General features: G+C 55.6%; 60 protein-coding genes and 1 pseudogene (2 of these 61 running past the window's edge). 35 read left to right on the top strand and 26 right to left on the bottom strand.

Annotated features, from left to right (window positions below):
- A protein-coding gene (locus AC2T28_RS17585) for a putative bifunctional diguanylate cyclase/phosphodiesterase (RefSeq protein WP_486749946.1) crosses the window boundary here: on the top strand, positions 1 to 629 show its 3' portion. 985 nt of this gene lie to the left of the window's left edge; the window shows 629 of its 1,614 coding nt (coding positions 986–1,614); its start codon lies beyond the left edge, outside the window; it ends in the stop codon at positions 627 to 629.
- 107 nt (positions 630 to 736) lie between these two features.
- On the opposite strand, the gene AC2T28_RS17580 is transcribed toward AC2T28_RS17585, so the two are convergent.
- Positions 737 to 1,294 (bottom strand): ankyrin repeat domain-containing protein, encoded by a 558-nt coding sequence (locus AC2T28_RS17580; protein WP_486749945.1) that lies wholly within the window; start codon positions 1,292 to 1,294, stop codon positions 737 to 739.
- A gap of 333 nt (positions 1,295 to 1,627) precedes the next feature.
- Here AC2T28_RS17580 and AC2T28_RS17575 point away from each other — a divergent pair, with 333 nt between their 5' ends.
- From AC2T28_RS17575 to AC2T28_RS17560, 4 genes are all read left to right on the top strand, one after another.
- Complete coding sequence (locus tag AC2T28_RS17575; protein WP_486749944.1) at positions 1,628 to 2,731, top strand: RNA ligase RtcB family protein; 1,104 nt, start codon at positions 1,628 to 1,630, stop codon at positions 2,729 to 2,731.
- Positions 2,724 to 3,344 carry a peptide chain release factor H gene (gene prfH, locus AC2T28_RS17570; RefSeq protein ID WP_486749943.1) on the top strand — a complete coding sequence of 207 codons (621 nt, stop codon included), beginning with the start codon at positions 2,724 to 2,726 and terminating at the stop codon, positions 3,342 to 3,344. The genes AC2T28_RS17575 and prfH overlap by 8 nt, the downstream gene beginning before the upstream one ends.
- Before the next feature lie 163 nt (positions 3,345 to 3,507).
- Positions 3,508 to 3,966: a hypothetical protein gene (locus tag AC2T28_RS17565; protein WP_486749942.1), complete on the top strand. Its 459-nt coding sequence runs from the start codon at positions 3,508 to 3,510 to the stop codon at positions 3,964 to 3,966.
- A gap of 65 nt (positions 3,967 to 4,031) precedes the next feature.
- Positions 4,032 to 4,838: a M48 family metalloprotease gene (locus AC2T28_RS17560; protein WP_486749941.1), complete on the top strand. Its 807-nt coding sequence runs from the start codon at positions 4,032 to 4,034 to the stop codon at positions 4,836 to 4,838.
- A gap of 78 nt (positions 4,839 to 4,916) precedes the next feature.
- Here the strand turns inward: AC2T28_RS17560 and AC2T28_RS17555 are convergent, their stop codons facing one another.
- The 5 genes from AC2T28_RS17555 to AC2T28_RS17535 all read right to left on the bottom strand — a co-directional run bounded on the left by AC2T28_RS17555 (position 4,917) and on the right by AC2T28_RS17535 (position 8,724).
- Positions 4,917 to 5,837 (bottom strand): manganese-dependent inorganic pyrophosphatase, encoded by a 921-nt coding sequence (locus AC2T28_RS17555; RefSeq protein WP_486749940.1) that lies wholly within the window; start codon positions 5,835 to 5,837, stop codon positions 4,917 to 4,919.
- Between the two features lie 107 nt (positions 5,838 to 5,944).
- Positions 5,945 to 6,529 carry a hypothetical protein gene (locus tag AC2T28_RS17550; protein WP_486749939.1) on the bottom strand — a complete coding sequence of 195 codons (585 nt, stop codon included), beginning with the start codon at positions 6,527 to 6,529 and terminating at the stop codon, positions 5,945 to 5,947.
- A complete protein-coding gene (locus AC2T28_RS17545) occupies positions 6,483 to 6,701 on the bottom strand; it encodes a hypothetical protein (protein WP_486749938.1) in 219 nt (72 codons plus the stop codon). Before AC2T28_RS17545 ends, AC2T28_RS17550 begins: the two co-directional genes overlap by 47 nt.
- 30 nt (positions 6,702 to 6,731) lie before the next feature.
- Positions 6,732 to 7,715 (bottom strand): TraB/GumN family protein, encoded by a 984-nt coding sequence (locus tag AC2T28_RS17540; protein ID WP_486749937.1) that lies wholly within the window; start codon positions 7,713 to 7,715, stop codon positions 6,732 to 6,734.
- 25 nt (positions 7,716 to 7,740) lie between these two features.
- Positions 7,741 to 8,724 carry a TraB/GumN family protein gene (locus tag AC2T28_RS17535; protein ID WP_486749936.1) on the bottom strand — a complete coding sequence of 328 codons (984 nt, stop codon included), beginning with the start codon at positions 8,722 to 8,724 and terminating at the stop codon, positions 7,741 to 7,743.
- Between the two features lie 149 nt (positions 8,725 to 8,873).
- On the opposite strand from AC2T28_RS17535, the gene AC2T28_RS17530 reads away from it, so the two are divergent.
- From AC2T28_RS17530 to AC2T28_RS17510, 5 genes are all read left to right on the top strand, one after another.
- Entirely contained in the window at positions 8,874 to 9,545 is a 672-nt protein-coding gene (locus AC2T28_RS17530; RefSeq protein ID WP_486749935.1) for a DUF2161 domain-containing phosphodiesterase, read from the top strand.
- A gap of 142 nt (positions 9,546 to 9,687) precedes the next feature.
- Positions 9,688 to 11,418 carry a tetratricopeptide repeat protein gene (locus AC2T28_RS17525; protein WP_486749934.1) on the top strand — a complete coding sequence of 577 codons (1,731 nt, stop codon included), beginning with the start codon at positions 9,688 to 9,690 and terminating at the stop codon, positions 11,416 to 11,418.
- A gap of 219 nt (positions 11,419 to 11,637) precedes the next feature.
- Positions 11,638 to 11,925, top strand: a complete 288-nt coding sequence (locus AC2T28_RS17520; RefSeq protein ID WP_138164638.1) for a co-chaperone GroES — start codon at positions 11,638 to 11,640, stop codon at positions 11,923 to 11,925.
- Positions 11,926 to 11,987: 62 nt separating this feature from the next.
- On the top strand, positions 11,988 to 13,640 hold the full coding sequence (groL, locus tag AC2T28_RS17515) for a chaperonin GroEL (protein WP_486749933.1): 1,653 nt from the start codon (positions 11,988 to 11,990) through the stop codon (positions 13,638 to 13,640).
- 192 nt (positions 13,641 to 13,832) lie between these two features.
- Positions 13,833 to 14,330, top strand: a complete 498-nt coding sequence (locus AC2T28_RS17510) for a hypothetical protein (protein WP_486749932.1) — start codon at positions 13,833 to 13,835, stop codon at positions 14,328 to 14,330.
- A 164-nt stretch (positions 14,331 to 14,494) separates the two neighbouring features.
- Here AC2T28_RS17510 and lepB read toward each other — a convergent pair.
- The 3 genes and pseudogenes from lepB to AC2T28_RS17495 form a co-directional block, all read right to left on the bottom strand.
- A pseudogene (lepB, locus tag AC2T28_RS17505) lies at positions 14,495 to 15,121 on the bottom strand (signal peptidase I); the annotation flags it as partial.
- Positions 15,122 to 15,124: 3 nt separating this feature from the next.
- Positions 15,125 to 15,520 carry a DUF805 domain-containing protein gene (locus tag AC2T28_RS17500; protein WP_486749931.1) on the bottom strand — a complete coding sequence of 132 codons (396 nt, stop codon included), beginning with the start codon at positions 15,518 to 15,520 and terminating at the stop codon, positions 15,125 to 15,127.
- Positions 15,521 to 15,666: 146 nt separating this feature from the next.
- Positions 15,667 to 15,957, bottom strand: coding sequence for a PilZ domain-containing protein (locus AC2T28_RS17495; protein ID WP_486749930.1), 291 nt, complete (start codon positions 15,955 to 15,957; stop codon positions 15,667 to 15,669).
- Between the two features lie 216 nt (positions 15,958 to 16,173).
- On the opposite strand from AC2T28_RS17495, the gene AC2T28_RS17490 reads away from it, so the two are divergent.
- The 4 genes from AC2T28_RS17490 (at position 16,174) to AC2T28_RS17475 (ending at position 19,226) form a co-directional block, all read left to right on the top strand.
- Complete coding sequence (locus tag AC2T28_RS17490) at positions 16,174 to 16,794, top strand: glutathione S-transferase family protein (protein WP_486749929.1); 621 nt, start codon at positions 16,174 to 16,176, stop codon at positions 16,792 to 16,794.
- A 394-nt stretch (positions 16,795 to 17,188) separates the two neighbouring features.
- Positions 17,189 to 17,422, top strand: a complete 234-nt coding sequence (locus AC2T28_RS17485; RefSeq protein WP_486749928.1) for a hypothetical protein — start codon at positions 17,189 to 17,191, stop codon at positions 17,420 to 17,422.
- 113 nt (positions 17,423 to 17,535) lie between these two features.
- The gene (locus tag AC2T28_RS17480; RefSeq protein WP_486749927.1) at positions 17,536 to 18,384 is read left to right on the top strand and encodes a DMT family transporter; all 849 of its coding nucleotides are present in this window, start codon (positions 17,536 to 17,538) and stop codon (positions 18,382 to 18,384) included.
- Between the two features lie 41 nt (positions 18,385 to 18,425).
- Positions 18,426 to 19,226 carry an alpha/beta fold hydrolase gene (locus tag AC2T28_RS17475; protein ID WP_486749926.1) on the top strand — a complete coding sequence of 267 codons (801 nt, stop codon included), beginning with the start codon at positions 18,426 to 18,428 and terminating at the stop codon, positions 19,224 to 19,226.
- A gap of 46 nt (positions 19,227 to 19,272) precedes the next feature.
- Here the strand turns inward: AC2T28_RS17475 and AC2T28_RS17470 are convergent, their stop codons facing one another.
- On the bottom strand, positions 19,273 to 20,349 hold the full coding sequence (locus AC2T28_RS17470; RefSeq protein WP_486749925.1) for a 5-(carboxyamino)imidazole ribonucleotide synthase: 1,077 nt from the start codon (positions 20,347 to 20,349) through the stop codon (positions 19,273 to 19,275).
- Positions 20,342 to 20,830 carry a 5-(carboxyamino)imidazole ribonucleotide mutase gene (purE, locus tag AC2T28_RS17465; protein WP_486749924.1) on the bottom strand — a complete coding sequence of 163 codons (489 nt, stop codon included), beginning with the start codon at positions 20,828 to 20,830 and terminating at the stop codon, positions 20,342 to 20,344. The genes AC2T28_RS17470 and purE overlap by 8 nt, the downstream gene beginning before the upstream one ends.
- A 379-nt stretch (positions 20,831 to 21,209) precedes the next feature.
- Here purE and AC2T28_RS17460 point away from each other — a divergent pair, with 379 nt between their 5' ends.
- Positions 21,210 to 21,524 (top strand): DUF1272 domain-containing protein, encoded by a 315-nt coding sequence (locus tag AC2T28_RS17460; RefSeq protein ID WP_486749923.1) that lies wholly within the window; start codon positions 21,210 to 21,212, stop codon positions 21,522 to 21,524.
- A 129-nt stretch (positions 21,525 to 21,653) separates the two neighbouring features.
- Positions 21,654 to 22,826 (top strand): hypothetical protein, encoded by a 1,173-nt coding sequence (locus AC2T28_RS17455; RefSeq protein ID WP_486749922.1) that lies wholly within the window; start codon positions 21,654 to 21,656, stop codon positions 22,824 to 22,826.
- Here AC2T28_RS17455 and AC2T28_RS17450 read toward each other — a convergent pair.
- The gene (locus AC2T28_RS17450) at positions 22,816 to 23,040 is read right to left on the bottom strand and encodes a YdcH family protein (protein ID WP_486749921.1); all 225 of its coding nucleotides are present in this window, start codon (positions 23,038 to 23,040) and stop codon (positions 22,816 to 22,818) included. The genes AC2T28_RS17455 and AC2T28_RS17450 overlap by 11 nt on opposite strands.
- Positions 23,041 to 23,218: 178 nt before the next feature.
- On the opposite strand from AC2T28_RS17450, the gene AC2T28_RS17445 reads away from it, so the two are divergent.
- The 4 genes from AC2T28_RS17445 to AC2T28_RS17430 are packed head-to-tail and all read left to right on the top strand — an operon-like array spanning position 23,219 to position 25,645.
- Entirely contained in the window at positions 23,219 to 23,635 is a 417-nt protein-coding gene (locus tag AC2T28_RS17445) for an Hsp20 family protein (protein ID WP_486749920.1), read from the top strand.
- Positions 23,635 to 23,859, top strand: coding sequence for a DUF1150 family protein (locus AC2T28_RS17440; RefSeq protein WP_486749919.1), 225 nt, complete (start codon positions 23,635 to 23,637; stop codon positions 23,857 to 23,859). The genes AC2T28_RS17445 and AC2T28_RS17440 overlap by 1 nt, the downstream gene beginning before the upstream one ends.
- Positions 23,860 to 23,884: 25 nt before the next feature.
- Positions 23,885 to 24,769: a PhzF family phenazine biosynthesis protein gene (locus tag AC2T28_RS17435; RefSeq protein ID WP_486749918.1), complete on the top strand. Its 885-nt coding sequence runs from the start codon at positions 23,885 to 23,887 to the stop codon at positions 24,767 to 24,769.
- Positions 24,770 to 24,784: 15 nt separating this feature from the next.
- Positions 24,785 to 25,645, top strand: a complete 861-nt coding sequence (locus AC2T28_RS17430) for a hypothetical protein (protein ID WP_486749917.1) — start codon at positions 24,785 to 24,787, stop codon at positions 25,643 to 25,645.
- A 109-nt stretch (positions 25,646 to 25,754) separates the two neighbouring features.
- Here the strand turns inward: AC2T28_RS17430 and AC2T28_RS17425 are convergent, their stop codons facing one another.
- The 4 genes from AC2T28_RS17425 to trxB form a co-directional block, all read right to left on the bottom strand.
- On the bottom strand, positions 25,755 to 27,470 hold the full coding sequence (locus AC2T28_RS17425; protein ID WP_486749916.1) for a bifunctional sulfate adenylyltransferase/adenylylsulfate kinase: 1,716 nt from the start codon (positions 27,468 to 27,470) through the stop codon (positions 25,755 to 25,757).
- Between the two features lie 264 nt (positions 27,471 to 27,734).
- Entirely contained in the window at positions 27,735 to 29,423 is a 1,689-nt protein-coding gene (locus AC2T28_RS17420) for an adenylate/guanylate cyclase domain-containing protein (RefSeq protein WP_486749915.1), read from the bottom strand.
- Between the two features lie 65 nt (positions 29,424 to 29,488).
- Positions 29,489 to 29,986: an RES family NAD+ phosphorylase gene (locus tag AC2T28_RS17415; RefSeq protein WP_486749914.1), complete on the bottom strand. Its 498-nt coding sequence runs from the start codon at positions 29,984 to 29,986 to the stop codon at positions 29,489 to 29,491.
- Entirely contained in the window at positions 29,986 to 30,930 is a 945-nt protein-coding gene (gene trxB / locus AC2T28_RS17410; protein ID WP_486749913.1) for a thioredoxin-disulfide reductase, read from the bottom strand. The genes AC2T28_RS17415 and trxB overlap by 1 nt, the downstream gene beginning before the upstream one ends.
- Before the next feature lie 215 nt (positions 30,931 to 31,145).
- On the opposite strand from trxB, the gene AC2T28_RS17405 reads away from it, so the two are divergent.
- A complete protein-coding gene (locus AC2T28_RS17405) occupies positions 31,146 to 31,646 on the top strand; it encodes an Lrp/AsnC family transcriptional regulator (RefSeq protein ID WP_486749912.1) in 501 nt (166 codons plus the stop codon).
- Between the two features lie 63 nt (positions 31,647 to 31,709).
- On the opposite strand, the gene AC2T28_RS17400 is transcribed toward AC2T28_RS17405, so the two are convergent.
- A complete protein-coding gene (locus AC2T28_RS17400) occupies positions 31,710 to 32,195 on the bottom strand; it encodes a hypothetical protein (RefSeq protein WP_486749911.1) in 486 nt (161 codons plus the stop codon).
- A gap of 343 nt (positions 32,196 to 32,538) precedes the next feature.
- Between AC2T28_RS17400 and ileS the strand changes: the two genes are divergently transcribed.
- Together ileS and AC2T28_RS17390 are read left to right on the top strand one after the other, a co-directional pair.
- Positions 32,539 to 35,454, top strand: coding sequence for an isoleucine--tRNA ligase (gene ileS, locus AC2T28_RS17395; RefSeq protein WP_486749910.1), 2,916 nt, complete (start codon positions 32,539 to 32,541; stop codon positions 35,452 to 35,454).
- A complete protein-coding gene (locus tag AC2T28_RS17390; RefSeq protein WP_486749909.1) occupies positions 35,454 to 36,413 on the top strand; it encodes a P1 family peptidase in 960 nt (319 codons plus the stop codon). The genes ileS and AC2T28_RS17390 overlap by 1 nt, the downstream gene beginning before the upstream one ends.
- An 80-nt stretch (positions 36,414 to 36,493) precedes the next feature.
- Here AC2T28_RS17390 and AC2T28_RS17385 read toward each other — a convergent pair whose 3' ends face one another.
- Together AC2T28_RS17385 and AC2T28_RS17380 are read right to left on the bottom strand one after the other, a co-directional pair.
- Positions 36,494 to 37,129 carry a hypothetical protein gene (locus AC2T28_RS17385; RefSeq protein ID WP_486749908.1) on the bottom strand — a complete coding sequence of 212 codons (636 nt, stop codon included), beginning with the start codon at positions 37,127 to 37,129 and terminating at the stop codon, positions 36,494 to 36,496.
- A gap of 245 nt (positions 37,130 to 37,374) precedes the next feature.
- Entirely contained in the window at positions 37,375 to 37,800 is a 426-nt protein-coding gene (locus AC2T28_RS17380; protein WP_486749907.1) for a hypothetical protein, read from the bottom strand.
- 193 nt (positions 37,801 to 37,993) lie between these two features.
- Here AC2T28_RS17380 and AC2T28_RS17375 point away from each other — a divergent pair, with 193 nt between their 5' ends.
- Together AC2T28_RS17375 and AC2T28_RS17370 are read left to right on the top strand one after the other, a co-directional pair.
- Positions 37,994 to 38,446, top strand: coding sequence for a methylated-DNA--[protein]-cysteine S-methyltransferase (locus AC2T28_RS17375; protein ID WP_486749906.1), 453 nt, complete (start codon positions 37,994 to 37,996; stop codon positions 38,444 to 38,446).
- 7 nt (positions 38,447 to 38,453) lie between these two features.
- Positions 38,454 to 39,290 carry an EamA family transporter gene (locus AC2T28_RS17370; protein WP_486749905.1) on the top strand — a complete coding sequence of 279 codons (837 nt, stop codon included), beginning with the start codon at positions 38,454 to 38,456 and terminating at the stop codon, positions 39,288 to 39,290.
- Positions 39,291 to 39,318: 28 nt separating this feature from the next.
- Here the strand turns inward: AC2T28_RS17370 and AC2T28_RS17365 are convergent, their stop codons facing one another.
- From AC2T28_RS17365 to AC2T28_RS17345, 5 genes are all read right to left on the bottom strand, one after another.
- On the bottom strand, positions 39,319 to 40,026 hold the full coding sequence (locus AC2T28_RS17365; RefSeq protein ID WP_486750008.1) for a CDP-alcohol phosphatidyltransferase family protein: 708 nt from the start codon (positions 40,024 to 40,026) through the stop codon (positions 39,319 to 39,321).
- Between the two features lie 89 nt (positions 40,027 to 40,115).
- On the bottom strand, positions 40,116 to 40,703 hold the full coding sequence (locus tag AC2T28_RS17360) for a cytochrome P460 family protein (RefSeq protein ID WP_486749904.1): 588 nt from the start codon (positions 40,701 to 40,703) through the stop codon (positions 40,116 to 40,118).
- Between the two features lie 101 nt (positions 40,704 to 40,804).
- Entirely contained in the window at positions 40,805 to 41,725 is a 921-nt protein-coding gene (locus tag AC2T28_RS17355; protein WP_486749903.1) for a tyrosine recombinase XerC, read from the bottom strand.
- Entirely contained in the window at positions 41,722 to 42,429 is a 708-nt protein-coding gene (locus AC2T28_RS17350) for a DUF484 family protein (RefSeq protein ID WP_486749902.1), read from the bottom strand. Before AC2T28_RS17350 ends, AC2T28_RS17355 begins: the two co-directional genes overlap by 4 nt.
- Positions 42,430 to 43,013: 584 nt before the next feature.
- Complete coding sequence (locus AC2T28_RS17345; RefSeq protein WP_486749901.1) at positions 43,014 to 43,283, bottom strand: hypothetical protein; 270 nt, start codon at positions 43,281 to 43,283, stop codon at positions 43,014 to 43,016.
- Between the two features lie 34 nt (positions 43,284 to 43,317).
- Between AC2T28_RS17345 and AC2T28_RS17340 the strand changes: the two genes are divergently transcribed.
- Together AC2T28_RS17340 and AC2T28_RS17335 are read left to right on the top strand one after the other, a co-directional pair.
- Positions 43,318 to 44,601, top strand: coding sequence for a ferredoxin reductase family protein (locus AC2T28_RS17340; RefSeq protein WP_486749900.1), 1,284 nt, complete (start codon positions 43,318 to 43,320; stop codon positions 44,599 to 44,601).
- A 408-nt stretch (positions 44,602 to 45,009) separates the two neighbouring features.
- Positions 45,010 to 45,453, top strand: a complete 444-nt coding sequence (locus AC2T28_RS17335; RefSeq protein WP_486749899.1) for a CBS domain-containing protein — start codon at positions 45,010 to 45,012, stop codon at positions 45,451 to 45,453.
- Positions 45,454 to 45,571: 118 nt separating this feature from the next.
- On the opposite strand, the gene fsa is transcribed toward AC2T28_RS17335, so the two are convergent.
- Complete coding sequence (fsa, locus tag AC2T28_RS17330; protein ID WP_486749898.1) at positions 45,572 to 46,225, bottom strand: fructose-6-phosphate aldolase; 654 nt, start codon at positions 46,223 to 46,225, stop codon at positions 45,572 to 45,574.
- A 125-nt stretch (positions 46,226 to 46,350) separates the two neighbouring features.
- Between fsa and AC2T28_RS17325 the strand changes: the two genes are divergently transcribed.
- From AC2T28_RS17325 to AC2T28_RS17305, 5 genes are all read left to right on the top strand, one after another.
- Positions 46,351 to 48,546, top strand: coding sequence for a primosomal protein N' (locus tag AC2T28_RS17325; RefSeq protein ID WP_486750007.1), 2,196 nt, complete (start codon positions 46,351 to 46,353; stop codon positions 48,544 to 48,546).
- Positions 48,547 to 48,625: 79 nt separating this feature from the next.
- Positions 48,626 to 49,183, top strand: coding sequence for a hypothetical protein (locus AC2T28_RS17320; RefSeq protein WP_486749897.1), 558 nt, complete (start codon positions 48,626 to 48,628; stop codon positions 49,181 to 49,183).
- Positions 49,184 to 49,569: 386 nt separating this feature from the next.
- Entirely contained in the window at positions 49,570 to 50,805 is a 1,236-nt protein-coding gene (locus AC2T28_RS17315) for an MFS transporter (RefSeq protein ID WP_486749896.1), read from the top strand.
- 91 nt (positions 50,806 to 50,896) lie between these two features.
- A complete protein-coding gene (locus tag AC2T28_RS17310) occupies positions 50,897 to 51,763 on the top strand; it encodes a 50S ribosomal protein L11 methyltransferase (protein ID WP_486749895.1) in 867 nt (288 codons plus the stop codon).
- A 108-nt stretch (positions 51,764 to 51,871) separates the two neighbouring features.
- A complete protein-coding gene (locus tag AC2T28_RS17305; protein ID WP_486749894.1) occupies positions 51,872 to 52,216 on the top strand; it encodes a hypothetical protein in 345 nt (114 codons plus the stop codon).
- 159 nt (positions 52,217 to 52,375) lie between these two features.
- Here the strand turns inward: AC2T28_RS17305 and AC2T28_RS17300 are convergent, their stop codons facing one another.
- Entirely contained in the window at positions 52,376 to 52,594 is a 219-nt protein-coding gene (locus AC2T28_RS17300) for a DUF1127 domain-containing protein (RefSeq protein WP_486749893.1), read from the bottom strand.
- Between the two features lie 318 nt (positions 52,595 to 52,912).
- Here AC2T28_RS17300 and ruvC point away from each other — a divergent pair, with 318 nt between their 5' ends.
- The 3 genes from ruvC to ruvB all read left to right on the top strand — a co-directional run.
- Entirely contained in the window at positions 52,913 to 53,410 is a 498-nt protein-coding gene (ruvC, locus tag AC2T28_RS17295) for a crossover junction endodeoxyribonuclease RuvC (protein WP_486749892.1), read from the top strand.
- A complete protein-coding gene (gene ruvA / locus AC2T28_RS17290) occupies positions 53,407 to 54,087 on the top strand; it encodes a Holliday junction branch migration protein RuvA (protein WP_486749891.1) in 681 nt (226 codons plus the stop codon). Before ruvC ends, ruvA begins: the two co-directional genes overlap by 4 nt.
- Before the next feature lie 140 nt (positions 54,088 to 54,227).
- Positions 54,228 to 54,811: the 5' portion of a Holliday junction branch migration DNA helicase RuvB gene (gene ruvB / locus AC2T28_RS17285; RefSeq protein WP_486749890.1), read on the top strand. Its footprint extends 436 nt past the window's final position; 584 of the gene's 1,020 nt are visible here — the first part of the coding sequence; the start codon lies at positions 54,228 to 54,230; its stop codon lies beyond the right edge, outside the window.

Here is a 54,811-nt window from a genome sequence, read left to right as displayed (position 1 = left end):
TTTCCCAACTGGGTTGGAACATGCTGGAGAAGGCTTGCAAGGCCGCCCGTGACTGGGACCAGTCATTGAAAGTGGCGGTGAACTTCTCCCCCATTCAGTTCCGCGATCCCAACCTTGTCGATATGGTTGAAAAGATCCTGGATGAAACTGGATTTGACCCGCTGCGGCTGGAAGTGGAAATCACTGAAAGCGCAATCATGCTGGACTTTGATTTGGCAAAGGAGTCGATCGAACGGCTGCGCGAGTTGGGTGTCTCTCTGGCACTGGATGATTTTGGCACCGGCTTCTCGTCGCTGTCAAACCTGCGGACCCTGCCGTTTAACCGTCTCAAGATCGACCGCAGCTTTGTTTCAAACATCAATGACTGCCCGGAAAACCAAAAGATTGTCGCCGGTATTCTGGCGATGGCCCATGGGCTGGAACTAAATGTAACGGCTGAAGGCATCGAAAGTGAACTGGATCATAAGTATCTGAGTGATCGTGACTGTCAGCTGGGACAGGGCTTTCACTATGCCAAACCGCTGTCAGTAGAAGAGATCGACTGGTTGCTGGAAACAAAGTGGTCAAATCTGGATCGCAACGAAAATGCGGAGGTTGCCGAGCCCGTTTTGTTTCCCAGATCTGCCTAATTGAAAACCGAGCAGAGTGGCCAAATTGGCATAAGACCAAGGTCACCAAGAAAAGGCGCCCCGACAGGCGCCTTTTTTAATGAGGGTGCTACCAGAACAGAAAGTTCCTATGGGGTGGCTGCCGCGCGTAGGACCTCATACTCCGCAGTGTCCTTTACCCGTGCATTGGTTGCGGCCAGATCAAACGGCGTTTCCCCCATTTGGTTTTTTGCCGATGCATCAGCACCAGCCTCGATCAGTAGTTTGATATTCTCGGGCGCGCCAAATTTCGCAACACCGTGCAGTGGCGTCCAGTCATTTGCAGTTCTTGCGTTCACGTCCGCACCCGCCTCGATAAACAGTGTTACGATTTCTGGCGCGGCAGAGGCCGATATAAAATGCAACGGTGTGCGGTCCAGATCATCCCTCGCGTTCACATCTGCACCCGCTGCAATCAGGGTCTGGATCACCTCGGGCCTGGCCTGCGCCACCCAATGCAGCGGTGTCTTGCCCGCGCTGTCGGTGGCAGAGGCTGCCGCACCCTGATCCAGCAACTGCTGCACAGCGTAGGCGGTTGTGGTTTGATAAAACTCGGCCTGACACAGCTGTTCACAGTCCTGCGCTGCAAGCGCCGATGCCTTTGCCAAGGCGAGCGCCAGTACGGCGCCGTGTAAAAATTTGTTCATTTGATAAACCTCAAAACCAGATGGTCGCAAAAATGCCGGACCATGGGTTAGGCTACTGTTGCTCGCATTTGTATGGCAATCGAATTTCGTTGATGTTCCAGCGGGCGCCGCACCGCCCGCTCAGTTGCACTGTGATCAAGATGCAATGGTTTGGATGTTTGCCTGAAACAGGATCTTACCCAAGGCACGCAACTGCGTTAGTCCTGCCACCAATCGCAACACGAAACAGGAGGGATGCGCAATGACGACCAATTTCACACACATCCCTTGCCGGGGTCACTGACCCCACTCTGATGGCTTCGGCCATTGCCCTTTTTCGAAAGCGATTTTCTCATGGGCACTTCTGTTGCGGAGGGCGCAAACGCGTCGTCCATACATTCTTTTCATTCTACCAAAACCTGGGTTGATACCCGTGCATTAGATCAGGCCAAAGCCGTTGCTGATTGGCCTGGCGTGCGTGCGGTTGCAACCTTTCCCGACCTGCATCCGGGCCGCTATGGCCCAGTTGGGGCTGCAATTCTAGCCGACCGGATCTACCCGCATCTCATTGGCGGCGACATTGGCTGTGGCATGTCGGTGTTTCGGCTGCGCCTGCCGCGGCGCAAGCTGAAGCTCGACAAGGCCCAAAAGGCGATCCGCTGCTTAGGGGAACCCTATGACGCAGCAGCGGACCTGTCCGACGGGTATCAGGGCGAAGTACAAGGCTTGGGTACCATTGGCGGCGGCAACCATTTTTGCGAGTTGCAAGAGGTTGAAAGTGCCGACGCAGACTTGGATCTGCCCCGGTCGACCCTGATGCTGATGGTGCATTCAGGCAGTCGTGGACTGGGCCAATCGGTGCTGAACTGGTTTTCTGCGCAGGCCGCACATGGGCTTGATCCGGCCAGCGAACTGGCGCCGCAATATCTTAGCGCACATGATGCGGCGGTACGGTTTGCGCAGCAGAACCGTGCACTGATTGCGTTGCGTACGGCGCGTGCGTTGGGGACGACAGCGGATTTGCTGTGTGATGCGCCCCACAATCTCCTGCGCCTTGAGCGTGGGATGTGGATGCACCGCAAAGGTGCCGCAGCGACAGACACTGCACTGGTTCCACTGGCCGGATCTCGCAATAGCCACAGCTTCCTGATGCGTCCTGACCAGCGACCGCCGGTTGCCAGTCTGAACTCCACGGCCCATGGGGCAGGGCGCAAATTTGACCGCAGCGCGATGCATGGCCGCATCAAGGCCGGACGGGCGGATATCGCAGCGCTGACCCGCAACAGTTTTGGTGGGCGCATTGTCTGCGAAGACAAAGACATGCTGATCGAAGAGGCCGCCCAGGCCTACAAACCGGTGCAACGTGTTGCGCAGGATCTGGAGGAGGCAGGCATCGAAACCCGCTGCGCGGTTCTGAAGCCTTTGCTGACATTCAAGAAGGTACGTGATCATGAGTGAAGAGGTACATGTTCTGGCCACAGCGGGCGGCGGACCTGCTGAATGCGAAATCGCCCTGAGGGGTGTTTTGAAAATCTGCATTGCCGAGGCTGAGAGTAAGGGGCTGAAGGTGGATCTGGATGCCAACGAGGGTCGCCATGGCATCAGCCACGCCCTTGTGACTTTGACAGGTCTGCAGGCGCGCGCCTTTGCGCAAGGATGGCTCGGTTCGGTGTTGTGGAGCTGCCCCAGCCCGCTGCGCCCCCGCCACAAGCGCAAGAACTGGTTTGTTGGTTTCTTTGAGCTGGAGGCGTTGGGGAAAGGAGCGGCCAATATCCCCGAACACGAGATCAAGTTCGAAACCTTCCGCGCCGGTGGCCCGGGCGGTCAGCACCAAAACACCACCGACAGCGCAGTCCGTGCCCGATGGAAAGGCTATACCGCAACCGCCCGCAGCGAACGATCGCAACATCGCAATAAGGCCTTGGCTATCCAGCGTCTGCATCTGCTGGTGGCGCAGGAGCAGTTGCAACAGGAGTCCGATGGGCAAAAGTCCCAGCACGCTCTGCACCAACAGGTCGGCCGAGGCGATCCGGTGCGGGTGTTTCAAGGGCCTAAATTCAGGGAGGGGTGAAACACCACAGCGCCGCTGCGCTTGTAGCGGCGCTGCTTCAACCTGTTGCGAAAGCCAATCTAATGTCGCAAGTTCGCAAATAACCAAGTAAGAAAAAGGCGAAGTAGAGATATTTAAGTTCAAAGATTTTTGGCAACTCTTGCGACCACCGGTTAAAACGCCTTTGCAGCGCGCTGTTGATGCACATATCGCCCAGGTGAACTGGGCAGACTTCGCTACGGCGTACAATCGCCCCAAAAGGATCCCCGCTTTGCTAAGAGACCTTGTCTCTGCCAGCCCCAAGACCGCTATCACAGCGGCCACAGAGCTTTGGAGCGAGCTGTGCCATCAGCATGCTTATATTTCCTCCGCGGCCTTGCCCAGCTATCCGGTGATCATAAAGGTGTTGAAGCGCGCCGATGATAATTTGGCGCGAGAGCTGCTCGACATCATTCTGGGGTTTGCGGTCTGCTCTGGTGTGACAATTGACCCAGATGGATCGCAAGACTGGGTCGTCGAGCTTCGCAACAAGCTGATCCAAGACCAAGCTCTCTTTGAGAAATATACGGCGCACACCGACGAAGATATCCACTATTTTTCCAACGCGATTATCAAGGAGTTGGTGGCGGGGGGTAATGAATAGTGCAAGGGTGACGCCCAAGTTATAGAATGAACAAATTCGGCAATTGAATGAGACAGGAGAATTTTTTGAAGAAGTTATTTATATCAGTGGCTTTGCTGGGTGGCCTTGCTGCCTGCGGAACCACATATCAATTGCCCGAAATCGGGGACCATCAAAACCAAACTGCCGCAAGAATGTTTGCCGAGGCAAATGTCGAAGGCACGCGTCGCCAGATCTCTCCGGCCGCTGCCGAAGGCAGATTTCGCCGAGTTTCAGCCAGAGTTGAAGCAGCTGGAAAAGCGTATTGCGAGACGCTGACTGCGGAACAGGCGGGTTTCAATTGCAATGTCGATATTGCTATCGACCGTGAGATGACCCAGCGCAATGCCTATTTTACCTATGAGGATGGCGCGCCCATTGTGCGCATTTCGATGCCATTGCTGCGTGACACCGCAAGCGATGATGAAGTCGCCTTTGTTCTAAGCCACGAATACGGCCACTTAATTGGCCGCCATATTGAAAAACAAAAACAACAGGCGTTGGCTGGGGCACTCATTGTCGGCGTTATCGCAGGAGCAGCGGCTGCTGACGCCGGGTATTATGACAGTTCGATTGTGGATCTCGGTGTTGGCATTGGCGCCGCAGCCGGGAGCGTTGCGTACTCACAAAGCTTTGAGCTTGAGAGCGACACATTGGGCGCCCGCATCACTCATGCTGCTGGCTATGATCCGGTCAAAGGCGCAAAGTTTTTTGCCCGACCAGAAGAGACACGCACAACAGCCGGTAAGTTGTCATTCTGGGGAACGCACCCACCGGATGAAAAACGCCTGGCAACTGTGCTGGCAACCGTCGAGCAAATTGAGGCAAATGTCTTGTTGCAGCGGGTGCAGTAACAGGTCGATTGGTCTGTCGTTATAGAAAAAAGGCAGCCATTGGGCTGCCTTTCCTTTGTTGTTTAGTTCTACAAGCGGTCACACTTTGAGGTTTGGAATGATCTGCTTTTTGCGGCTCATGATGCCGGGCAGGACAACTGCGTTGCCGTCAACCGAGGCGTCAAAGCTCTTTTCAGCAACCGATTTGACCAGATCGTTGGGCACCAGCAGAGTGGCCTCTTCGTTCAGAATGTCGATGACAAACAGCAGAACCTGTTCGACACCGTCCTCGGCGGCAACGGTTTTCATGCTGTCCATCAAGCTGGCCTTGCGGTCCAGTACAACAGCCGGTGCGGTGGTCTCCAGAACCGATACGCGGAACTTGGTGCCGTCAACGGCGTATTCCTTGGAGTCCATGCGCAGTAGTTCTGCATCCGAGAACGACGAGACATCGGATTTTGCAGCGAACATTTCAGCGGCGTATTCGGTGATGTCGAGTCCCAGATCAGCGGCCAATGTTTCGGCTGTGGCGCGGTCGTGATCGGTGGTGGTCGGGCTGCGGAATTCCAGCGTGTCGGACAGGATGCAGGTCAGGGCAGCGGCCATGATCTCTTTTGGCATCTTAGCCCCATCATCTCCGATCAGGTCCAGCATAATGGTAGCAGTACAGGCCAGCGGACGGATTGTGATGTCGATCGGGCCTTTAGTTTCCAGGCCGCCCACCAGCTTGTGGTGGTCGATGATCGCCTGAACGTCTGCGCCATTGATATTGGCAGGCAGTTCGGCTGGGTTGTTGGTGTCGACGATAACAACCGGCTGATCATCCGCAACATCTTCGATGATCGCGGGCTTCTCCAGGTTCCAGCGCTCCAGCATGAACAGGGCTTCGGTATTGGGCTCACCCAGCAGCTTGGCCTCGGCAGCAACGCCCTTGATCTCGTTCAGGTACCAGGCCCAGATGATGGCGGAGCCGGTGGAATCTGTATCGGGGGATTTATGTCCAAAAACTTGGGTGGTCATCATGTGGTCCTAATAACAACGGGGATTTTGAGCGCCTTATAACAGGGTGAATGAACTTGTCACCCCGCAGCTATTGCAATGCGGCGCTTGGTCTCTTGCATAGCTGGCTAGAACAGGTCAGGTGTTTTCTGGCAGCGCAAATTGAATACACCACCGTGCTCGGGCTTTTGAGAGAACACTCGAATTTGATGGGAAAGTGCCGGATGATCGGCCTGGGTCCACTGACCCAATTCCTCCAAAACTTGTAGTTCACGAGTATCCAGAGAGCCCATGGAATCAAGTATATCTTCATCGCTGGCACTGTCGCCTAACATTTCGATAACACCTGACGCCGCAGCCGCATCGTTAAGCGCGCAGTACGCATAAACCAGCGTAGCAACAGTGCTGGCACTTTTGGCCTGCGGGATTGCAGCCAGTGCCGTTTGGGCAATGTCCTGCGCAAAACTGTCGAACTCTGCGTCCAGCCGGGTGAGCAGGGGGACGTCTTCAGCCAATAGGTGTTGATGTTTCGGGAAATAGTCATGTGCATGTCGTGCCGGATCTAGTGACAGGCCGTCCAATCGGCAATCTAGGTCCAGCTCACCGTTGCAGTCTGGTGAAACAGAGTATGCGCAGCCAATGACATGCGAGAAGAAGAACAGGTTATCAACGGTTTTTGGGGGCGATGTCCCATAGCCAAGGCAGCGCAGCATAGGTTGCCGGGTACAGGGTTTCTTGATGGTGCAGTTTCTCCCAAAACAGATCATCTGCAACTTGCTGATCCCAATCCCGCATCAGGCCGCTGAGAATTTCGGGAAGATTGTCCACGCCATAAGGGCCGTACAACCTTCCCCAGATTGGAGCGTTCAATGGAATCTTGATCATCAATTTTGTTTCCCGTCAGGTCTCCAATCTCTAGAACGAAGCGCGTTCCAAGGTGTAGCCTTCCAATTGCAACAGGTTCAGCACGCCAACCTCGCCCGGCAAGTGCAAGGCGCCCACGGCCACCACAATAGTGTTCCCCTCGGCGGCTTCGATCACCGGGATCCAATCCCGATTACGCTGGTCAAGAAGCAACCCCATTGATTTGTGCCAGGCCTCTACAAGTTCGGGATCCGGCAGGGTATCGCCATACAGGAATTCCTGCTCGCCCATCAAGTACGCGTAAATCGGCTGCTCATCAAAATAGCTCTCGGTCATGGTGTAGATGTCGTCTTCGTTGCTCCCCAGCACCGCGGTCAATGCAGGCAGGTACTTAATCTGCTCTTCCAGCGGGTCGCCGTTCATGATGTCGATGAGTGTCATTGTGTCTTCAAGAGACTGCATTGGCACCTTGGCGGTTTCAGCAACCTTGGCCAATCGCATATCCATGCCAAACTCGACATCTTCCATTTGTCGCAGGCAAGGCGGGAAGGCCATCGAGAGGGACAGGAACCAGGGGCGCATTTTTGCCCCCATCCACGGAGGGATCCCGTTTTTCTGCATCACTTCGGCAAGTGCTTCCCAGTCTTCTGGCTGCATGCGGTCTATCAAAGATGGACCTTCGGTGATCAGCATCAGCTCAGGCGTCTGGGCCAATTTGCGTTCAAAGTCACTTTTGTCCTGGGGGCTGGCTTCCAGCAAAAGCAGATCAGCAGAAGAGACAATGGCTTCCAGCGCATCGGTTTTGACCGTCATCCTGGGATCATTGATATGCAGGGTGCCGACAATATGGACTGTCCTGTCATCCCGGCGCGCAACCCAGTGGTTGCCGGTTGCGTATGGGATATCATCAATTCGCTGCTCGATGTCTATCCTGTCCGAAGGCGACATTGATGTACGCAGATCAACACCGGAGCAGGCGGCCCACAACGTCGATGGCAGCAACAGTGCTGCCAGTGAAATTAGGAAACGGATCATGTGCAAACCTATGTACTTTGACAATTTACCAAGCCGCTCGCTCGAGGCGGTAGCCCTTGTTTTTCAGCAGTTGTAAAACCCCGTTGCGTCCCGGCAGGTGCGCGGCACCTACTGCCATAAAGATGTTTTGTTCGGGCCGCTTCAAAAGCACTGGCATCCATAGGTGATTGCGCCAATCTAGAATCTGGGCGTCGAACTGACGCTGCAGGCGGGCAACCTCACGGCGGGAAACATTCATGTCGTCATACAGCGACCAAGTTGACAGGATCTCTCCTTCTACTAGGGCTTGGTCGAAATAGGATTCGCTGATCGTTACGATGCTGTCATCAATACCTTTACGGCTGCCCAGATCCAGTTTGAGCAGGCGGATCTGGTCGCTTAATGACTGTCGCGCCATCGAACGATATCCGGTTCCAAGCTTCTCCAGACCGGCCACCGGGACGCGCGCGTGTTTGGCGATATCCTCTATGCGGTGGTCCAGTCCTTTGTAAGATGTCAGGCCGATAGCGCCACAGCGACTGCTGACAATCGTATCGGAAATGACCCAGGGCTGCATTGCTGCAGCGTGTTTTTCTTTCATACCCGCAAAAGTTAGCTTGAAAGTTAGCTGGTCCCATTCCGCTGCAGTCAGCATGGATCGTAAAGAGCGCCCCTTGGGGAGGAGAAATGCCGATGGGTAGGCCTTTACGGGGTTGTCGACCGTCGCCATCTGGGCGGTTGTCACTTCCAGAAACACCAAGTCGGCGTTTTTAATGTACGGCTTCAGTTTGCGCAGCGTGGACCGCATGCGTTTGTCGCCACGGTGCAAAGTGCCAACAACGTGAATTTTCTGGCTACCCTTGGTCGCGATCCAGTGGTTGCCATAGGCAAACGGAACTTTGGCAACTTCACGTGCCAACCGGGCCTTCATTTCAGGGGTGAGATGCCTGCGAAGATCGACGCCTTCGCAGCGGGCGTTGGCCAAAGTTGCGGTGAGTGAAAAAAGCAGTGCAGTAAACAATCGAAGCATTATGGACCTTAATAAATCAGTGTTCTGGAGTTGGCTTGCTTGGGGTGCGTACCAGTCTTTGGTGTTTCTTGGTTCAGAGTATAACCTTTTGATTGAAAAACAAACAACAGCTCTTGTTGGTCGCGGCTCCCAACAGCTAGGGTGTGCCTATGGACCGCGAAGAACAACTTTACCCTCCCGTCAAAGCACTGCTCGAGCGCCAGGGTTACACTGTGAAAGGTGAGGTTGGGGCTGCGGATGTAGTTGCGCGGCGTGGGGATGAAGACCCGGTTATTGTCGAACTGAAGCTGCGGTTTTCGCTGTCGTTGTTTCATCAGGCCATCACCCGACTGGCAGTCAGTGATCAGGTTTACATCGCTGTCCCAAAACCCAAAGGCAAACAGGCGCGGCGGATGCTGAAGGACAATCTGGCAATGTCTCGTCGGCTGGGGCTTGGGCTGATCACGGTGCTGCCAGATGGCCGAACCGAAGTGCAATGCGATCCCGGCCCCTATGCGCCGCGAAAGTCGAAGAAGAAGCGGACCCGCCTGCTGCGCGAATTTGACCGATTGCAAGGAGATCCCAATGCGGGCGGTTCAACACGACACGGGATTGTCACGGGCTATCGTCAGGACGCAATGCGCTGTGCCGAGTTTCTTTCGACAAACGGCCCCAGCAAAGGCGCCGTCGTGGCAAAGGCAACCAATGTCGAACAGGCCACACGGCTGATGCGGGACAATCACTATGGGTGGTTCGACAAGCAATCTGTTGGCGTTTATACGGTGAACGGTGCCTATTCAGCCTATCTTGAAAAGCCAACTGACTCAAAAGCGCAGGCTTGACGAGCGCGCCGGAAAATCCGCAACTCTTGACATGTTAATTGCTTTGGTTGTTGTTGGAGACCTCTTTTCAAGAAGAAACCAATCTAATCCGGACCATAAATTTGTTGGTCGACAGAGCTAAAGAACGTTCATTGGAGTGATAATGAGAAAATCAATTTTGTGGCTACGTGGCGTTGCTTTATCGCTGGCCGTCGGAGTGGCAGCTACAGGTGGGCAGGCTCAGCAAGCAGCGGCGGATGCAACCGAACTGGCGTTTTGGCAATCCGTCAGTGCCTCGGGCAATCGGGAGCTACTAGAGGCCTATCTTTCGACCTATCCGGATGGAAGTTTTGTGGCGCTGGCCAACATTATGCTTGCTGGTTTGGATGATGCAGATCAGGCCACAATTGATTTATGCGATCGGCTTACCGCCCATGCAATCGATGAAACCCGCACGGCATCCCCTGTCGGCGGAGAGGAATTGAAAGCGCACGCCGACAAGGCAGTTGCTGCGTGTAGCGCGGTGGTTGATCAGGGCGATCCAAGGATAGCGTTCCAATTGGCACGAGCCCTTTTTTTCCAGGGCGATGAGGCCAAATCTCTTGAATTCTATGTGCAGGCAGCTGATGCGGGCCATGTGGCAAGTACATACTTTATGGGTCGCTTCTATCAATTGGGCCGAATGGGGCTTGAACAAGATGCGGACCAAGCGCTGGCCTATCTAACAAGAGAAAGCCAAGCTGAGGACAAACATTCACTCTACCAGGCAGGAAGCGTTTTGGCCTGGTACACAAGCGATCCTGACTTGCAGGCCAAGGCATTTCCTTTGTTCGCAAAAGCGCGCCGTCTGGGAAAAACTGAAGCCAATCATGATATTGGTGCGCTATATCTTTACGGTATTGGTATTAAAAAAAGCCCAAGTGCAGCGGCAAAGTTTTTTGAGGACGCCATAGAGGCAAATGATTCCCGGAGCCTTGAGGCAGGCAGATATCTGGCTGATATCTATTTTGATGTTCGCAGGGAATTCATGAGCAGCTTATCTGACAGTATGGGCTTCGCTGTTGCATTCCAGCCGCTCGTTTCTGAGATGAACAAAGCAAAAGAGATGCTTGGCCATTACCGTGCACTGCGAGAGACAGACCCGGAGTTGCACGACAAATACGTCTTCTGGGTATCTCATCTCTTGGCTGAATCGCTATTCCAATACGAACCAATTCCCTATTTCTTTGAAGGCCGTTGGTCGATCACTGCCGAAGAGGAAAATGAGCGCAAAGCGATCAGGCGTTTGCGCTATGACCTGCTTGATATGCTAAAAGAAGCGGCCACTGCGCGGTACAATTCAGACCCTGCAAAATTTGCTGACCTGAACAAAGATGTCATAAACGAAACCGTTGAACGCCTATATACCATGATGAGCCGTGTAGATGCTTATCTGGACCGGGTGGACGACGAATTTCCCGAGGTCCAACGGTTGTTAGATCAGCGAAATAGTAAAGGGCAAATAAATTGCATAGAAAGTCGACGTGAACCCTACGAGCGGTGGCTGGCGGTCAGAGGAACAAACAGTTGCAATATAGCAATTGAAGTCAAGACCACGCTTACTACAACGATCAATGGGCATGATACTATCGACAGATATGTCAATATTCTGGAGCCGGGAGAGAGTGTCGAAAATGGAGCGACGGTGTCACCTCGCAATGACCAAAGTGTTACCTGGTACGATCATTTCTCCACATGTCCAGCAGTTACCGGTTTTCGCATGTATACCGCAACAAAAGATAAAGTTAGCTTTTCTTGTGTCAATCCAAGTGCATACACAGCGTTAGAGCAATTTAACAAACTGCGAGTTGGCTATTACAAGAACGCCATAGCATTGGTGGGTGATCAGCATTGACACCCAATAATGTTGAATCAGCAACCATTGGTTGAGCTAGCGGCTTTGGCGGGCCGAATTCGGTGCGTCAAAAAAATTGTCCCAGTACATGCTTGACTCGGGCAGGGGCGGTGCCTAGCTATTCGTCGTTAGCACTCGCCCGGTGTGAGTGATAACGGCCCCGACATTACCGGTGGGGTCCCAAGGATAACAACCTTTGAGCCTTAAGGAGCATCAAAGATGGCACTTAAACCGCTTCATGACCGCGTGCTGGTTCGCCGCACGGAAAGCGAAGAAAAAACTGCTGGTGGATTGATCATCCCTGAAAGCGCAAAAGAAAAGCCAAGCGAAGGCCAAGTTGTTTCGACTGGTGAAGGCGCGCGCAAAGACAGCGGTGAGCTGATCGCAATGGCTGTAAAAGCTGGCGACACCATCCTGTTCGGCAAATGGTCCGGCACCGAAGTCACCGTCGACGGCGAAGAGCTGCTGATGATGAAAGAAAGCGACATCATGGGCATCATCGAGTAAGCCCACCGGCTTTTCTGATCCCAATTCGCTAAACTACACAGATATTCTCGAGGAGAGACACTATGTCTGCTAAGGACGTCAAATTCGACACCGATGCCCGCAACCGCATGCTGGCCGGCGTCAACATTCTGGCTGATGCTGTCAAAGTAACCCTGGGCCCTAAAGGCCGTAACGTGGTTCTGGACAAATCTTTCGGCGCACCGCGCATCACCAAAGATGGTGTATCCGTAGCCAAAGAAATCGAACTGGAAGACAAGTTCGAAAACATGGGCGCTCAGATGGTCAAGGAAGTTGCTTCCCGGACCAACGACGAAGCTGGTGACGGTACAACAACCGCAACAGTTCTGGCCCAAGCCATCGTCAAAGAAGGTCTGAAGCAGGTTGCTGCTGGCCTGAACCCAATGGACCTGAAGCGCGGCATCGACCTGGCAACTGCTAAAGTTGTTGAAGGCATCGTTGGCTCGGCTCGCGAAGTTAAAGACACTGCTGAAGTTGCTCAGGTTGGTACAATCTCTGCAAACGGCGAAGCTGCTATCGGTCAGCAAATTGCTGACGCAATGCAGAAAGTCGGCAACGAAGGTGTTATCACCGTCGAAGAAAACAAAGGCCTGGAAACAGAGACCGATGTTGTTGAAGGCATGCAGTTCGACCGCGGCTACCTGTCGCCTTACTTCGTGACCAACGCTGACAAGATGATTGCAGACCTTGAAGACTGCATGATCCTGCTGCACGAAAAGAAACTGTCGTCGCTGCAGGCTATGGTTCCTCTGCTCGAGCAGGTTATCCAGTCGCAGAAGCCTCTGCTGATCATTGCTGAAGATGTTGAAGGCGAAGCCCTGGCAACTCTGGTTGTGAACAAGCTGCGCGGCGGCCTGAAAATTGCTGCTGTTAAAGCTCCTGGTTTCGGCGATCGCCGCAAAGCCATGCTGCAGGACATCGCTATCTTGACCGGTGGTCAGGTGATCTCCGAAGATCTGGGCATGAAGCTTGAGTCCGTTACTATGGACATGCTGGGTACAGCCAAGAAGGTCGAAATCACCAAAGACGAAACAACTATCGTTGACGGTGCTGGCGAGAAAGCTGAGATCGAAGCACGTGTTGCTCAGATCCGCACTCAGATCGAAGAAACTTCTTCTGACTACGACAAAGAGAAGCTGCAAGAGCGCGTTGCCAAACTGGCCGGCGGTGTTGCTGTTATCCGCGTTGGCGGCATGACCGAAGTTGAAGTTAAAGAGCGCAAAGACCGCGTTGACGATGCACTGAACGCGACACGTGCCGCTGTTCAGGAAGGCGTCATCGTAGGTGGTGGTGTTGCTCTGGTTCAGGCCGGTAAAGCACTGGAAACTCTGGAAGGTGCAAACTCTGACCAGAACGCCGGTATCGTCATCGTACGTAAAGCCATCGAAGCGCCTCTGCGTCAGATCGCTGAAAACGCTGGTGTTGACGGTGCGGTTGTTGCTGGCAAGGTTCGCGAAAGCACCGACGCTGCGTTCGGCTTCAACGCTCAGACCGAAGAATATGGTGACATGTTCGCGTTTGGCGTGATCGACCCAGCCAAAGTTGTTCGCACAGCTCTGGAAGATGCTGCATCGGTTGCTGGTCTGCTGATCACTACCGAAGCTATGGTTGCTGACAAACCGTCGAAAGACGGCGGCGCAGCAGGCGGCGGCATGCCAGACATGGGCGGCATGGGCGGCATGGGCGGCATGATGTAATCACAAGTCCTTTGGACTTGTGATACCCGATAGGCGATCTTCCTTTGGGAAGGTCTGCCGAAAGGGAAAGTCACGCCATCCTACCGGATGAATTTGGGGTCGCCTTCGGGCGGCCCCTTTTTTGTTGAATGTCTTGTTAAGTTGTATTCTGATGCTTCAAACTTGGAATAATCTCTGTCCAAATACAAAGAAATGAATTTTAAGCACATGATTACTCACGAAGAAAAATTGGCCATAGCGACTGCTCCACTCAATTTCAGGGAACTTCGCTCGGTTATCGAGAATGAACTTGCCGAAACTCAGCAAGAAACAACCGATTTGCGAATCTTGCTAGCTGCTGACCTAATTTGCGACGCTTCGCTGGAAGTTTCGGCTCTAAATCCCGACATTCCAAATATTTCAAAGGTGGTTGAACTTGATCCCAATACATCACTGGATCTTTCGGAAACAGCGGTTTGCATCTGCCTGCAAAAAGCGCTTGTCGAAAGGAAAGTGACCCAAGATGAGTTGGATGCCTTGTTACTCAAAGGTTCGGTTGCCGGGGCCATTTTCAAAGCACTAGAAAACGGAACTAAGCCAGAGGATCTAGCTGGCGCTTCGATTAGGATTGTACCGGTTCGTTTCTCTGGTTTCGTGAAAGTACAGCAAAAGCCAAAAGGGTTCTTGAAGCGCCTGTTTGGTGGAAGTTAGCTGCTACCTATGGGCATCGAACCTATATCAAGCCCTTAGCTAAAGGGGCGCAATTGGATGTTGCATTTTTAGGCACTTTAGGACGGCCAAAATCGAAGGGCGCGAGAAGGAGGCTGGCGACTTGACGTCAAATTTATTGCCCGCCGCTGATGGCTCCATCCGGCTTATTCCACCCTCCGGAAAAAGCGATCTTTTCGCCAGGTCCAGAACTGAGCCAACGAGCTCCCAGCTGACGAAAACAAGACCAGATCCACACGCCCAACTAAGTTTGCTTTGGGCACAAACCCGATCCCACCAGCCGGTTGCTGAATGCGGCTATCAGTGGAATTGTCACGGTTGTCCCCCATGACAAAATAGTGGCTCTCGGGAACGCGGAAAACAGCCGTATGATCGTTAGACTGATTACTAATGTCCAAAATATGATACTGCGCCCCTTCGGGAAGGGTTTCGAGGAATTGGGACTTAAGACAGGCTGCGCCTTGACCGACCGTGCCATTTGCACAGCGAGGAAAGCGGGCGCCTGACCCTTGTCGCGCCATAGTCTCTTCAAAATCTCCGACACTTTCCAATCCAACAGCGGTGCCGTTGATGTGCAGATGGCCATTTTGCATTTGGACAGTTTCGCCCGGTAGACCGATAAGGCGTTTAATAAAATCTGTATTTTTTGTGGGGTGCCGGAAAACAACTAAATCACCACGCTGCGGGGTGTCTGTCTCATCAATCAACGAGACAATGATGAAATCGCCAATCAGCAAAGTTGGCTTCATACTGCCAAACGGAATCCAATAGGGGGCCTAAAAGGCGCGGCTTAGTCCAAGGGCAACAACAGCAACAAGCAGGGCCTGACCAAGGCGGTGGATCGGCCTCTTAACCCAGGAACCTGATTGATCTGGTTTAGACTTAGCAATCCCAGCCCACAAAAAGATCACGAACGAGACAACGGGGACCAGGAACAGAATGCTCCACGCCCCGCTTCGATTCATATCGTGCAGCCGTCGGACGAAGACGGACCAAGACAACAGCTGCAGCACTGCCAATGTCGTGACCAGGATCCACGGGTCCACGGATCCCTGTGCTTCCAGGAAAAGGCCCGGCAACACAATTGAAAGACAGGCGAAGAAAGCCAGCCAATAGGTGCGGCGCGGTATGGTGCCGCTCCAGTCAAACGGTTTGAAGAAATCAGAAATCATTTTAGTCTCAAATGCGTTGTCAAAATTAAATGTGAGTATCAGGTTGAGAGCATAGGTAACAGATTTGTTGCCTATGCCAAGCCTGCCACATAGTGCCGACGCAACTATCAAGTGCACCATCTGCCTTGCACGGGAGATGCCAGTGGTCAGAGATAGGCGTTCAGCGTCTGCAAGGCTGGTGCTTGCGATCGGAACGACAAACCAACTCGGTTGCCCCTTTTCCAGCGGACCCTAACGTCAAAAACACCAACCTCGCGGATTGAGATTGATCGAATGGCATCCGGATTAAACCAGCCAGAGCCGTCCGGCATTTCAATCCCCACACCCTTTTGGCTGATGTTGAAGGTCGCCGCCGTCAGGTTTCCACCCGGATAATGCAGCGTGCAAGGCTTCCTGAGTGGAATGCGGGTTTCTTCGTCGTTGGGCAGTTGGGACATGGGGTGTTGCAACCTCAGCTGGTGTCTCAATCGAGTAAGGCCAATGTATTGCCTTAGATCACGGGTATTGCGAACACTATGCGCATCTTCGCTAATAACTCCTTATCGCGCGCCAGATCACCCTGCAAAATCCGCAGATTTTCAGGGTCGCCATTGGGGACGAACTATGGTGTTTGTGGCATTCAAAGGATCACTTTCCAACATAGAGACAAGACCATGCTGCAAGTTCTGGGGCGCCCAAATTCAGTCAACGTGCAAAAGGTCATGTGGTGCCTGGCCGAATTAGGGTTGGACGTTGAGCGCAGCGACATCGGTGGCGCCTTTGGCGGCAATGACAAAGCTGAGTATCTGGGCAAAAACCCAAACGGAAAGATCCCCACGCTAATCGACGGTGACTATGTGCTGTGGGAATCCAATGCGATTGTGCGGTACTTGTGTGATCAGTACAGGGCAGGGCACTGGTATCCCGACACAGCACAACAGCTGGGGCATGCCAATCAGTGGATGGACTGGTACCAAACCGCATTGCACCGTCCGATGACAACACTGTTCTGGCAACTGGTCAGAACCAGCCCCGCAGATCGGGATCAAACCGCCATCACAGAAGCGATTGCTGAATGTGCCGGGTTTTGGGAAATGTTGGACCGCCATCTTGCGGATCGAAAGTACATTCTGGGTGATCATCTCAGTATGGCGGACATACCATTGGGCTGCGCGGCCTATCGTTGGCACGGTATGGATTTCGAAGGCCCAAACCTGCCTGCATTGCGGGCCTGGTGGGAACGTCTTTCTGCGCGCTCTGCCTATGCAGAACATGTGATGTTACCGCTCACCTGAGCCAATAGGACATTCCGGATCTCAGCCTGTTTCCGGCTGCATGTGTGATAAGTCGCACCCGTTAGTGGCGATCGCGCAACAGTTCGTGTGCTTATCAATTTTCCATCTGTAGCCGGAGCCAAAACCCGTGCTAGACGCCTAGATGTGTTCAACCCTTAGCCACAGGAGGCGTTTTTATGATCAATGTATCAACTGACAATCGCCTCGCGTTGTTTGGCAATCGGACCCCATGGGCGCATCAGCCAGGCTGCTGATCTCGTCTCTGACGGAACACATTTCTTCACAATCGAAGTCTAACCGGGCCTGACCCACGACGTTTTTGTCGTTTGGTTGCTGTCCCTCCAACTTTCAAATCACAACAGGAGGCTTCCGTTTTTGCGGAAGCTTGATCGACATGACACGTACTGAATCCACGGCTCCCTTCACCGACCTGAACACAGCGCTTGCGCAAATCACAGCTGACTTTGGCAAATGGCAGGTGCTGAGTGCTCTGCTGCGCCACCTGTTCGTGCGCAAGGGACCTGTCGCAATGCTATCCCCCCCTTCGCTCAGCGCACATCTGCGTCGGGATGTTGGCCTGCCTCCATTTGATGAGCCGATGACTGGATCCTATATCAAACATCTTTGATACGGTGACGCTTGCAAATGCCAAAGAACCCGGGCCAGATTGGTCCGGGTTTGTTTTTACTATATCTATCAAGCTACTCTGCCGTAAGGATCGGTGTGAAACGGAGGCTGTGCATGCGGCTTATTCTTCTGACTGCTGTTGTCATGGTTGCCTTTGCTGGGAACTCTGTCCTGAACCGTTTGGCGGTGGGGCCTGGCGAAATCGGAGCAATGGCTTTTGCCCAAATCCGCTTGATCTCGGGTGCGGCGATGCTGCTGGTGCTGTGCAAATGGCGCGGGATGCGTATCTGGCAGCCCAGCGGGGTCAGCCTGCTGGGGGGCGGGTCGCTGGCGTTGTATATGATCGGGTTTTCGCTGGCCTATCGCAATCTGGATGCGGGCCTTGGGGCTTTGATCCTGTTTGGTGTGGTACAGATCACCATGTTTGGCTGGGGCGCTGCGCGTGGCTCGGCGGTGGCACCGGGGCAGATTCTTGGTGCGGGCCTGGCCTTTGCTGGCTTGGCCTATGTGCTCTGGCCTGCGGGTGCGGTGCAGGTGCCGCCAATTGGGGCTGCGTTCATGATTGCAGCCGGATTGGGCTGGGCAATCTACAGCCTGTTGGGGCGGCAGGTAAAAGCGCCTTTGTCGGCCACAACGGTGAACTTCATCTGGGCAAGCGTGATGGTGATGCCATTGGTTTGGGCCCTGGCCGAGCCGGTGCCCGTTTCCCTGTTGGGGGCGGGACTGGCAGTGATGTCGGGTGTTGTGACCTCGGGGCTGGGCTATGCGCTGTGGTATCAAGTTCTGCCGCGACTACAGCCCGCGGTAGCGGCAACGGTGCAACTCAGCGTGCCAGTGATTGCGATGCTCGCCGGAGTGATCTGGCTGGAGGAGGTTCTGTCTGCGCGGCTTGTCATCGGAGCAGCGACTGTGTTGGGCGGGATTGCGCTGGTGATTGCCACCAGCCCACGTAAATCAGGGTGAGTGGGTTTTCCCGCCCTGTGATTTCGGCTTATCTGGTGCACATGTTACATTTTAAAACCCGTCTATTGGCCGCCGTATTGCTGGTGGCTCCTCTATCTCCGGCCCAAGCCGCCGAAGGTGAATGTGTCATCCTGCTGCATGGTCTGGCCCGAACCGAGAACTCGTTTGCGGTGATGGAGCAGGTCCTGCGCGCCCGTGACTTCAAGGTCATCCGCCCCGGATACCCGTCGACAGATCTCCCCATTGCGGACCTTGCGGCGCAAACCCTGCCGGATGCTGTTGCCCAGTGCGGCGAGCAAGACATTCATTTTATCACCCATTCGATGGGCGGCATACTATTGCGCTATTGGCTGCAAGATCACCGGCCTGACCGGCTGAGAAATACAGTGATGCTAGGCCCACCCAATCACGGCAGCGAAGTGGTGGATGAACTGGGCGACTGGGAAGTGTTTGGCCTGATCAATGGCCCTGCGGGCATGCAGCTCAGCACCGGTCCAGAGGGTGTCCCCGCCCAACTTCCGCCAGTGAATTTCCCATTGGGTGTGATTGCGGGCAATAAATCGATCAGTCCCGTTTTCTCTAAACTCATCAAAGGGCCGGACGACGGCAAGGTTTCAGTCGAGTCGACTAAGGTGGAAGGCATGGCCGAGCATCTGACCCTGCCAGTCACCCATACCTTTATGATGAACAATCCCCGCGTGATCGCACAAAGCCTGCACTTCACCGAGTTTGGCCGTTTCAATCAGGATATGAATTGGATGACGACGGTGCTTGGCAGCATCAACAAAGCCTGCGAAGGCGCAAATTGCGAAGGCGCCAAAGGAGCAGGGGAGACCCAGTAATCTGGGGGAATTGGTGCCCGGCCAATGGGTCGAGCACCGTGTTTGGTTATTTCTGGGGGCGAACAACCCGGTTCACATGGCCCATCTTGCGACCAGCTTTGACCTCGTCTTTGCCGTACAGGTGAATGGCACAGTCAGCCTCTTTCGCCAGTTCTGGCACCCGATCTATGTCGTCACCAATCAGGTTTTCCATCACCACATCACTGTGGCGTTGTCCGTCCCCAAGCGGCCAGCCGACAACGGCGCGGATGTGCTGTTCAAACTGATCCACAGTACAGCCGTTCTGGGTCCAGTGGCCCGAGTTGTGTACCCGCGGCGCAATCTCGTTCACCACCAACCCCTGCGGCGTGACAAACAGCTCAACCCCCATGACGCCGACATAACCCAGTTTGTTCAGTATATTGGCCGCCAGCAGCACCGCATCCATCCGTTGCCCAGCCGACAGTTTGGCCGGCACGGTGGTGGTATCTAGGATGCCGTCCTTGTGCACGTTTTCGCCGGGATCATAGCAAGACACATCCCCCTTCACACCACGCGCAGCAATCACTGAAACCTCGTGGCTGAAGTTGATGAAGCCTTCTAGAATGGCCGAAGCCCCCGCCATATCCGCCAAAGCCTGCGGGGCATCTTTCAGTGTCTTGATCCGTGCCTGTCCCTTGCCGTCATAGCCAAAGCGACGGGTTTTCAGGATCGCAGGCGCGCCGATGTCAGCCAGGGCCGCATCAAGGCTGGCCTGATCGGTGATATCGGCAAACGGAGCTGTGATCAGGCCCAGATCTTGCAGGAAGTTCTTCTCGGTCAATCGGTCCTGACTGATCCGCAAGGCCTCGCGGCCGGGACGGATAGGGCGGTGACTTTCCAGAACGTCCAGCGCAGCGGTGGGGATGTTTTCGAACTCATAGGTGATCACATCCACCGAGGCTGCAAAACTGGCCAATGCCTCGGCATCTTCATAGCCCGCAGTGGTTACACAGTCTGCAACCTGCCCCGCAGGTGGGTTGGCGCTGGGCTCATAGATATGCGTTTTGAAGCCAAGGCGAGAGGCTGCAACGGACAACATCCGCCCCAACTGGCCGCCGCCAAGAATACCAATGGTGGCACCGGGGTTCAGAGCCTCAGTCATCTACGGGCTCCTCGGGGATCGAGGCTGACAGCGCCTCACGCCAGGCCTCCAGCCGTTCGGCCAGAACAGGATCTTGTAGGGCTAGAATGCCCGCTGCCATCAGGCCGCCGTTGGCTGCACCAGCCGCACCAATCGCCATAGTGGCCACCGGGAAGCCCTTGGGCATCTGCACGATTGAATAGAGTGAATCTACACCCGACAGGGCACGGGTCTGCACCGGAATACCCACCACCGGCACGCGGGTTTTTGACGCCACCATGCCAGGCAGATGGGCGGCCCCACCAGCCCCGGCGATAATGACCTGCAACCCGCGTTCAGCGGCGGATTTGCCATAAGACCACAGCCGATCCGGCGTGCGGTGGGCCGAAACGATCTTGGCCTCGTACTCAACGCCCAGTTCGTCCAGAATATTGGCGGCTTCTTTCATGGTTGGCCAATCTGATTGGCTGCCCATTATGATACCCACTTTGATGTCGGCCATTTGTGCCCAGTCCCTTGTTTTACTGCGATGCGCGACATGCCACCGCCGGGGTGAAAGAGAAGCGGGCACTATAGGGAAATCACTGGCTTAGGCAATGCGACAAAGGCAGAGTTGCGTGATTCTCTGAGCCATGCGCTCCCGCCCGTCGTTTGGGCATGAAACATGCCCATCCGCCCGTTGGGCCCGGCGCCGCACAGGCGCGGCGCAACTGCAGTGCGCATTTGCGCACTGCCCGGCCCACCCTGTGGATCGCGCGGCGTAGCCGTGCGAGCGCAAAGGGGAGGGAGACCGTCGGGTGTCACTCGCAAGTGCTCAAAAAACTGTTGGTCTGGGGGCGAGTTTATGGAACGTCTAACGGCAACACTCATTCGGAGGTAACATGCTGGAACTACGCCCAAACTGCGAATTGTGCGATTGCGACCTGCCGCCGCAATCTCTGGAGGCCCGGATCTGTTCCTACGAATGCACCTATTGCGCCAATTGCGTTGAGACCGTGCTGCACAATGTCTGTCCAACCTGCGGTGGTGGCTTTGCCCGCCGTCCGATCCGGCCACAGCAGGCGTGGCGAACGGAGTTGAAACTCGGCTTGGCCAATCATCCGGCAAGTACTGATCGCAGACACAGCAAGTTCGGCTCCGAGAATATCAAAGCGCATGTTGAGCGTATTCGAGGGCTGAAGCCGGAAGAACGGTGAAATGTATACTCAGGCCTCCAGATTCCAAAAATGTTGCTGTTTGAAAATGTTCCAGAGAGACGGTTTGGGATGTAGAGTTGGAACTAGATTTAAAGCAATTTTAAACGTCGTGAATTTGGAGCGTCAGCAATGAAAAAGACGGTTGTATTTGTTGTTTTCTTGTTTGTTTTGACGACTGCAATTCGCAGCGCGCTGTTTGGCCCTGCCATCTTAGAAATAAACGTCAGGTTGACTGATGGCGGTCCCGATGTGACGTCTGAGTTTCGTCAATATGTTGGATATGTGCCAGAAGGCAGATCTGGACCTCCAACGCTTGGCAACATTCAAGTTATTAGGCCAATCGAAGGGCGAACGAACCTTTATGAGGTTCCGTCTGATCGCGATATTGCAATTTTCGTTTTGTCTCGCGGTGTGGTCCCGTTTCAAACAAAGATCAGAGCCCGCGCGGGTAAGCATCTCGCGCATGACGTCGTACTGGATGCTGGCACCGTGCAGGTCACAATTGATCAGGCCCAAGAGATGAGGCCTCCAGGCATCTGGTTTGTTGGACCCGATGGCCAAATTGATGAAAATGTAAGTTTTGACAGTGGCGCGAAAATCATTGTGCCGGCAGGCGAACAGGTTTTTCAGGTTGGCCGCTATCTGGAGGCGAAGAGAGAGAGCATTGTCGTGGCCCCCGGGAAAACACACCAGCTTAATATTGCTAACACGCTTGGGGTGCTGAGGGTCAACCTCGAAACCTCTTTTCCATTTGAAAAGCTATCTCCAAAGCCTCTTGTCAGGACCGCGAGAGGCAGTAGTTTTCTCCACCAGGACGACAATCATTTTGTGTCTGGTCGCTGGCAATTCGGGACCCATGATGCGGTTATTGAGCTGTACGAACGTTTCCCTATCTCGATCAGAGATTCGGCAACCGGTCCTTTTACTGTAGTGATAGATAAAAAAGAGAATGTGATGACAATTCCCCTGTCTCTTGTAGGTGTTGAGGCGCAATTCACGGGTTGGCCAATAGATATTCCAGAAAACGCGACGGCTCTGGTGGTCAGCAAATCGGACCCTGGACTGCCGTTCGCAACCTATCGTGTAACCAATAACCGCGCGCCGTTGATTTTTGTTCCACCTAAGGACATTCATGACTACGCAATAGCACTTGTCGCTGGTTCCCAAGTGCTTGCGCTGCAAGAGATTGGCCCGTTAGTCCCAGATACTCCGAAAACAGTGTCAATTATTGCTGGCGGTGATGTCGGGCTATGTCAGGAAATCGTGCTTAACTTCGATTGTGTTCAGCTTTCTAGGCAATAATATCCGGCGTCAGGCGGTCTTCGATTTGCGCGATGATATCTTTCAACCACAGTTTCTTCTTTTTCAGCCGACGAATGGTCAGCTGATCGCTGGTGCCTTTTTCCTGCAAGGCATCAATGGCCTCGTCAAGATCACGGTGCTGGCGCCGGAACACTTCCAGTTCAACCTTCAGCACGTCATCGTTTTTCATGGAAATATCGGTGGGGGCGTTCATTGGCGACTCGAATATTGCAAAAAAGACGTCAACTTAGATTACGCGTTTACACTCTTTTCGCCTAGGCCCTGTATGCGTTGCTCTTGTTAAAATGATAGTTTCTTCCCATATTCGCTGCGACGGGTTGCCATAATGGGGCTCGTTACGACCGTCGCTTATTCTTTGAAGGACGAAATACGTGTCAAAACTCACTTTGGGCTCTTACCCACATATGCTTGGGTTCGAGCAATTGGAACGCCTGCTGGAACGCTCGGCCAAGTCGGGCAACGAGGGCTATCCCCCTTATAACATCGAACAAACATCGGATTTTTCCTATCGTATTACCCTGGCCGTGGCCGGGTTTGCCGAGGAAGATCTGGCCATCACCATCGAGGATCGCCAGCTGGTGATCCGCGGACGCCAAGGCGAAGACAGCGACGGGCGGGTGTTCCTGCACCGGGGAATCGCGTCGCGCCAGTTCCAGCGCATGTTTGTGCTGGCTGATGGGGTCGAGGTTGGCGAGGCGATCATGGAAAACGGCCTGCTGCATGTGGATCTGACCCGCTCGCGGCCGGAAACCGTGGTGCAGACAATCAATATTAGAAAGGGCGAGTGATGCAGGGCACAAACGAGCGTACAGAAATCGAATCACGCATGGCCTATGTAAAGACCGTGGATGTGGCTGACTTGCCAAGCGAAGTGCAAGAGGGCGCCAAGGGGCGCACCCAGCTTTATGCGGTGCATGATGCCGAGGGCGAGCAGCTGGCATTGGTTGCTGATCGACGCATGGCCTTTGTTCTGGCGCGCCAGAACGACTATGCACCAGTGCCTGTGCACTAGTTTTAAATAGGTAGAGGAGGCGTCCATGACCCAATTTGAATTCGACTGGGTCGACGCGTTCTCGGATCGCGCCTTTGGTGGCAATGGCTGCGCAGTGGTGCACGATGGCGCACACCTGACCGAAGAAATCTGCACTGCCTATGTGCGTGAGACCTCGCTTGTAGAATGCACTTTTACCGGGCCGTCTGACATTGCAGACATCAAGGTTCGGTACTTTCTGGCCAGTCGTGAAATCCCCTTTGCCGGTCACCCCACCATCGCCACCGTGGCTGCGATGCGGGATCGCGGGCTGATTTCCGGGAACACTCTAGTTCTCGAAACTGGCGCCGGGCTGGTTCCGATAACGCTGAACGGCGACATGATCGAGATGACGCAGATCGCGCCCGAGTTCGGCCCGTTCGCAGATCCTGAGCTGGTCGCCGCAACCATATCTTTGCCCGTAGATGCCATTGTTGGTCAGCCGCAAAAGGTCTCAACCGGTTTGCCCTTCTGTATTACCGTGCTGAAGGATCACGAGGCATTAAAGGCGGCGAAACTAAACATCGATGCGCTGGCCAAATTGGGCCAATCGCTCGGGGCGGATGGCATCGATATGATGGAGCCATTCTTAGTGACTCTGCAGGGGGCAACCAGTCAGGGTGATACCTATTCGCGCCTGCTGATGGCACCACCCAGCCCGCCCGAGGATCCGTTCACCGGATCTGCTTCGGGCGCGATGGCTGCCTATTTGTGGCGCAATGGGTTGATCGACAAGCCATCGTTCATTGCAGAGCAGGGGCATGGAATGGGGCGGCCGGGGCAGGCACGTGTAACCCGTGTGGGCCCGGTCGATGCACTGACGGGCATTCAGGTGGCGGGTAAAGGTTTTATCCTGATGCGCGGTACGGTAGATCTGCCTGACACACCGTAGCCAAGGACACCCCGGATGCCAGACCCCGCCATTGCTGTATTGCCCTATGGCAGCCGATTGGGCGCAAAGCTGGCTGACCGCCCCTTGTCCGAGCTGAACTGGCCACTGGGGTGCCCTGATCGTTTGCAGGGCAAACACGTCAGCGATATGGCGCCAACAGACCACCTGATCGTCTATCCCAAAACCGCGATGCATTTTCAGCTTAATTGGCACTGCCCGGCGCAGGTGTCGATGATGGTGGTTGAGCCCAATATCATGCATGGCCACCACCTGCGCTGGTTGCGGTTGACCTACCGGAGGTTTTTTCGGGTTTTTAGCTATGATGATGACTTTCTGGACAAGATACCCAATGGGATCTTCCTGCCCTATGGCACCACTTGGGTGCCGAACTGGCGTGAGCTGACGACTGAAAAATCTGCAGATGTATCTCTGATCGCCTCAGCCAAGAAAGATCACCCTGGGCATAAGCTGCGCCACAATCTGGTAGATTTTGTACGGGCTGAGCATCCAGAAGTGACGGTTATGGGGCGCGGCTATACCCCGTTTGCTGAGAAATCCGATGGACTGGTCCCCTTTCGCTATTCGGTGGTAATCGAGAATGTGCAGCAGCGGAACTATTTCAGTGAAAAGCTGATCGATGCAGTGCTCTGTGAATGCGTGCCGATCTATTGGGGCTGCCCCAATATCGCTGATTTCATTGATACTGCGGGAATGGTGATCTGCCACAACGAAGACGAGATGCGTGCGGCCATTGCCTCAGCTAATGCCGGGGACTATGCCCGACGATTGCCAGCCTTACAGGCGATTAAAGAACAGGTAGCACTGTACGACCACCTTGAAACACGTGCAGCACAGGCGTTGCAGGATAGTCTGTAAGTCTTGCGCCCATGCTGGTGCGCAAACCGGGCTAAACGCGATCTCGGTCTTCAAAAGGAAACGGCCCGCCAAAAGGGCGAGCCGTCGTTTTGTTCAAAATTGGTGGCGATCAGCCTGCAATCAGACCCATGCTTTCCAGCTTCAGCAGAACCTGATGGGCACAGTTGTCGACTTCGACATTTTCGGTTTCCACTGACAGTTCTGGGCTGGTCGGAACATCATAGGGATCCGAGATGCCAGTGAACTCTTTGATCTTGCCTTCGCGCGCCAGCTTATACAGGCCCTTACGGTCACGGCGTTCACATTCCTCGATCGAAGTGGCCACGTGCACTTCGACAAACGCACCAAAGGCTTCGACGTCTTCACGCACCGCACGGCGGGTGGTTGCATAAGGCGCGATGGGCGCACAGATGGCGATACCACCGTTCTTGGTGATTTCAGAGGCAACATAACCGATGCGACGGATGTTCAGATCGCGGTGCTCTTTCGAGAAGCCGAGTTCTGACGACAGGTTTTTACGAACAATATCGCCATCCAGCAATGTCACCGGGCGACCACCCATTTCCATCAGCTTGACCATCAGCGCGTTGGCAATGGTGGATTTGCCCGAGCCCGAGAAACCGGTGAAGAACACGGTAAAGCCCTGCTTGGAACGGGCAGGTTTGGTGCGACGCAGCTCATTCACGACCGCCGGGAACGAGAACCACTCGGGGATCTCAAGGCCTTCGGACAGACGACGGCGCAGCTCGGTGCCGCTGATGTTCAGAACGGTGACATCATCCTTGTCTTTGATCTCGTCGGCTGGCTCGTACTGGGCGCGCTCTTGCACATAGACCATGTGCTTGAAGTCGACCATTTCACAGCCGATTTCGCTTTGGAATTCGCGATACATGTCCTGCGCGTCATAAGGACCATAGAAATCCTCGCCTGCCGAGTTCTTGCCTGGGCCAGCGTGGTCGCGACCAACGATAAAGTGGGTGCAGCCGTGGTTGGCGCGGATCAGCCCGTGCCAAACTGCTTCACGTGGGCCCGCCATCCGCATCGCCAAGTTCAGCAGCGACATGCTGGTGGTGGCCGCTGGGTACTTGTCCAATACCGCCTCATAGCAGCGCACACGGGTAAAGTGATCGACATCGCCCGGCTTGGTCATGCCAACGATAGGGTGGATCAACAGGTTGGCCTGGGCTTCTTTGGCCGCGCGGAACGTGAGCTCCTGGTGGGCGCGGTGCAGCGGGTTGCGGGTTTGGAACGCAACAATACGGCGCCAGCCCAGCTTGCGGAAATAGGCGCGCAGCTCGTTTGGGGTGTCGCGACGACCGCGGTAGTCATAGTGCACAGGCTGCTGGATGCCGATGACCGGACCACCCAGATAGACCTTGCCAGCCTGGTTGTGCAGGTAGTTTACCGCCGGGTGGGCGTCATCATCCGCACCAAAGACCTTTTCGGCCTCATGTGCTTTGTTTGGCACCCAGTTGTCGGTGACAGTCATGGTCGCCAGAATGACGCCTTCCTGATCACGCAACGCGATGTCTTCGCCGGGCTCCAGCGAGGCGGCAAAATCTTCGGACACATCCAATGTGATCGGCATTGGCCACAGGGAGCCATCCGCCAGGCGCATGTTGTCAACAACGCCGTTATAGTCTTCTTCAGAGAGGAAGCCCTTGAGCGGGTTGAACCCGCCGTTCATCAACAGCTCTAGATCGCAGATCTGGCGTGGAGACAGATCGTGGCTCTTCAGCTCGCCTGCCTCAATTTTCAGTTTCTGGGCGGAATCGTAGGAAACGAATAGTTCTGGAATGGGGGCCAGATTACTAAGCATCGTCATGTCAAATCTCTCGCTGTGCGTCTGTGCAATAGTCAGTTCAGGGTCTTTGCTTGGCTGCGCATAACGTTCTTGCGTGAACAAAGTCTAGCATTGGAGGGGCAGAATTTTGTGAAAAGGGAGGGAATGACGCATCCATGCCACCAAATGGATGATTTTCCCCCTGAGTTGTGTGTTGTGGGGCTTTGGTTCCGACTGGGCGGTTCCACTGGCAAGGAACAGGAATAAAATACTGAAATACCGGTCCGTGGGCGTGGACCGTGCAGGTTAGGGAGACGCGTTGTGTAGTTGAACGCGCTGCAGCAAGGATTGGTCGGCTCCGGTTTTAAGCGCCAGGGCGCGCAGGGGCGTTGCGACACCACGTAATGCCAGCGTCTCAAGATCCACGTTCGAAACCTCAAATCCAGCGCTAAGCAACAAGGGCTCGGAAATCAAAAGCTCCACTCCAAGATCTTTGGTCTTGCTTTCAAGTCGGCTGGCGGTGTTGACGGTGTCCCCGATCAAGGTACGCGGGGCATTACCTGCGGCACCAATTTCACCAAGCACCAAACCGCCTAGATGGAGGCCCATGCCAATGGCAACCGCTGGTGTGCCCTCATCGGCAAGAGATTGGTTGAACTTGGCCAAAGATGTGCTGACTTCGGCAACCGCCTGCAACGCGGCCTGCGCCGAGGATTGTTCGTCTTTGGTTTCAAATACGGCCAGCAGCCCGTCGCCAAGGTATTTGTCGACGGTGCCACCTGCGCCGGTGATGCTGGGGACAATGGCATCAAAGAACCGGTTGAGCAGGAACACAACGTCATACGGCAGCTGGCCAGTGGTGCGGGCGGTAAACCCACGCATGTCCAGAAACAGGATCGCCAGCCGTCGTTCCTCACCCTGGCTGGCATGGGCGCGGCTGCGTTTTCCATCCGGACGAAACACCCGCAATACAGTCAGCGGATGGGTTGGCCGGATCTGGCAAGCCAACCGGGCGTTGGGGGGCGCTTTGACTGCCGCTAGACTACGCATTTCGGCGGCGCTGGGCGGATGAAGTTGGTCCGCACCGTCTTCGATGATGACCCGGCAAGTGGTGCAACGACCACGTCCCCCACATAATGCAGTATGGGGCACGCCGTTGGTGCGAGATATTTCCAGCAGAGTCAGGCCTTTGGAGGCCGAGACTTCGGGGCCATTGGCATAGCGGATGCGCACGGATTTACGCCAGCTTAGAAACTTGCGGACCACGTAGAATGTGGCGGCCACAGCAAGGATTGCCCAAAATACATAAAGCGCATAGTCAGCGATCCTGATCAGGGTCAGAAATGTCTCGCGATCCGGCCAATTATAGTCCCGCATCAATGCCAATCGGGTGTTTTCATCCTGAAATAGTTGCAGCATGCGGCGGCCCTGGGTCAGAAACCCAGCAAGCGCAAAGCCGGGCAGCAACATGGCAAAGCCCACAAGGACAGGTAACCAGCGTTGCCACCATAATTTGCCACGCAGCCAAAAATGCAGCCCCATACACCCGTGGGTCCAGACAATCAGCAAAAGAACCGACTGCCAGGCGCCATCCACCGTGTTCCACAACAAAACGGTGATATAGCCATATTCATCGTTCACCTTGAACATGTCATGGGCAATGTGGGTGTGCACGATGTGCTTGATCAGCAGCAGCGGAATAAGCAGCCCCAACACGACTTGGGTTGCCTCCCAAACCGGCATGCGCAGGGTGCGTCGGGCAGCCAGCTTGATGATCGCCAGGCCAGCATGGGTCAGCAGCGCGGTCATCAGTACAACTTCACCCACCTCACTACGGGTGATTGTCAGCCGCAGGTCCTGACCCCAGTCCAGCGCCTCGTTTGAAAATAGACCCAGGCCGAGATTGAGAAAGTGAAAGAAGGCAAAGGTGAACAGGATCAGCCCGGTGACAATCCGGGTTCGCGTGGCCCAGTCGCCGCGCCACAGGTCATTCAACGTCTGGTCCCCTCACATGTTCACAAGTGACCCAAACTGTGAGGGTTGCCCCGATATCCGTCAAGTCATGTCGATGGGGGTAACCAGGGTTTCATCGGTCCCGAGGATTCCAACGCGGCACCTGTAATTTCGTTCCATCTAAACAAAACGATATGCCATCGCGCGGGATTGGTTCGGGCTGCGTAGATCATCCCGTCTGCGCCGCTGCTGCGTACTGCGTCACTGGCCTGCCACGTGGTTGCAGGTTCCCCAGCCTCTCGCTGTGGCTGCCAAGGGGTGATCGGGGCGTTGGCAGATACACCCAATGCGTCACAGGTTGCCTGGTCGCGGATGTCTAGCAATCTGGCATCGTTCAGCTGCAACGGCACCGAAACACGGCGCGGGTCATCGGTGCCAACGAAATTGATGAGGCCGTGTCCGGCGGCATCAATAGAAGGGGAAAGATACAGGGCCGGCTGCCCTGAATGGTGAAATCGCCCTTCGGGCGAGATCACACCGTTCAAAATCTGATCAGCGAACTCTTCATACACAATCCGGTAGAAAAGCCCGCTGACAGTTTTCATCAGTCCTCAGCTTCCGCCAGGAACTTTTCAGCGTCCAGCGCCGCCATGCAGCCCATACCGGCTGAAGTTACAGCCTGACGGTAAACATGGTCGGTTAGGTCACCCGCAGCAAACACGCCGGGCACGCTGGTTTTGGTGGTGCCGGGCTCGGTCACCACATATCCGCCGGAATGGGTTTCCAGCGAGTCCTTAACCAACTCGCTGGCTGGGGCGTGGCCGATGGCGACAAAAACACCCTTACAAGGGATCTCGGTCAGCTCGCCGGTTTTGACGTTCTTGGTGACAATACCCTCGACACCCAGCGGGTTTTCAGTGCCGACAACCTCTTCCAATGTGTTGAACCACAGCGGTACGATCTTTTCGTTCTTCATCAGCCGGTCGATCAGGATCTTCTCGGCGCGCAACTCGTCGCGGCGGTGAACCAATGTGACTTTGCTGGCGAACTTGGTCAGGAACAGCGCTTCCTCAACCGCAGTGTTGCCGCCACCGATGACCACGATTTCCTGACCGCGATAAAAGAACCCATCACAGGTAGCACAGGCCGAGACGCCAAAGCCCTTGAACTTCTCTTCACTCTCCAGTCCCAGCCACTTGGCGCGCGCACCCGTGGCCAGAATAACTGCATCCGCAGTATAAACCGTGCCGCTGTCACCCTTGGCGGTGAACGGGCGTTTGGAGGTGTCCAGCTCGGTGATGATGTCGCCGATGATTTCACAGCCCATTTCCTGAGCATGCTCTTGCATCTTGATCATCAGATCGGGGCCCTGCACTTCGGTAAAGCCGGGGTAGTTTTCCACCTCAGTGGTGGTGGTCAGCTGACCGCCAGGCTCAATGCCCTGCACCAGAATGGGCTCCAGCATGGCGCGGCTGGCATAAACACCGGCGGTATAGCCCGCAGGCCCCGAGCCAATGATCAGAACCTTGGTGTGGCGCGTATCAGTCATATTGGTATCCCCAAATAATGCAGCAGGGCGGGTAGGCCGCCAGTTGGCGACTCATATAGCCGCCCTATGAGGCGCGTTAAACCCCCGGACAGGGCTGGGCGGGTGAAGCTATTGTGATTTTTCCATCAGGCAAAGAAAATTGCGCTGGTATGAAATATTATTGCGCGCACTACCGGCGGTGCTATAAGAAACGCAAAATTGACGGAGAGCTGAACATGGTCACAACACGCCTGGATCCGATTGATCGCAAGATATTGTCGGAGCTGCAAGCCGATGGGCGCATGACCAATGTTGAGCTGGCCAAACGTGTTGGCATCTCTGCGCCGCCATGCCTGCGCCGTGTCCGCACACTGGAAGAGGCCGGATATATCGGTGGCTACCACGCCGAGGTCAACGCCCGTGAGCTGGGGTTTGAAGTGCAGGTCTTTGCCATGGTTGGGCTGGAAAGCCAGGCCGAGGTCGAGCTGAGCGCCTTTGAAGCGAAATGCCGCAGCTGGCCGCTGGTCCGTGAGTGTCACATGCTGAACGGCGAAGTGGATTTTATCCTGAAATGTGTCTCTCCGGATCTCAGCACATTTCAAAGCTTCTTGACTGGCGAATTGCTGAGCACGCCCAATGTGGCCTCGGTCAAAACCTCGCTGGTGATCCGCGGTGCCAAGGATGAGCCGGGTGTTCCGTTTGAGGTGCTGGAAGAGCGGCTGGCAAAAGAGGCCTGATCTCACATATATTTACTTGGGCAAAGTCGCATCCCCTGTGTAAGGGGCCGCAGGTGCCAGAGCTTATCTGCACCCGGCGTTGAATGCGGTCAGCACCCCCCCCCGGCCGGTGTTTTCGCTTTTGCCCGTTCTTAACTCTCCACGCCGGTCCTTAAAGCCAACAACAATGTTGTCAGCCGTTGCCAGATCCCGCAGCAAGTCTCGGCTTGGCACGGCGTACAGCGTGTTGCCACTGCCGTGCACTTTGCCACGCAGCTTATGGGGGCGCCCGTCCGTCATGATGGTGACGATGTTCATCTTGTCAGCCTTATATCCGCCAGTGCTGATCACCAGAGTTTCCTGCCCGTCTACACAACTGACAGAGATGGCTCGCGGATCATCATATCCACGGCGATCCAGCGGAAGAACGACTTGTTGGGTTGGCCCCTGGCTCAACGCATCAAGCCTGGTTTCTTCGGTCCAGCGACCCGCATGAGCGGTTGTGCCAAAGCTAAGGCTGGTCGTCACAAGGGACGCTGCCACAAGGGAGTTGAGTGTACTGAATTTCATTCGTTGTCTTTCGGGAGGCCGAAAAAGCCGTACTGCTGCAATTGGCGGAAGCTACCTGGGGAATTCTCCTGTCACCAGCTGCCCGCTTCCTGCATCTAGGGAGGTTCATTTTGACGTTCAACCGATCCCGCAAAAAGAAATTGCTGCTGGCCTGCCATTGACCTTCTGCGCTTTACCCCCGACGCGCGCCGCCCTATAACGCGGCTATGACCCATCGTGCGGCCATCATTATTCGAATTATATCCCCGGCTCTCTGAACCAATGAGACGCCGGGCCAAGGTGTTTGAGACTTCGCACCGATCGCTTCGACATTCCGAACAGACCATCGACAAGGACGCCTCACATGTGCGCCGACACGCCTGAAACACCCGACTATAAATCCACGCTGAACCTGCCCAAAACCGACTTCCCAATGCGCGCTGGCTTGCCCAAGCGCGAGCCCCAGTGGCTGGAGCGCTGGGCCAAGATCGGCGTCTATGATCGCCTGCGCGAAAAAGAGGGCCGTGAGCCGTTCACGCTGCACGATGGCCCTCCATACGCCAACGGTCACCTGCACATCGGTCACGCGCTGAACAAAACCATCAAAGACATGATCGTGCGTTCGCACCAGATGATGGGTTTTGACGCGCGCTATGTGCCGGGTTGGGATTGCCACGGTCTGCCGATTGAATGGAAGATCGAGGAAAAATACCGCAAAAAGGGCAAGAACAAAGACGATGTCAATATCGTCGACTTCCGCCAAGAATGCCGCAAGTTTGCCGAGGGTTGGGTGGATATCCAGCGTGAAGAGTTCAAACGTCTTGGCATCACCGGCAACTGGGACGATCCATACCTGACCATGGCCTACCACGCCGAGGCTGTGATTGCCGGTGAATTCCAAAAGTTCCTGATGAACGGCACGCTGTATCAGGGCTCTAAGCCCGTGATGTGGTCTCCAGTTGAAAAAACCGCGCTGGCCGAGGCCGAGGTCGAATACCACGACAAAGAGAGCTTTACCATCTGGGTGAAGTTCAAGGTTGCCAACGAAGCCCACAAACTTTCCGGCGCTCAGGTCGTTATCTGGACAACCACCCCTTGGACGATCCCATCGAACAAGGCCGTCGTCTTTGGACAGGACATTGCTTATGGCCTGTACGAAGTCACCGGCACACCAGAGGAATCTTGGGTTGCGGTTGGTGACAAATACATCTTGGCCGACAATCTGGCCGCCGATGTGATGAAGCGCGCTCGTTTGTCTGAAGATCAGTACACCCGCGTCGCAGATGTGTCGGCCGATGATCTGGATGGCGTTGGCTTGAAACACCCGCTGCACGGCGCCGAAGGCGGCAACGGTGAATGGGATGACCTGCGTGACTTCCGCGCTGCTCCGTTTGTGACCGACACCGAAGGCACCGGCTTTGTGCACTGCGCCCCAAGCCACGGTATGGATGAATTCGAACTTTACCGTGACCTCGGCATGCTGGAGCAGGTCATCACCTATAACGTGCTGGACGACGGTGGCTTCCGCGCTGATCTGCCGTTCTTTGGGGGCAAATACATCCTGAACCGCAAAGGCGGCGAGGGCGATGCCAACAAGACCGTGATCGACAAGCTGGTCGAAGTAGGCGGCTTGATGGCACGCGGCAAGATCAAGCACAGCTATCCACACTCGTGGCGCTCCAAGGCGCCGATCATCTATCGCAACACACCGCAGTGGTTTGCTGCCGTGGATCGTGAAATCGGCGATGATCAGGACACTTATGGCAAAACCATCCGTGACCGGGCCCTGACCTCGATCGACGAGCTGGTCAAATGGACCCCGGCCAAGGGCCGCAACCGTCTGCACGCGATGATCGAAACCCGCCCCGACTGGGTTCTGTCGCGCCAGCGCGCCTGGGGTGTGCCGCTGACCTGCTTTATCAAAAAGGGTCTGTTGCCAACAGATGAGGGCTTCCTGCTGCGTGATGACGCCGTGAATGCTCGCGTTGTTGAGGCATTTGAGGCCGAAGGCGCAGACGCTTGGTACATGGAAGGTGCCAAAGAACGCTTCCTTGGCGATGACTATAACGCGGATGAGTGGGAGCAGGTGTTTGACGTGCTCGACGTATGGTTCGATTCTGGCTCGACCCACGCATTCGTCCTGCGCGACCGCGAGGATGGCACCGAAGATGGTATCGCCGATGTCTATATGGAAGGCACCGACCAACACCGAGGTTGGTTCCACTCATCCCTGTTGCAGGCCTGTGGCACCAAGGGCCGCGCGCCATACCGCAATGTGGTAACCCACGGGTTCACGCTGGATGCCAAAGGCATGAAGATGTCCAAATCGCTGGGCAACACCATCGTACCGGAAACAGTGGTCAAACAATACGGCGCTGACATCCTGCGCCTCTGGGTGGCCCAAACCGATTACACCGCCGACCAGCGGATCGGGCCGGAGATCCTGAAAGGCACCGCCGACAGCTATCGCCGCCTGCGCAACACCATGCGTTATATGCTCGGTTCGTTGGGCGACTTCTCGGAAGATCAGCGGGTCGAACCTGCCGATATGCCCGAGCTGGAGCAGTGGGTGCTGCACCGCATGGCCGAGCTGGATCACAAGGTTCGTACTGGCTATCAGGCGTTTGATTTCCAAGGCGTTCTGTCGGCTGTGTTCAACTTTGCCACTGTTGATCTGTCGTCGTTCTACTTCGATGTGCGCAAGGATGCGTTGTACTGCGATGGCGATACCCTGAACGCCCGCGCCGCGCGCACGGTGCTGGACCTGTTGTTCCACCGCATCACCCGCTGGCTGGCGCCAATTCTGGTCTTCACCATGGAGGAAGTCTGGCTCGAGCGTTTCCCAGGCGATGAAAGCTCGATCCACCTGACCGACATGCCCGACACCCCAGGTGACTGGCTGAACGAACCGCTGGCCGCTAAATGGTCCGGCATCCGTCAGGCCCGCCGTGTGGTCACCTCGGCGCTGGAAATCCAGCGGACGGACAAGGTGATTGGCGCGTCGCTCGAAGCGTCCCCGGTTGTGCATGTGCGTGATGATGAAGTCCGCGCTGCTCTGGCCTCGGTCAACTTTGCCGACATCTGCATCACATCCGATGTGGTGCTGAGTGGTGATCCGGCCCCGGCCGAAGCTTTCCGTATGCCCGAAGTCGACGGCATCTCGGTTGTGTTTGAAAAGGCTGATGGCGAGAAGTGCCAGCGCTGCTGGAAGATCCTGCCAGACGTTGGTCAACACAGCCATGCTGACGTATGTGGCCGTTGTAACGATGCGCTGGGCTAATGGCACGCGCGCGTGACCATGGCATCCAGATCGGGCGGTTTTCGCCCGGTCTCTTGAATGCAATTACAGATGTGGCCGGTGTTAAGGTCGGCCATGTCACTCTGATCGAGGGCGAGCGGACCCGCACCGGGGCAACTGCCATCCTTCCTCACTCTGACAATGTGTTCCAAACCCGTCCCCGCGCGGGCCTGTCGGTGCTCAACGGCTTTGGAAAATTTGCTGGGACCACACAGGTGCAGGAATTGGGCGAGCTGGAAACCCCAATTCTGCTGACCAATACGCTGGCCACCGGCCGCGGGATTGAGGCGCTGATCCAGCACACTCTCGCACAGCCCGGCAACGAACTGGTCACTTCGATCAATGCGGTTGTGGGCGAGACCAATGATGGGCGGCTGAACGACATCCGCGCCCGACGCCCTACGGTCGACGAAATGGTGCAGGCACTGGCAAATGCCAAGGAGGGCCCGGTGGAGGAGGGCGCTGTTGGCGGAGGCACTGGTACCATATCCTTCGGGCTGAAAGGTGGCATCGGCACTGCATCGCGCAGTGTTGAAGACTACATGCTTGGCGTTTTGGTGCAGTCAAATTTTGGTGGAACACTGCGGGTGGATGGTCGTGAGGTTCGCGACACATCCGAGGCGGATGCTGATGGATCCATCGTCATTATCATCGCTACCGACGCGCCTCTGTGTGCCCGTAACCTGACCCGTGTGGCTAACCGCAGCTTTGCCGGTCTGGCACGGATTGGATCCAGCCTGTCCAATGGGTCGGGCGACTATGCGCTGGCGTTCTCGTCGGCCGAGGGCACGATGGACAACACCGATTGCTCGCCCCTGTTCGAAGCGGTGATCGAAACCACCGAAGAAGCGATCCTGAATGCTTTGTTGGCAGCCGAGGATATGCAGGGCTACGATGCGCTCAACGACCAAGAGAATTTTGTGCCTGCACTGAAGCTCTGATCTGCAGGTCAAATTGAAAAAGCGCCCACTCCATGTCTTGGAGGGGCGCCTCTTTTAAAATCATAAGCTACGCTGAGGTGTTAGCCTTCGCCAAACAGGGCCTGAACCTCGTTATACTCAGCACTCGCGTCGACGTTTGATGTGCCGGTTTCACCAGAAATCAGGCCAACAATCAGCGACTCCATGTCGGCGTTAGTGGTCGCTGGCGCAGGGGCTGCAACTTCCAACGGGCTGGTTTCAACAGTGATAGGCGGATCTTCGACAACCGCGTTGGCCGCGTTCAGCGTGATCTCTCCGGCGTCATCCTGTTCGAATGTCACCTTAATGCCACCATGCGGGCTCATGACAAACTCGATGTCGATCTCGCCACCGGAGCCCTCGGTCTCAATCTCAACACTCAACTCGCCGTCTTCCATTTCGACTTCGATCTCAAACTCGCCATTCACACTGGCGATGCTGATGTTGATCTCACCAAATGCGCCGCTCAGCACGGCAGACAGACCTTTAGGAGCGGTTGCATCAACCACTGGAGCCTCGGTTATCGGCGCGGTTGCGTCGGTCGCGGGCTCTTGCGGCTGCTGGGCACGCCAGCCCCAGGCCTTGGCATGGTCTGGTGGACCCGGCTGTTTGGCGTGATCCGGCGAGCCGGGTTGTTGGTTCTGCAATGCGATGTTCGGACCTTTGCCAAACCCGCCAGCTGCTGAAACAGAGTGCATAGTGATTCTCCAGTATATGGGTGCCCGATTTGAGCGCTGCCCGCATACTGGTGGAAACTCATTAAAAAGCGGCTGAAACGGCCGGTGAACGACCCAACTGTTTACGAAGAATTTTTAAGGAATTTGTAAGGCCCCGTAATCGCACGGAGAAAATGTCGCCGCATCGGCAATAATTTTCTTGGAACGTGCAGATTGTTTCCAATTTACACCCAATCACTGACCTGCAGTCAACCGAAAGAGGGTGATCAGTGCATGGCCTTCATGGCCTGACGATATTCGTCTGCGGCGATAACACTGGCAGGTTTTGGTCCAGCATAGGTGCCCGACAGCATGTCCTGAATTTCGGCCTGGGCCTTGGAGGCGCCAACTTCCTTGCCCAGTGCAATCTGGCGAGCCGTTTCGCGGGCTGGGCCAACATACTGAGCCTGCAGCGACTGCTCGTATCCGTTGCCAAGTGCTGCCATGCGTGCGGTTGCGCGTGCTGGGCCAACGTATTTGGTTTGCAGATACATTTGGCGGGCGTCGTGGGCATCCTTGGCATCAGCAGTTTCCCTGGTGATGATCTTGGCCTTTTCGGCCTGGGCAACAGCATCAGCTTGAACCAACTCAGCCTTTGGAGGCTGCTGAGCTGGGGTGATAAAGCTGATGCTGGGAGAGATTGCCGCGATCATTTGTGCCACCTTGGTTTCAAATCCTTCCTAAGGTTTAGTTGAATTTTAACAAAAGTGGCGAGCAATCGTAATAAAGGTTAACGCGCCGAGAGTGCGAGCCACGGATAGAGTGGTTTGGCCAACGTAACCGTTAACTTTTGGCTTAACGATTGTGGGTCTTGTGCTGGTGCTAGGAATGGATGAGGGTGCGCCTATGCCCTTTGCTTCCCTAGATACGCCAGTTGGAATGCTCTCGATCGAAGAGCGAGACGGTGCCATTGTGCGCCTGAACTGGTCTGCTGATGGCGGCGGGCGGTCGGCCCTGTTGGACAAGGCCTGTGGTCAATTGCGCGCCTATTTTGCCGGTGAGCTGCAAGATTTTGATCTGCCCCTTCATGTTGACGGCTCCGACTTTCAGCGCACGGTCTGTGACGCCATGTCAGCGATCCCGTTTGGTGAAACGCGGACCTATGGCGACATTGCAGATGCATTGCAAAGCTCGGCGCAGCCGGTGGGCAATGCTTGTGGTGCAAATCCGATCCCAGTGATCATCCCATGCCACCGCGTGTTGGGGGCCAATGGGCTCGGCGGATTTTCCGGCGCAGGCGGGGTTGAGACCAAGGTTGAACTGCTCAAGCACGAAGGTGCGGGCGGATTGCTGATATGACACCTTTATGAGCGCCACTGTATTTCTTGCAGTTCTGTTCGCCGCCTTCTTGCATGCGGGGTGGAACGCGCTGGTCAAAACCGGCGGTGACAAATTTCAGGCGATGTTCATCATGTCAACGTCGCAGGGCGCAATTGGCCTGCTGATGACACTTGTGCTGCCACTGCCAACCGCGCAGGTCTGGCCGTGGTTGCTGGCCTCGGGTGTGGTGCATTCGCTGTACAAGTATTTCCTGACCTCGGCCTATGAACACGGTGATCTGAGCCGAGTTTACCCGATCGCCCGCGGGCTGGCGCCGATGCTGGTGGCTCTGGTTGGGGTGTTCTTTCTGTCTGACGACTTGGCGCTGCTAGAGTACATTGGGATCGCAGCGCTGGGCACCGGTATAATTGCAATGGCGCGAGGTGTCTTTAGCAATGGCGAAAGCCAGCACATGCTGCGTTTTGCCTTTGCCTCGGCTCTGATGACGGCCTGTTACTCCCTGATCGATGGGTTGGGTGCGCGCGAAGCTGGGGATGCGACGGTGTTTGTCGCCTGGATGTTCCTGATCGACGGGATCATCTTTGGATCATGGGGGCTGTGGCGACAGGGTAGGGCAGTGCTGGTAGCAAGACGTCGAGATTGGTTGCGGGGCTGTATGGCTGGAGCGGCGTCACTGGGGGCCTATTGGATTGCGGTCTGGGCGATGACACAGGCCCCCATCGCACTTGTCACCGCGCTGCGTGAGACGTCGATCCTGTTTGCGGTGCTGATAGGTGTGGTGGTGTTCCGAGAGCGGTTTGACCGCGCTAAGGCGGTGGCCACGGTACTGATTGTTGGCGGTGTGGTGCTGACGCGGATCTAAGCGGGATTACCAAACTTAGCTAACAGATCTAGCTGCGCTGAATTTTGCGCTGAGCCGGAACAACCTGCTGAACAACGCCGACAAAAAGCAGGTAGACCGAGGTCACAACCAGCCCCCAATGCGCCCAGCTTTGCGGATGGAAATCTACCCAGGCGGCCCAACCCGCAAAGAAAGTCCAAGCCAATGCCATCGGTAGGGTGACCAGACGCCAACGCTCGGTGCGCACCGGATGGACAAATTTCAGCGGTAAAAACATGCTCACCGACACCAATGTAACCAGCGCCAGACTCGTCCAGTGGCTGGGTTGCAGAGCAAAAATTACCAGCACAACCATGTTCCAGCAGCCGGGAAAGCCCGAAAACGAGTTGTCCTTGGTCTTCATCCGGGTATCGGCAAAATACATCGCGCTGGCAAAGGTGATGACAATGATAGCAAACCAGCCGGTCCAGCCCGCCATCAAACCGGAATTGAACAGCGCAAAGGCTGGGATAAACACATAGGTCAAATAGTCGATGATCAGATCCAACAGCACGCCGTCGAATTCAGGCGCATACCGCTTGACGTGATACTTACGTGCCAACGGGCCGTCTATTCCATCCACAATAAAGGCCACCACCAGCCATAGGAACATCAAGTCCCATTTTTCATCGACGGCTGCGAGCATTGCCAACATGGCAATAACAGCGCCAGTTGCGGTAAATAAATGAACGGAAAGGGCTCGGATCTGTGGGGTCATTCCCATGTGATGGCGAATTTCCACACAACCCGCAAGTGTTCAGCCGTCGGATTTACGATTTTCCAGCAGCCAATGGGACTGTTCAGACCTCAGTTGCCCACCCGAACCTCTTCCAGAGGATAGGCGAGAAAGTCCTGATCCTCCCAACTGGCGTGGCAATCGTGGCAAAAGGACTGCTTGAACTTCATAGGCTTGCCGTTGGGTTGCAGCCCGCCATAAAGCCAGTCGTTTGTGTCAGGGGCTGCCCCGGCTTCTAGCTTGGTCATCAAAAACAGCGGACCAATGACAGCCGCGCCTTTCTTCTTATTGATCTTGATGCTTTCCTTGGCCAGTCGCGAGCCCACTGGCATCACCACGTCGTCTTCGGCGAATTTCAGGTAGTCTTCGGCGGCGATGTCATTGGCATAGGTCAGCAGCAATCGATTCCCGTGTGCGCCAGCTACCCCGTGCCGGGTGCCTGTTACCGTCCAGTTACGATAGTTCTTGGCGACCATATCCCCTTCTTTGCTGTAGCCGACGACCATCGCATCGCCAATACAGTCATAGATGCTGGCGATATCACTCTCGGTCAGGTCAAAGGGCTCAAGCGTGGTGACAGGGCAGTCCTGAGCCAAAGCGGAACTGGCTGTGATCATGGTGGCGGACAATACGGCGGCAATCCCAACGCTGCGGGTCATGGTGCTGTCTCCTGTTGCTTTGCTCTGCCCTGTTAGGTGTTGCAAAAGCACAGGTTTCCACGTTTTGGCTGTGCACAAAGAGACACAAAACCGTGACGGTCTCAGGCCTTGGGATGGGCGCGGTTATAGACTTCCATCAAATGCGCGGTGTCGACAGCCGTGTAGGCCTGGGTGGTCGATAGCGAGGCATGGCCCAGTAATTCCTGAATCGCACGCAAATCACCGCCGGCCTCAAGCAGGTGGGTGGCAAAGCTGTGACGCAGCGCATGGGGCGTGGCCGTTGCTGGCAAGCCCAGCTGGGCGCGGGTCTTGGCCATTACCCCTTGGATCAGGCGCGGGTTCAGGGCTCCGCCGCGGACGCCGCGAAACAGCGGTCCCTCCGCTACTTGCGGATGTGGGCAAAGTTTCAAATAACGGTCCACCGCATCACGGGCGGCGCTTAGAACCGGCACGATGCGTTCCTTGCCGCCTTTACCAGTAATCCGTAACACCTTGCCGATCGGGGCGTCCTTGCCTTGCAATCCCAATGCTTCGGATATGCGCAAGCCACAGCCATATAGCAGGGTCACAACAGCAACATCCCGCGCTGACACCCAGTCTGATTGAGACTGCAGTTCAACCGTTTCCAGCACCGCCTTGGCCGCCTCGGCGGCAATTGGGCGGGGGAGCTTCTTTTGGAACTTCGGTGCCCGCGCCATCAGCACGGCGCTGGCTTCAAACCCTTCGCGTTCAGCTAGCCAGCGGTAAAAGCTTTTTACGGCCGATAGTTTGCGCGCCAGCGAACGCGCGCCAGTGCCGCCATTGCGCGTTTCGGCCATCCAGGCCCGCATATCGCCGGTTGAGATCGACTTCAGCGCTCCCATCCCCTGAGGCGCACCAAAATGCAGCGTCATGAACGACAAAAACTCGCTCACGTCGCCACTATAGGCTGTCAGGGTATTGTCAGCCGCACCGTTCAGCGCCTTTTGGCTGGCCAGCCAGTGCTCCAGCACATCGCGGCAGGCTGGAGAAATCAGGCTCACGACAGCCAGTGACGCATCGACCGTTCAAATACGCTTGCAAAGAAGGTGAGCAATTCGGTGCCATGCTGGGGGGTAAACTGATGCGGATCTTCCGAGCCCATGACCAGCAGACCGGGCAGGCGACCATCGCCAAAGTCTAGCTTCAGGCAGGCCTCGGACCGGATCCAGTCGGACTTATCCGCATAAAGCTGGGGTATGCCGCCTTGGATTTGCCGCAGCGTGACCGGGCGCACCGGGCTACCGCGGCCCTGGTTCACGTAATCATCAATAAAACCGGGCTCGACCACATTCAGCACTTCGCCCATGCGTTTGACCGCCGGGTTCTGGTCGTTCTGCACGGTCTCCAGCACCAATGTGACCGCATCCAACCGCAGGATACTGGCCAAATCGCCACGCAGGTTCTGCAGGAAGCTTTCGAAATCGGTGGGATCCATCAGCGACAGCACGGCGCGATGGATTTGGTTGGTGCCGGCCAGATTGTCATAAGCCGCCGCAATCACCGAGCGATGGGTATCTTCCAGCCGGTCCAGCCGCGCTTCCATACGCTCCATCGCGATACCGCGTAGATCAACGATGTTGGCGCCCATCGAGCGTTCATTGGCCGAGACCAGAGCGTTCATCACGGTCTGATCTTCAAGCACCGCATCGGGCTTGGCGACAATAGCTTGACGGAGGGATTCTTCTAAAACGGGACTGCTGCTCATGCTCTGACCTCTGGTGGGTTTGGGGCAGGTTATAACACGAGTTCTAACAAAAAGTGGGGAAAATTTGCGCCAACGCGATTTTTGGCGGAGTTGAATAAAATCAGGGGCGTGCGCCAAGGTCGGAAGAAACACAATTGCTTATCGAGAGGTCGCTAAAACAAAAGGATCATCCCCATGACGTTGGGCTAAGCAACACTGACAGCAGTAGGTTCTGAACTGCTGTTGGCAACAGGTTTCGCAAAGTTCTTTTAGGGGTATTTTTAGTGATTAGCATACGGCAAATGGACAAGGGCGACATGCTCTCGATTGTCAGGGCGATGTTAACTTATTCCTCAATAATTTATCATAAATTTGTCCAGGTGAAACACTCATCTTCGGATCAACAAGGCACTTCATGAACACCTCTATCTCTGGCATCACGGACAACAACAAATACCCCGAAATTTCCTTCCTAAAAATCAGGGCACAAAGACTCAAGACAAGTTTGGTGGAGTCCGAACGGTTGCGTGTCAGGCAGTCTGAAATCGAGCTGCAAGAGGTTGTGCAAAACAAAATTGCTTGGATGGAATCAAAGCAGGTGCAAGCTAACCGACCAGCGGGATTTTTCCGAACTTTGGTGGCGCAAGTGGCGACTTGCTATAGCCGCAGATCGGACGTTTTCTCAGCAAGCGGCCGATCTGGACATAGCGCCTGACAAGGTCTCTGGCGCCGAAAGCGGGAAAAAACCGCTTTTGGGCCTGTTGAGCGATTGGGAAAGGGGGCTGTTGGTCCTTTGTTAGACCACTTTTACCGGCGATGCCCGCAAACCAAGGATCTCCAACCTTGGCATGTTCAAAGTCGATGGATAAAGACATGCACCAAGTATCTTCGGCTCAATAAGGACTTTCAATGCCTCTCTTTGGACTATTGCTGATTATCGCCACGACGTTGTTCCCAGCTTATCAGCTTTTCTCTCTGCCCAACATCTCAGACCAAACCGCGCTTTTCTCTCAATACCTTGGCCTGGGCGCGTTGATCTTGATGGCCTGGGGTCAAATCCTGTCGACCCGTCTTCCTGGGGTCGAGGCAATTTTTGGCGGGCTGGACCGCGTCTATGTTCTGCACAAATGGGCAGGCATCACTGCGATGGCCGCCATTCTGGTGCATGATACGGTCGACGCAGACATAGATGGGCTGGGCAAGGAAACAGCCTTGACCGATCTGGCAGAGACACTTGGAGAGCTCAGCCTGTATGGGTTGTTGATTCTTGTGGTGATCTCGGTTGCGACCTTCATCCCGTATCACCTGTGGAAATGGACCCACAAAGCCATGGGCGCGATGTTTGCCGCAGGCGTGTTTCACTTTGTCTTCATCCTGAAGCCCTTTGCAATGACTGATCTCGCAGGCCTGTTTGCTGGCGCCTTCTGCGCTGCTGGGCTTGCCGCTTACATCTGGATGTTGCTGCCCGAAGACATGCGCCCTTCGCGGCAGTTCAAAATTGCCGGGATTGAAAAGACTGGTGGGGCTTTGGCCATCACTATGACCCCAGAGAACAAACAGATTAGCGCAAAGCCAGGCCAATTTGGCGTGCTTCGCTTTGTCGGGTCCGAAAAACCTGAACCTCACCCGTTTAGTTTCTCAAACATCGGCAGCGACGGATCACTTCGGGTCACCATCAAGGGGCTTGGCGACTTTACCACCGGTTTGGCTAACGCCATCGCAGTAGGGCAAAAGGTGAGCATCCAAGGGCCGTTTGGCAGGTTCCGCCTATCAGCCAAAACCCCCGAGATTTGGATCGCAGGCGGCATTGGCATCACCCCGTTTCTGGCATGGGCCAAGGCGCTTTCCACCGATGCCAAGCCTGTTGATCTGTTCTACTGCGTCAAATCCCGCAACGCCGCACCCCATCTGGCCGAGTTGGAAAAGATCGCGCAGTCAAAGCCCAACCTGAATTTGCACATGATTGTCTCGGCCGAAGGCCAGCGTTTGTCGGCAGACGTGATCAAAGAGACTACTGATGTGGACCTCTCACAAGCCAAAGTATCCTTTTGCGGCCCGGTTTCGCTGCGTCGAGCGCTGCAGTCGGGGCTATCCCGCCACGGCGTAACCCCACGGCGCTTTCAGTTCGAAGAATTCGAGTTCCGGACGGGCATTGGCCTAAGGCGACTTGCCCAGCGAGTGTTGGACCGGTAGCGGTTCATAGATATCCACGAAAGGAATCCCCTCCCTCAAAGAGAGTGCCTTCCTGTGGAGGGCACAGTTGAGGAACGACGGTTTTGGGCTTCGTAGAGGCCCGAAGCTATCCATTGATGCACGCAGCGAATATGCTTCACTTCTATAACCCGACGGTCTGCCAGCCGGCGGCCTTATCCAAACACATGAAATACAGCTCAAATCATCTCTTTCAGCGGTAACGTATCGTTATTTTACTGAGAATTTTCCGGAGTTCCATTGTGGAACCTCATATGAAACAGGAGGTTTTTCACCCTAATGGAAGCTGCATTGAGTTTGCCTAAAACACAATGTTTTTCTCAACTCCAAAGACCATTTTGCATGTTAGTCTGACCCTCTGATCTGAACAAATGAAATGGTCCGTATCCTATGAAATCGTCAACGCTCAGTGACATGATCGCCGGTCAACAAGTGCATAGTACATCCCCTAATGATACAGTGCGGACCGCCTGCATTATCATGACCTCGTCGAACGTCGGAGCCCTGCCGGTCGTGGACGATAGCGGGATTCTTGTTGGCATATTCAGCGAGCGAGATGTCATTCAGCGCAGTGTTATTGTGTACCGCCCTTCGGCGACAACCTTGGTCAAACAGGTGATGACACCAAATCCTCAATGGCTGGCACCCGACGCTAAGCCGGTCGAAGCGTACCAAATAATGATCAAGGGCAAGTTCCGTCATTTGCCGATCTGCGAGGACGGAAAAGTGCTCGGGATTGTTTCTATTCGTGACTTTAATCCGCCAAGTAACTCGATGTTCGATTGGCTGCGCGGAAACTCGACCAAGGCCGCTGCGCCAGCTCGGCTTTTCTAAGAACAAACGAAAATTGGTAACGGGCCGTTTGCGTGACGTTGCTAAGCAGACATACCGCGTTCAAAACAAAAAGGAGGCTCCAACCGGAACCTCCCTCGCTCTGCAAATTGCAGAGGACTTACAGGATTTTGATATCTGCCGCTTTGATATCCGCCAGGAATGCAGCCAGACCTTTGTCGGTCAGCGGGTGGTTGACCAGCGACTTGATCACGCCTGGAGGGGCAGTGATCACGTCGGCACCCAGACGGGCAGAATCCAGTACGTGGTTTACCGACCGGATCGAGGCGGCCAGGATCTCGGTATCAAAACCGTAGTTGTCATAGATGGTGCGGATGTCTTCGATCAGCTCCATACCGTCCAGGTTGATGTCATCCAACCGACCGATGAAGGGCGAGATGAAGGTTGCACCAGCTTTGGCTGCCAGCAGTGCCTGGTTGGCTGAGAAACACAGGGTCACGTTGACCATGTGCCCATCGTCGGTCAAGGTTTTACAGGCTTTCAGGCCATCCCATGTCAGCGGCACTTTGACGGCAATGTTTTCGGCGATCTCAACCAGCTTGCGGCCTTCGGCGATCATTGTTTCTGCGTCAACAGCGGTGACTTCGGCCGATACAGGACCGTCTACCAGATCACAGATTTCCTTGGTGACTTCGATGATGTCACGGCCGGATTTCTTGATCAGCGAGGGGTTGGTGGTGACACCATCCACCATGCCCAGATCGTTCAGCTCGGCAATGGCGTTGATTTCTGCAGTATCTACGAAGAATTTCATCAGACGGATCCTTTGGATGGGTTGGTCTTTGTTTGCGCTAACCTTTACCGCAGCGGTTGAGGTTTGCGCTAGCCTTTACCGCAATAGCGAGGCATTAAAAACCCCTGAGGATGAAAGGCAGTGGCGTGAGCGAACAGGAGTTTTTCCATGCGGGTGAACGGGTCGGGGTTCTGACCACGCAACCGCTTGACCGGGTTCTGGATTATCGCGCCCCCGAGGGCGGCTGTTTTCGTGGAGCCTATGTCGAAGTGCCACTGGGCCCGCGCCGGGTGTTGGGGGTGATTTGGGGGCCGGGGCAGGGCGATTTTGATTCGGCCAAGCTGCGCCCGGTGAACCGCGTTTTGGATGTTGCCCCGATGAGGGACGAGATGCGCCAATTCCTGTCTCGCGCCGCCGACTACACGTTGACCCCTCTGTCGGCGATGCTGCGGCTGGCCACCCGCGCGCCAGGACTGTCTGACCCGGTGTCGATGCGCAAAGTGTTGCGCCGTGGTTCAGGTGAGCCTGACCGAATGACTGATGCCCGCAGCCGAGTATTGGCCGCGATTGAGGAATACGGCGGGCTGGCCTTTACCCCTAAAGAGCTGTCGGATCTGGCTGGAGTGACCCCCTCGGTGGTCAAGGGGCTGGTGAAACAGGGCGCGCTACGCGAGGAGGAAGCCCCCCGCGATCTGCCCTATCCGCATCTGGACCCGGAATTGCCAGGCAAGACCCTGACCGAGGATCAGGCCGCTGCAGCCGATGTTTTGGCTGAGGCGGTGCAAAGTGGAACCTATGGCACAACCTTGCTCAAAGGTGTCACCGGGTCAGGCAAGACCGAGGTTTATCTAGAAGCGGTCGCCGCTTGCCTGCGCGCCGGGCGGCAGGCGCTGGTGCTACTGCCTGAAATCGCGCTGACGGCGGAGTTCCTGAAACGGGTTGAGGCACGATTTGGCGCCACCCCGGCGGAATGGCACTCGGGCGTCACCATGACCGAACGCCGCCGGGTCTGGCGGATGATTGGGCAGGGTAACGCGCAACTGGTGATCGGCGCGCGCTCGTCGCTGTTTCTGCCGTTCCGAGATCTGGGCTTGATTATCGTCGATGAGGAACACGACACCTCGTACAAACAAGAAGAGGGTGTGCTGTATAACGCCCGCGATATGACAGTGCTGCGCGCGGCGATGTGTTCGGCGCAGGTGGTGCTGGCCTCGGCCACGCCAAGTTTGGAAAGCTGGACCAATGCCGAGGCGGGCAAGTACAAACGGCTAGACCTGACCGCGCGTTTTGGCGTCGCTGTGCTGCCTGGGATGAAGGCGATTGATATGCGGGCCGAGAAGCTGCCTGCCTCGACCTGGATCTCGCCCACCCTCCGCCGCGCCATGGAAAAGCGAATCGAGAACGGTGAGCAATCGCTGTTGTTCCTGAACCGCCGTGGCTTTGCGCCGGTAACGATCTGCCGGGCTTGTGGTGAGCAAGTGGCCTGTGACCACTGCGACGCGAGGATGGTAGAACACCGCTTCCAAAACCGGTTGATGTGCCACCAATGCGGCGAAACCAAACCTCTGCCGACGGTCTGCCCGTCGTGTGAGGTCGAGGGCAAGATGGCCCCAGTTGGCCCCGGTATCGAACGTCTGGGCGAGGAGGCCGCCACCCTGTTTCCCGATGCCCGTATTGCGGTGCTTAGCTCGGATCTGTTCGGATCGGCCCGCGCGCTGAAAGAGCGGATAGAACAGATCGCGGCGGGCGAGGCGGATATTATCCTGGGCACCCAATTGGTGGCCAAAGGGCATAACTTTCCACAGCTGACACTGGTTGGTGTGATCGATGCGGATCTGGGTCTGCAAGGCTCGGACCTGCGTGCAGCCGAACGCACATTTCAGCTGATGCGGCAGGTAGCAGGCCGCGCGGGGCGGGCGGAGAAACCGGGCGAGGCGTTGCTGCAAAGCTTCCAGCCCGAACATCCCGTCATCCGCGCCATTCTGTCAGGGGACGAGGAAGGCTTTTGGAAGGCCGAAGCGGCTGAACGCCAGGCCGCCGGGGTGCCGCCCTATGGCCGCATGGCGGGGATCATCCTGTCGGGGCCGGACCTGCCTGCGGTATTTGATTTGGGCAACGCGCTGGCGCGCAACGATGGCCCCCTGCGCAACATCGGCGCGCAGGTCTTTGGGCCCGCACCAGCCCCCATTGCCCGGATCCGAGGCCGCCACCGGGTACGCCTGCTGGTCAAGGCTGCCAAAGGCGTGCCGCTGCAAGAGGCGATTGCCCGATGGATCGCGCCATGCCGACTAAAGGGAGAGTTGCGTTTGAATGTGGATATTGATCCGCAGAACTTTTTCTGAGCAGGTATGGATTGCTATCGTCAATGTGAGCCTTCCTGCATTAAGAAGAAGCAAATTTGATGCTTTGGAAGGCGAATAAATGAGTGGTTTCGTAAAGTGGGGGCTGAGAGCTATTAGGCTCTATTTCCTTGTCGTACTAGCTTATTTTGCTTTCACACTTTTGTCTTTGATAAATGATAACGTTGCAGCCCTGGAGCGAAGATTGAATCCTTTAACTTTTGCCTTTTGGCAGGGGGGGGCATTTTATCAGAATCCACCTTTCTTTGCCGATGAGTGGGAAGATACAAGACCGCAACTCTCGTACCGAGAAATCGAAACCTTGGCGGATGTAGATATCTGGGTTCTATTGCTCGACGGTTTTGGGGATATTGCTAATGTAGAAATCGCCGCTTGGCTAGGATTGGACGCGTCTCTCATCAAGGCCAAAAAACCTTCATCCCTAGTTGAAAAGACACGTGTGAATCTAAAGTTTCGTTTCCACCCTGTGCCATTTTATGTGGAGCGAAAGAGAGTTCTAATCGTGGATGCAACTTTTCTAACTGGAAACTATGAATCAAGCTGCTTGGATGAGCTATTGTATCTTCAGATGGTTGGTCAATATGATCAGGAGCAGTGGGATCGTTGTAAATTGAATTGATGGTTTATTGAGGTGTTGCACACCCAGCGTACGCCCCTGTAACGCGATTTTTCTGTTTGCATGGTAAAACACCCCTGATTGCAATCACTGCTGGGCTTGGCACCCCGGCGCTTGGAACAGGGTCCCAACAATATCGGGGCGCGCAGAGACAACGTTTAGCACGCGGGGTTTGATCCCCGTCCGCATCCGCATTGGCGGTACCGCCTCTTATTACTCATACCGGTTCTGGTAACCGTCAGACATCATCAGCGGCACCACAACACTCCAACAAGGCAACGCCTTGGAGGGCGTTTTGTCATGCGCAGCGACTCTGCATAGATGCAGGGCTGATGTGCACGCGCGTCTTTGCTCTACCCACCTGAGTGTTTCGGGCGTATGAGCGGGGCATGTTCAAACAATTCCCACTCTCCGCTTCGTCTGACTTGCCGTTCTGGCGCCGTCCGGTGACCCTGCTGTTTCTGATGTCTGCAGCCATGCCGATCGCGTTCTTTTCGTGGTACGCACTGCTGAACAACTTTGTGATTGAGGTCGCAGGGTTTGACGGATCAGACATCGGCTTGCTGCACACAGTGCGCGAGATACCTGGCTTTATGGCCATAGGCGTGATCGCCATAATCCTGTTTGTCCGTGAGCAAGTGCTGGGCATGGTGTCGCTGGTGCTGTTGGGCGTGGCAACGGCCTTTACCGCTTGGTTCCCCAGCCTGTCCGGAATTCTGATGCTGACCTTTCTCAGCTCGCTTGGGTTTCACTACTACGAGACGGTGAATCAGTCGCTGCAGCTGCAATGGTTGCCAAAAGACAAGGCTCCGCAGGTGCTGGGTTGGTTGTTGGGCATGGGATCGGCAACGACGTTGTTGGTCTTTGTCTTGATCATGTTGATGTGGGATACTTTGAACCTGAGCTACAATATTGTGTTCATGGTGGGCGGCTTTACCACTGCCGGGCTGGCGGTGTTTGCCCTACTTGCCTATCCGCAGTTTGAATCTCCACATCCACAGAACAAGACTATGGTGTTGCGCGAGCGGTATTGGCTGTACTACGCCCTGCAATTCATGGCCGGTGCGCGGCGGCAGATCTTTATGGTCTTTGCGGGCTTCATGATGGTCGAACGTTTTGGCTTTGACGTGCACGAACTGACCAGTCTGTACCTGATCAATCTGGTGGTCAAAATGCTGGTCGCGCCATTCTTGGGTAAAGCCGTGGGTTACTTTGGTGAGCGCCGCACCCTGATCTGGGAGTATGTTGGGCTGACGTTGGTGTTCATGGCCTATGGCGGCATTTACTGGTTTGGCTGGGGCGTGCTGTTTGCCTCGGTTCTATACGTAGTCGACAATATCCTGTTTGGGCTGGCGCTGGCGCTAAAGACCTATTTCCAGAAGATCGCGGACCCTGCAGATATCGCGCCAACGGCGGCTGTGGCCTTTACCATCAACCACATCGCTGCGGTGTTCCTGCCGGTGTTGCTGGGCCTGCTGTGGCTGGTGTCGCCTGCTGCGGTGTTTGGTTTGGCGTCGCTTATGGCGTTGACCTCGTTGGGCCTGTCACTATTGATCCCGCGCCATCCTGAGCCGGGTAATGAGACAATATTCAGCAAATATCGGATGCCTGCTCCGGCGGAGTAAGGAAACCAGAGAGGGCTGCGCAGGTGGCCCTTTCGCTTGACCTATCGGCCCAGCCAGCCTAGGCGCATCTGATCAGTTTCAGGAGATCGTGATGCCCACCTTTACCGCCCTTACCACCCTATCCGGAAAAGCCGCCGCCGAGGCGCTGGGCGAGGCGATGGAGAGCCTGATGCCTGAACCCACCGGTGTTGGCATTCTTGATCTCGAAGATGACTCGGGTCTGTGGGAAGTTGGTGGCTATTTCACCGAAGCACCGGACGAGGCCGGTCTGGCCTTGTTGGCAACCCTGCATGGATCCAAGCCATTTGCCGTATCCGAGCTGCCAGATACCGACTGGGTGGCGCATGTGCGGCGAGAACTGGCCCCTGTCGAGGCCGGGCGGTTCTTTGTCTACGGCAGTCACGACGCTGACAAGCTCCCTGCGGACAAGATTCCGCTTCTGATCGAGGCGGCGATGGCGTTTGGCACCGGGCATCACGGCACCACGTTGGGCTGTCTGAAAGCCGTTGATCATTTGATTGGCGAAGGGTTCAAGGCAGATAAGGTTGTCGATGTCGGCTGCGGCACCGCAGTGCTGGCGATGGCAGCCGCCCGTGTCTGGGATGGCACCATTCTGGCAAGTGACATCGATCAGGTCGCGGTGGACGTTGCCGAGGCAAATCTGGCTGCCAATGGCATGGCGGGGCGGGTTGGCTGTGTAGAAGCCGCAGGCTTTGATAATCCAGACCTGCAGGCGGCTGCGCCCTATGATCTGATCTTCGCCAATATCCTCAAAGGACCGCTGGTGGCGCTGGCCCCCGAAATGGCTGAATATCTGCGTCCTGGTGGATATGCGATTTTGTCGGGGATTCTCAACGAACAAGCCGAAAGTGTGGCAGAGGTTTATGCACGAAATGGCATCAATCAGGTGCGTCGGGACGAGATTGGTGACTGGACCACGTTGTTGCTGCAGAAATAGGGGTAAGTGAGACGGATTTATAACGTATTTTAAAGGTCCGCCATACATTTGCCACATTTCTGACGCAGGATGCCTTATCCGCTGGTGGGGGCCAGTTCGGGGTCTGCTATGAATACAGAACATCAGCAATTTATGTCGCGTGTGCGCCGTCTTGAACGCAAACACGAGGCAATGGGAAATGGCTATTCGGCCAAGATCAGATCGGATGGTCTGATCGTTGTTGCGCCCAGAAAACTTGAATCTCGCATATCACCACGGTCGGTGGTTTTGTTCCTTGCGGCCTTTTGGGCGTTCAAGGGGTTCTTGATCGCATCCATTGGGCTTGGCAGCTACCAAGAGCGGGTGGGCAAGTTGCACGCTGGGTCTATGCCAGAGCAGGCCGGGGCCTATGTGATGGTTGCTGATCCGCTGGCTCAAAAAATCGCTGAACAGATCAGACCCTATCTTCGCTAAACGCTGAGGGGCTGACGGGGACAGGAAGAAAGCCGCAGGGAGGGGGACCCTGCGGCTTTCTCTATTTTACCGAAGACAGAAACGAAAAAACGCCGCGACCAGAAGGTGCGCGGCGTTTCGAAATCTCAACTCCGAGGGAGGAGCCGAATCAGGTGCGGTTTAGTTCAGCTTGTTGCCCGTTGCAATGACTTCAATGTCACCGCGGCAAAGTCCAATATCCGCCAGCTCGCGGTCACTGAGTACCGACAGGGAATTGCGGGTGGCACGCGCGTCGTTCCACTGAGCAAAAGATGCGCCGAGCGCGGAGAACGTCGAACCGATACGGCCGATCAGGCCAGTTGCGCCATAGGTGGTGCGGGTTGTGTCAAAAGCAGCCATATCCTTGTCCTTCTTTGGAGTTGCTGTAGTCGTATTTGATGGAGCGCATGTAGGGATGCGAAATGCACCGCGCAAGGTGGGAAATTGCAAGGGTCCCATGCACAAATTGCATAGCTATTAGGTATATAAATAAGGTTTATGGGCGACCTGCGGCAGGCTGTCGCAAAATGTCGGAATTGGGATGGCAAAGGGTCGGTTTCAGGCCGAATTCCGCGCCTTTTGCTAACCGTTCGTTTACCAAAAGGGTTTGGACATGTTCGCGTTTTGTGCTAATCGGCTAAAAATAAATCTATTTCATGGGCAAGGGCCGGGCGAAACATGCGGATTTTGGGGATCGATCCGGGGTTGCGAAACCTTGGCTGGGGCGTAATCGAATCACGGGGCTCTAAACTGAGCCATGTTGCCAACGGTGTTTGTCAGTCAGATGGCGATGATCTGGGGGAGCGATTGTTGTCGCTGCACAACCAAGTCACCGAAGTGATCGAAGAGTACGCTCCAAATCAGGCCGCCATTGAACAGACCTTTGTGAACAAAGATGGTGCTGGCACCCTAAAGCTGGGACAGGCCCGTGGTGTGGCCCTGTTGACACTGGCCAAGGCCGGGTTGCCGGTGGGGGAATATGCCCCGAACCGGGTCAAGAAAACAGTTGTCGGGGTCGGGCATGCCGACAAGGGACAGATCCTGCATATGGTGAAATTGCAGTTGCCGGGCTGTAGCCCCAAGAACGAAGATGCTGCAGACGCCTTGGCGATTGCCATCTGCCATGCTTTCTATCGTGGCACCGAGGAAAAGATGCTGCGAGAGGTACGGAGATGATTGGCAAACTAACCGGGCGATTGGATTACCGCGCCGAAGATCACGTGCTGATCGACGTGCGTGGCGTGGGTTATATCGTCTATTGCTCCAGCCGCACCATGATGGCGCTGCCCGGGGTGGGCGAGGCAATATCGCTTTATACATCCATGCTGGTCCGCGAGGATCTGTTGCAGCTGTTTGGCTTCACTACCCTGATTGAAAAAGAGTGGCACCACCTGCTGACTTCGGTTCAGGGCGTGGGGGCCAAGGCGTCCTTGGCTATTCTGGGCGCCCTGGGGCCGGATGCGGTTGGCCGTGCTATTGCTTTGGGTGATTGGGCCAGCGTTAAGGTGGCCAAAGGTGTGGGTCCCAAGATAGCGCAACGCATTGTGCTGGACCTGAAAGACAAGGCGCCAAGCGTGATGGCGATGGGCGGAACGATATCCGAGGCTATGGATGGGCCAGAACTGGAAGTTTTGGAGAGCATTGAACCGGCTTCGAAACCCAAATCAAAGAAATCGAGCAAGCCGAGCACCAATGCCGCAGCCCAAGCCGGGGCTTTGTCGGCGCTGTCCAATCTGGGCTACAGCCCCAGTGATGCCGCCGCAGCCGTGGCTGAGGCTGCCGGAAACGAGTCTGGATTGGGTGAGGCCGATCTGATTAAGGCAGCACTGAAGTTGCTGGCACCAAAGGGGTAGGGGATGGATAACCGTGATTGTCTGTGTCTCGCCCGGCTGACAAGCCGGGCAGCGCCCGACCGCCCCCATGGGCGGGTGCTTCGCTTCCGCCCGCGGTCAGGCACCGCCCTAATTGAATTATCTCAAACGCGGAACCTAAAATGATTGACGCCGACCCAAAACTGCGCCCTGATCCGCTGCCCGAGGACAATGACCGCGCCCTGCGCCCACAGGGGTTGGGTGAATTCATCGGTCAGGCCGAGGCCCGCGCCAACCTGAAGGTGTTTATCCAATCCGCTCGCAAACGGGACGAAGCCATGGACCACACGTTGTTCCATGGCCCTCCAGGGCTTGGGAAAACCACCCTGGCACAGATCATCGCCCGCGAGTTGGGTGTGAACTTCCGCATGACCTCGGGCCCAGTGCTGGCCAAGGCTGGTGACCTGGCGGCGATCCTCACCAATCTTGAGGCACGCGATGTGTTGTTTATCGACGAGATCCACCGGCTGAACCCTGTCGTTGAAGAGATCCTGTATCCTGCGATGGAGGATTTTGAGCTGGATCTGGTGATCGGCGAAGGCCCTGCCGCGCGCACCGTACGGATTGAGTTGCAGCCCTTTACCCTGGTGGGGGCCACCACCCGTATGGGCCTGCTGACAACACCGCTGCGCGACCGCTTTGGCATCCCAACCCGGCTGCAGTTCTACACCGTGGATGAGTTGCACGAGATTGTGCGCCGTAATGC

The sequence above is a fragment of the Parasedimentitalea nitratireducens genome, assembly GCF_057444295.1.
This window is presented reverse-complemented; position numbering and strand designations above follow the sequence as displayed.

Excerpts from the sequence above, each read along its gene's own strand:
- AC2T28_RS17580 (WP_486749945.1), bottom strand. The coding sequence starts at position 1,294 with ATGAACAAATTTTTACACGGCGCCGTACTGGCGCTCGCCTTGGCAAAG.
- AC2T28_RS17575 (WP_486749944.1), top strand. The coding sequence starts at position 1,628 with ATGGGCACTTCTGTTGCGGAGGGCGCAAACGCGTCGTCCATACATTCT.
- prfH (WP_486749943.1), top strand. The coding sequence starts at position 2,724 with ATGAGTGAAGAGGTACATGTTCTGGCCACAGCGGGCGGCGGACCTGCT.
- AC2T28_RS17555 (WP_486749940.1), bottom strand. The coding sequence starts at position 5,837 with ATGACCACCCAAGTTTTTGGACATAAATCCCCCGATACAGATTCCACC.
- AC2T28_RS17550 (WP_486749939.1), bottom strand. The coding sequence starts at position 6,529 with ATGCTGCGCTGCCTTGGCTATGGGACATCGCCCCCAAAAACCGTTGAT.
- AC2T28_RS17545 (WP_486749938.1), bottom strand. The coding sequence starts at position 6,701 with ATGATCAAGATTCCATTGAACGCTCCAATCTGGGGAAGGTTGTACGGC.
- AC2T28_RS17540 (WP_486749937.1), bottom strand. The coding sequence starts at position 7,715 with ATGATCCGTTTCCTAATTTCACTGGCAGCACTGTTGCTGCCATCGACG.
- AC2T28_RS17535 (WP_486749936.1), bottom strand. The coding sequence starts at position 8,724 with ATGCTTCGATTGTTTACTGCACTGCTTTTTTCACTCACCGCAACTTTG.
- AC2T28_RS17530 (WP_486749935.1), top strand. The coding sequence starts at position 8,874 with ATGGACCGCGAAGAACAACTTTACCCTCCCGTCAAAGCACTGCTCGAG.
- AC2T28_RS17525 (WP_486749934.1), top strand. The coding sequence starts at position 9,688 with ATGAGAAAATCAATTTTGTGGCTACGTGGCGTTGCTTTATCGCTGGCC.
- AC2T28_RS17520 (WP_138164638.1), top strand. The coding sequence starts at position 11,638 with ATGGCACTTAAACCGCTTCATGACCGCGTGCTGGTTCGCCGCACGGAA.
- groL (WP_486749933.1), top strand. The coding sequence starts at position 11,988 with ATGTCTGCTAAGGACGTCAAATTCGACACCGATGCCCGCAACCGCATG.
- AC2T28_RS17510 (WP_486749932.1), top strand. The coding sequence starts at position 13,833 with ATGAATTTTAAGCACATGATTACTCACGAAGAAAAATTGGCCATAGCG.
- AC2T28_RS17500 (WP_486749931.1), bottom strand. The coding sequence starts at position 15,520 with ATGATTTCTGATTTCTTCAAACCGTTTGACTGGAGCGGCACCATACCG.
- AC2T28_RS17495 (WP_486749930.1), bottom strand. The coding sequence starts at position 15,957 with ATGTCCCAACTGCCCAACGACGAAGAAACCCGCATTCCACTCAGGAAG.
- AC2T28_RS17490 (WP_486749929.1), top strand. The coding sequence starts at position 16,174 with ATGCTGCAAGTTCTGGGGCGCCCAAATTCAGTCAACGTGCAAAAGGTC.
- AC2T28_RS17485 (WP_486749928.1), top strand. The coding sequence starts at position 17,189 with ATGACACGTACTGAATCCACGGCTCCCTTCACCGACCTGAACACAGCG.
- AC2T28_RS17480 (WP_486749927.1), top strand. The coding sequence starts at position 17,536 with ATGCGGCTTATTCTTCTGACTGCTGTTGTCATGGTTGCCTTTGCTGGG.
- AC2T28_RS17475 (WP_486749926.1), top strand. The coding sequence starts at position 18,426 with ATGTTACATTTTAAAACCCGTCTATTGGCCGCCGTATTGCTGGTGGCT.
- AC2T28_RS17470 (WP_486749925.1), bottom strand. The coding sequence starts at position 20,349 with ATGACTGAGGCTCTGAACCCCGGTGCCACCATTGGTATTCTTGGCGGC.
- purE (WP_486749924.1), bottom strand. The coding sequence starts at position 20,830 with ATGGCCGACATCAAAGTGGGTATCATAATGGGCAGCCAATCAGATTGG.
- AC2T28_RS17460 (WP_486749923.1), top strand. The coding sequence starts at position 21,210 with ATGCTGGAACTACGCCCAAACTGCGAATTGTGCGATTGCGACCTGCCG.
- AC2T28_RS17455 (WP_486749922.1), top strand. The coding sequence starts at position 21,654 with ATGAAAAAGACGGTTGTATTTGTTGTTTTCTTGTTTGTTTTGACGACT.
- AC2T28_RS17450 (WP_486749921.1), bottom strand. The coding sequence starts at position 23,040 with ATGAACGCCCCCACCGATATTTCCATGAAAAACGATGACGTGCTGAAG.
- AC2T28_RS17440 (WP_486749919.1), top strand. The coding sequence starts at position 23,635 with ATGCAGGGCACAAACGAGCGTACAGAAATCGAATCACGCATGGCCTAT.
- AC2T28_RS17435 (WP_486749918.1), top strand. The coding sequence starts at position 23,885 with ATGACCCAATTTGAATTCGACTGGGTCGACGCGTTCTCGGATCGCGCC.
- AC2T28_RS17430 (WP_486749917.1), top strand. The coding sequence starts at position 24,785 with ATGCCAGACCCCGCCATTGCTGTATTGCCCTATGGCAGCCGATTGGGC.
- AC2T28_RS17425 (WP_486749916.1), bottom strand. The coding sequence starts at position 27,470 with ATGACGATGCTTAGTAATCTGGCCCCCATTCCAGAACTATTCGTTTCC.
- AC2T28_RS17415 (WP_486749914.1), bottom strand. The coding sequence starts at position 29,986 with ATGAAAACTGTCAGCGGGCTTTTCTACCGGATTGTGTATGAAGAGTTC.
- trxB (WP_486749913.1), bottom strand. The coding sequence starts at position 30,930 with ATGACTGATACGCGCCACACCAAGGTTCTGATCATTGGCTCGGGGCCT.
- AC2T28_RS17405 (WP_486749912.1), top strand. The coding sequence starts at position 31,146 with ATGGTCACAACACGCCTGGATCCGATTGATCGCAAGATATTGTCGGAG.
- AC2T28_RS17400 (WP_486749911.1), bottom strand. The coding sequence starts at position 32,195 with ATGAAATTCAGTACACTCAACTCCCTTGTGGCAGCGTCCCTTGTGACG.
- ileS (WP_486749910.1), top strand. The coding sequence starts at position 32,539 with ATGTGCGCCGACACGCCTGAAACACCCGACTATAAATCCACGCTGAAC.
- AC2T28_RS17390 (WP_486749909.1), top strand. The coding sequence starts at position 35,454 with ATGGCACGCGCGCGTGACCATGGCATCCAGATCGGGCGGTTTTCGCCC.
- AC2T28_RS17385 (WP_486749908.1), bottom strand. The coding sequence starts at position 37,129 with ATGCACTCTGTTTCAGCAGCTGGCGGGTTTGGCAAAGGTCCGAACATC.
- AC2T28_RS17380 (WP_486749907.1), bottom strand. The coding sequence starts at position 37,800 with ATGATCGCGGCAATCTCTCCCAGCATCAGCTTTATCACCCCAGCTCAG.
- AC2T28_RS17375 (WP_486749906.1), top strand. The coding sequence starts at position 37,994 with ATGCCCTTTGCTTCCCTAGATACGCCAGTTGGAATGCTCTCGATCGAA.
- AC2T28_RS17370 (WP_486749905.1), top strand. The coding sequence starts at position 38,454 with ATGAGCGCCACTGTATTTCTTGCAGTTCTGTTCGCCGCCTTCTTGCAT.
- AC2T28_RS17365 (WP_486750008.1), bottom strand. The coding sequence starts at position 40,026 with ATGACCCCACAGATCCGAGCCCTTTCCGTTCATTTATTTACCGCAACT.
- AC2T28_RS17360 (WP_486749904.1), bottom strand. The coding sequence starts at position 40,703 with ATGACCCGCAGCGTTGGGATTGCCGCCGTATTGTCCGCCACCATGATC.
- AC2T28_RS17350 (WP_486749902.1), bottom strand. The coding sequence starts at position 42,429 with ATGAGCAGCAGTCCCGTTTTAGAAGAATCCCTCCGTCAAGCTATTGTC.
- AC2T28_RS17345 (WP_486749901.1), bottom strand. The coding sequence starts at position 43,283 with ATGTCTTTATCCATCGACTTTGAACATGCCAAGGTTGGAGATCCTTGG.
- AC2T28_RS17340 (WP_486749900.1), top strand. The coding sequence starts at position 43,318 with ATGCCTCTCTTTGGACTATTGCTGATTATCGCCACGACGTTGTTCCCA.
- AC2T28_RS17335 (WP_486749899.1), top strand. The coding sequence starts at position 45,010 with ATGAAATCGTCAACGCTCAGTGACATGATCGCCGGTCAACAAGTGCAT.
- fsa (WP_486749898.1), bottom strand. The coding sequence starts at position 46,225 with ATGAAATTCTTCGTAGATACTGCAGAAATCAACGCCATTGCCGAGCTG.
- AC2T28_RS17320 (WP_486749897.1), top strand. The coding sequence starts at position 48,626 with ATGAGTGGTTTCGTAAAGTGGGGGCTGAGAGCTATTAGGCTCTATTTC.
- AC2T28_RS17315 (WP_486749896.1), top strand. The coding sequence starts at position 49,570 with ATGTTCAAACAATTCCCACTCTCCGCTTCGTCTGACTTGCCGTTCTGG.
- AC2T28_RS17310 (WP_486749895.1), top strand. The coding sequence starts at position 50,897 with ATGCCCACCTTTACCGCCCTTACCACCCTATCCGGAAAAGCCGCCGCC.
- AC2T28_RS17305 (WP_486749894.1), top strand. The coding sequence starts at position 51,872 with ATGAATACAGAACATCAGCAATTTATGTCGCGTGTGCGCCGTCTTGAA.
- AC2T28_RS17300 (WP_486749893.1), bottom strand. The coding sequence starts at position 52,594 with ATGGCTGCTTTTGACACAACCCGCACCACCTATGGCGCAACTGGCCTG.
- ruvC (WP_486749892.1), top strand. The coding sequence starts at position 52,913 with ATGCGGATTTTGGGGATCGATCCGGGGTTGCGAAACCTTGGCTGGGGC.
- ruvA (WP_486749891.1), top strand. The coding sequence starts at position 53,407 with ATGATTGGCAAACTAACCGGGCGATTGGATTACCGCGCCGAAGATCAC.